We start from the raw sequence: 57,671 nt of genomic DNA, 5'->3' as shown, positions 1-57,671 counted from the left end.
AGTGAGCCTGATCTCAGCGCTCTCCGTTTTAATCGGCGTGTTCTCAATCTGTTGACGAATTTGCTCCAGCAGCACTTCTGCACCATGCTGGTCAGTATTTGGGAGCAGCAATGCGAATTCTTCACCCCCATAGCGACATACATCATCGGCGGGACGCTTGAGAAGAGACTTTATGATTCTGGCCACGGCCCTGATGCATTCATCACCCACCAGATGGCCCAGACTATCATTGGTTTGCTTGAAATGATCGATATCAATCATCGCGATAGTCAGAGTGGTCTGTTCTCTGCGGCTGCGGCGAATTTCAGCCTGATAGCGCCGGTCAAAATAGCGCCGGTTGCGAATGCCGGTCATGGAATCCAGAGTGTTACGCTCTTCCAGCTCCTGGTTCTTTTCAGATAACTCACGTAGCGTGATTTCAAGCTCCAGAGTGCGTTCCTGAACCTTATATTCCAGCTCTTCCTGGGCCTGTTGTTCCGACTCTCTTAATTCTCGTTCTGTATCCAGCGCCTGCTGTTGGGCATCAAAGGCTTGCTGTCGTTGCTGGTTATAACTGATGGCCAACACCAAAGCCAGTAACACAGTTTCCACTGACGCCCCGGCGATCAGCAGGTAATGTGAATTAATATCGATACTGATCAGGTTAAGGTTTTCCAGACTGGCGACCATGGCCGAGAGCAGTAGCGTGGTCCAGGCAACGGTATAGATACGGGCGATGGCCACGCCCCGACGCCAGAGCCAGATGCCGACGCCGCAAATAAATAACACCTCCACGATCAGGATCAATATGAAGGTTTTGATCATTAACCAGTAAGGCAGAACCAAACTGAGCAAAAACAAGCCCAGAAATACCAGAGCTGAGATCTTTAGTAACTTGTCCACGAGCAAGCTATAACGATGTACTGACAGCAATTCGCGACTGAAAATTACCGCAAAAAACATGGTGGCATTGGCAAACAGCACCACACTGCGGCCCTGCAGCCAGATATTTTCTGGCCATAAATACTTGTAGCCTATGCCGTGTAACGTCAGTAGTGTCAGGCCGAGGAACATGACATAACCGCAGTAATAGAAAAAATTGATGGACCGGGTGGTAAGAAAAAAGAAAAAATTACTTAAGCCCATGGCGGCGAGAAAGCCGAAGAATATTCCCAGCATCAGTCCATGTTCGCCACTGTGAACCAGATACTTCTCCATATCCCAAAGCCGCAGAGGAAGTTTCAGCGAGCCACTGGTTTTAGCGCGTATATACACAGTGACCGGTTTTTCTGCCTGAGGAACAGGAAACAGAAACTTCTCACTGGCGATCGTGCGACTGCGAAAAGGCAAGCTGTCTCCGGTGCTGTAGTCACTGAGCAAATTGTCGCCCTGCATAAACCAGATTTGTAGATCATCGAGTAAGGCATAATCGATCTCCAACAGCCATTTGTGCCTGAAATCAATGTGGGACAGGGTAAAACGGAACCAGATGGGTTGATGCTGCATACCGTATGACAGCAATTGATGTTGCTCAGTTTGCCAGTTCAGATCATTTCCCTGAAGCAAACTTTCCAGCGTAAATTTGCCACCGTCGTCCTGCAGATATTCTACACCACGCCCGATTTTCTGTTGTGGCTGGGTACCATTAATGGTTTGCAGCATGCTGACAGACATATAGCAGCTTACCACTATGGCGGTCAGTGCGATCAGCCATAGCCAGCGGGAATCCAGGCGCTTCTCGCTAAGACCTGCCATTAACGTTACCTGTATGGATATTGAACAGCCGCTGCGCATTTTCTGTGCTCACCAGAGCGAGCTGCTCCACTGGTACCTGAATTAACCCGCTCAGGGCTTCGGCAATATGGGGCAGAAAACCCGGTTCATTTCTGGAGGTTTTCGGACGCAGAGTTTTTGGCGTCAGAAAGGGCGCATCGGTCTCAAGCAGCAGACGTTGCAGGGGTAGATGAGGCACCGCATTGCGTAAATCCAGCCCACGTTTTTTGTCACACAGCCAGCCCGTGATGCCGATATACAGGTCCAGCTGTAAATAGCTTTCCATCTTTTCGCGATCACCGGTAAAACAATGGGCCACCCCGCCGACCAGTCCGGGGCGATACTTTTTCAGTAAAGTAATTTGCTCTGAAAAGGCATCCCGTTCGTGCAGGAAAACCGGCAGTTGCAGCTCAACGGCCAGTTCCAGTTGTTGCTCAAATACTCTTAGCTGATCATCTCTGGCGGAAAAATTACGGTTAAAATCCAGGCCACATTCGCCGATAGCGCGCACCCTGGGGCTGTCTGCCAGATCGCGCAGCCGGTGCAGATAATCTTTATCTACGGATGAGGCATCATGGGGGTGCACACCGGCAGTACTGTATTGATTGTACTGTTCGGCCAGGGACAACGCGGCCTCACTCTGGCTTTCACTGGTTCCGGTTATCAGCATCTCTGTAACCTGACCCGCCTGAGCACGCCCGAGTACTTCTCCCAGGTCTTTGCTAAACCGGCTGTTGGTCAGGTTGACACCGATATCGAACCAATTCATATCATTGAATACGCTTCACCCGCATTCTGCGCTTGGATTCTTCGGAGCCAAGAAAGAATGCGCCGAGAAAGCCTTTCTCGATGTATATCTGACCGTCAGGGAAATAATAATCCTGCGAATCGGTTTGCTCCCACATCTGACCATTAGTGAACTCCAATACCCATTTACCACGGGCATTGCGGCGTTTTTCTGCTACGGAAACCAGAATTTTATCCTCTGAGATCATCTCGCTTTTCTCTGGCAGCCCGAATTCCTGCATCTGTGTTGATGGAGACTCTGACTCTGGCCTGGCGGAATCAGAGTGGGCAGATGAAGACAGTGATTGTGAGGATTGCGGCAAGGGCGAATTTTCAAACTGGCGCAAATCTTTGCTTAACCGGTCATAACAGACCAGGCGCTTGAGGCTGTTTTCTTCTTTGCTACATTGCTGCATGGCATCGGCCAGTGTTTCGGCCTGAGCTGCAGCACCCATGAACAGGGCCGGAATAATTAAAAATACTGATATCTTCATTTTTTGTCCTGAGACTCCGTTTCGTTTTCTTCGTTTTCTTCGTTTCGGCGCTGATACAGACTACCAGCCAGCAGCCCAAACTCATACAACAGCCACATCGGCACTGCCAGCAAGGTTTGGGAAATAATATCGGGAGGCGTTAACAGCATACCGATAACAAACACTCCGACTATCACGTAGGGGCGCTTTTCTCTCAATTGCTGTGGCGTAGTCATGCCGGTCCAGCAAGTGAGTATAATTGCCACCGGAATCTGAAAAGACAGGCCAAAGGCAAAAAACAACTTGAGCACAAAATCCAGGTAACTGCTGATATCGGTGCTGATGGTTACACCCTCAGGAGCGACCCGGGTAAAAAAGCCAAATGCCAGCGGGAAGACCACGAAGTAGGCAAAGGCAATGCCCAGGTAAAACAGCAAGGTACTGGAAACAAGCAGAGGAGCGATAAGACGCTTCTCATTGCGATACAACCCGGGTGCTACAAATCCCCATACCTGATAAAACACCACCGGAATGGCGATAAAAAATGACAGCACCATGGTCAGTTTAAAAGGAGCGAAGAAAGGTGAGGCCACATCGGTGGCTATCATTTGGGTGCCTGTGGGCATTACCTCAAGAAGAGGAGTCGCTAATATGTGGTAGAGATCCTGTGCAAAGTAGGCCAGGCATAAAAATACCACCAATACTGCCAACAGGGCTTTGAGTAAACGCCCGCGTAACTCAATCAGATGAGTGAAAAGAGACTGGGAATCTGCCATTTATTCTTTTTTCTGATACGGTTTTTTGACGGACTGTGCAGCATCGCGCAATTCATCAACAGATTTTTGTAATTCAGGAGACAGATTTTTTAAATCCTGCTTTTCAGCCTTTTTCAGGTTGTCGTGCAATTCCTGAATCTTCAATTGTTGCTCAAGTTCCTGTTTAAAATTACTGGCCATTGAACGCACCCCTGACAGGGCCCGACTGGTGGAGCGAATGGCACCCGGCAATCGTTCCGGGCCCAACACCAGCAGGGCCACGATACCAATAACCAATAATTCCCAAAAACCGATATCAAACATAGATTAACTATCTTGCTTTTGTTTCTCTGACTGAGTCTGAGCAGTAGATTCGCGTTTGTTCTCTACTTTTTGCTGATCGAAGTCAGCATCAGAGGAGGTCTCTTTATCGGGGTCTATTTCTTTTTTAAAACCTTTAATTGCAGACCCCAGATCGCTGCCCAATGTACGCAGACGCTTGGTTCCAAACAACAATAATACGATGGCAAATATGATTAGTAGTTGCCACAAACTTATTCCACCCATAACCTGCTCCTGAAGAGTAATTTTTGCCTATTATACGTAGCTTGTGTAAAAGGTCACTGGATTTGATTATGAGCAGTAATCTGACCATGCTATGTATTCTTTCAGTACATTTTTTATATTGAGGAATAGCCATTGTCCGGGCTAACAAGATGCGCCAGTCTGCTGTTACTGGCCCTGACATTTCCGGGATTAGCAGTATCAGAAGAATCCCCACAGCCATTGCCTGATGAACAGGATGCCTGGCTGGATGATATGCAGGACAACGTTTCTGCGTCCATTGATGCTACCGTCCGGTGGTTTGACAGCTTCTTTATCGACGAAACTCAGCCTCTGGACGAAGCCGCTAAGGCAGAAGCGAGACTTCGTCTGGGTTGGGAGCCCCGCAGTCGCGATCTGATGGAGTTCGAGAGTCGCTTTCGGGTACGGGTGAGATTACCTAACATGAAGCATCAGACCGATTTAATCTTTTCTGATTATGACGAAGATGAGCAGGGGGCTGGGATTAAGGCGGCCCGCAACGAGGCTCTGGACAACCGCAACCGGTTCAGTATGGCACTGCGTTTTACCGCAAAGAAAACCGAAGATCTGAATATCTCCCATCGTATTGGTGTGGGCAGAAAGTTGCAACCCTATGTGAAATCGGAAATACGCAAAACTTTCGGTTTGTCAGATATCAGTAATCTGCATCTCGAAGGGTCAGTGTATTACTATACTCAGGATCGATTTGGCAGCAGACTGAGAGCCCAGTACAGCTACCAGTTTGATGATGAAAACATGCTGCGTTTTGATAATAATTTTTACTATCGGGATAAAGAAAATGACTGGATTTGGCAGCATAGTATACATCGTTACCGCCAACTGGACGCCCGCACAGGGCTGATTTACGGGCTTTTTGTTGAGGGAAGCAGCCGGCCTGATTATCGTGCCGAAGAATATCTGCTCAGTGCCCGGTGGCGGCGCAACGCGGTGCGGGAATGGCTGTTTTTCGAACTGGAGCCCTTTGTGCTCTGGCGCAGGGACGAAGATTTTAAACCCTCCTACGGTCTGGCGATGCGGGTAGAAGCTTATTTTGGCGAGCTGAATTGAAAAGCTTTCAGCTTTCAAAAGAAGTCAGTTTTCAGCCATCAGCTTTCAGGGTGTCATTACCGCATGTCGTTGGCGGTAATCCAGTGCTTTTAAGTCAGCGTAGCCCGTGATGTAGCGCAGCGTCCTGTAGCAAAGACGAAAATAACCACAGAGTCACAGAGTCACAGAGGACACAGAGAAGCATAGATCCCAATTAACCCCCTCTGTGACCTCCGTGTCTCTGTGGTGAAAAAGGCTTTTTTGTGATAGCTGCGTCAATTCTATTGCGGCTTGCTACTGATCAGCCAGCCCCGGATAAAACTCAGCCCGCCCAGACTCACCAGGCCAAGACCATACCAGCCGCTGATTGGATATATCGGCAGTATCACTCCGGCGAGGATAAGGGTGCTGCCAAGTAACAGGTAACGGCGGCTGCGATGTTGTTGATGCTGCTGTTGTTGTAGCGCCTGGATCCAGTGTTGTTGCTGCTGCGGAAGATGCTTCAGTTGCTTCAGGGTATCAAAAAGCAGATCCGGTACTTCAGGCATCTTTTCTGACCAGTAGGGTAAGTTTGCCCTTACTTTCTTGAACAGTGCCTTGACGCCAATTTGTTCCTGCATCCAGTTTTCCAGAAACGGTTTCGCGGTTTGCCACAGATCTAGCTGCGGGTAAAGCTGGCGCCCAAGACCTTCAATATACAGCAGGGTCTTCTGTAGTAACACCAGTTGTGGCTGCACCTGCATATTGAACCGGCGGGCGGTGTTAAACAGTTGTAGCAGTACGATACCAAAGCTGATTTCAGCCAGAGGTTTCTGGAAAATGGGTTCGCAAACCGTACGGATGGCAACTTCAAACTCTTCCAGATCAGTTTCTGCTGGCACCCAGCCTGAGTCCACATGCAATTCTGCTACCTTGCGGTAGTCGCGGTTGAAAAAGGCAACGAAATTTTCCGCCAGGTAACGCTTGTCTTCGCGATTCAGCGTGCCGACAATGCCAAAATCGATGCCAATATACTGAGGGTCGGCGGGGTTGTCGGTAGATACAAAAATATTCCCCGGATGCATATCGGCATGGAAGAAACTGTCTCTGAACACCTGCGTGAAAAACACCTCTACCCCACGTTCGGCGAGCTTTTTCATATCGGTGCCCTGAGCGTTCAGCGCGTCGATATCAGCTACAGGAATACCATAAATGCGCTCCATCACCATGACATTCCGGCGGCAGTAATCGCTGTAAATATGTGGAATATATAAGGAGCGGGAATCTTCGAAATTACGTTTAAGCTGGATACCGTTGGAGGCTTCCTGTAACAGGTTTAGCTCCTCCAGTATGGTTTTCTCATATTCCTTAACCACTTCCACCGGGCGCAGGCGCTTACCGTCTGGGAGCCATTTCTGCACCACCATTGCCAGGGTATACATCAGCTCAATATCTGCATAAATGGTATCGGCGATGTGGGGGCGGATAACTTTTATCACCACTCGCTGACCATCTGGCTTGAGTCTCGCTGTATGCACCTGAGCAATAGACGCGGACGCCAGTGGATCAGCAGAAAATTCATCAAAACGTTGATCAATGGAGGTCAGACCCAGCGCATTTTCTATGGTTTGCCGGGCCAGGGTGCTGTCGAAAGGAGGCACCTTGTCCTGCAGCAGAGTAAGCTCATCGGCGATGTCAGGAGGCAGTAAATCACGACGGGTGGAAAGCATCTGACCAAATTTTATAAACACCGGGCCCAGAGATTGTAAGGCCAGACGAATACGTACTCCACGTGACTTGTCGGGATAACGGTTGCGCAGCCAGAATGCACTATGGCGGGCAACTCTGGCATACCAGGGCAGCCAACGGGGAGGGATGAGTTCATCCAGGCCATGTTGCAATAATGTCTTTTTGATCGTGTACAAGCGCATCAACTGCACGATTTACTTGCCCTTTTGTTGTTCGAGTTGTAGTAACCTGGCTTCAAATCGAGCCACATCGGAGCGCAATTGATTAACCTGTTCAGAAAACGTTTCCACTGCCAGTGGGTGAGCACTAAGCTGTTTTTCATCCATCGCGGTATCCCGGAGAATTTCACCGAAACGATGCAGACGTGACAGGGCAGCGTGATGGAAACGCCTGGCGGTTTTAAAGGATTGATGAGCGATGACGTCACCCGTATATCGCGAGAGATGTTCTTCCCAATCAATATCCAGCTCTTTTATCAGGTTGCTGAAACTCTGAGCCGTGTGCATATCGCCATTGAGGCTAAGCTCTTGCTGCTGAATTAACAGGCTGAGCTGGCTGACATCCTGTAATTTTTGCAATGTGGTAACAGAAAGCTCGATAGTGCAGTCAACCTGATGCTCATCGGTGAGTATGTCAACGCGGTCCGAAAAGGCAAAGGTCAGGGGCCAGGGTAATTCATCCAGATTTACGCGCAGGCGTTTGCCATTCAGGGGGATAAGCCTCTGCTGACTGGCGGGATCAAGCGCAAGGAGTTTATTCAGCGCCAGTTCGATGCCGGCTGTCAGAAGTTGCGGTGCAGGCATGAGGGAGGCCTAAAATTTAAAACCGCGGTGCAGAGCAACGATGCCACCGGTCATATTATGATAAGTGACCTGCTCGAATCCATTGTGTTGCATCATCAACTGCAGGGTTTCCTGATCCGGATGCATGCGAATAGACTCCGCCAGGTACTGGTAGCTCTCACTGTCATTGGCGACCAATTTACCTATTTTCGGCAACAGGTGAAAAGAATACAGATCGTATACTTTGCTCAGTGTTTCGAACTCGGGCTTAGAAAATTCCAGTACCAGTAAACGACCTCCGGGTTTGAGTACCCTGAACATGGACGTCAGCGCTTTGTCTTTGTCAGTCACGTTGCGCAGGCCAAATGCAATAGTAATCAAATCAAAATGGTTGTCCGGAAAGGGCAGACACTCTGCATTGGCCTGTACATAGTCCACATTCCCCAGAATGCCTTTGTCACGGAGTTTATCCCGGCCTACCTTGAGCATGGCATTATTGATATCGGCCAGTACCACTTCGCCTTTTGAGCCCACCAGACGCGAGAACTTCGCTGCCAGATCACCCGTACCTCCTGCCAAATCGAGCACCTTGTGACCGGGGCGTACGCCACTGCAATCAATGGTAAAGCGTTTCCACAGGCGATGAATGCCCATAGACATCAGGTCATTCATCAGATCATATTTTCCCGCTACAGAATGAAATACATCAGCCACCATCGAGGCTTTTTTCTGCTTCTCTACGGTTTTATAACCAAAATGGGTCTGATCATCTGATTGCGGTTGTGACTGGCCTGGCTCGCTCATGAAAACTCCTTTGCTTACTGATCGTTAGTTTACCTGATTAGGGCACGTTTGACAGTGCCTGTTATTACACAAATGGTGGCTGCATCAGATAAACTGCTTGTCACCGCAACAGGTGTTATTCAGCGCATCCTTACCTCATTAAACTATATGATTATCACCGGTGCTAAAGGCGATAATCTGGCTGAGCTGTTGCAGTGAGCGGCCGCTTTGTTGTTGCAACTGGTTAAACACCTGCTGGATTGTATCCAGGCTGCGTTTGCTGGTAAGGCCGCCGTCAATCAGCTTGCGCTGGCGAAACCAGGCTTCCACGTCGCGGCTGAGCAAAAAAGTATCTTTGCCCATTGCCCTTAAGGCATAAGGGCCGGTGTTACCACCGAGGCGCTCACCGTGCTTTTTCAGATAGGCCCACAGGCCGATGATGTCTTCACCTGACCAGTTGGCAAGAAACTCGCCGACGCCGCCATGTTCGCGTCTTATGGTATCGATCATCAGGGCATTATCGCGGATGGAGCGCACTTTTTTATAGTTACGGATAATGGCGGGATCGGCAGCTTTGCGCTCCAGCATCTCATCAGGCATCAATAAGATTTTATCGATATCAAAGCCAAAAAACAGCTCCTCGAAGGCGGGCCATTTGTTTTCCACCACTCGCCAGACAAAACCTGACTGAAAGACTTTTTTACTGAACTCGGCCAGATAGCGATCGTCACCCAGTTGTCTCAGTTGCTTTTCACTTTTAGGTTGACCCAGCAGGGCTTTCAGGGCCTGTTCACTGCCTTTACGTTCACAGGCCCGCTGATAGAGCGCATCGAAGGATTCCGGTTGTGATATTTCCGCCATTAGTATGTCCTTAAGCCTGGTAACAGTTCACCGCAGAGTTGTAGGGGCGAATTTATTCGACAAATACCCCGGGGCAGTCCAATAAATTGGACCCTACACCATATTGTTCTTCTCCGTGCCCTCTGCGTCTTTGCGGTGAAGATGCCGTTTTCGTGTTTTTTCGTGCCTTTTGTGGTCAAAGGCTTTTAAACCACAGAGGCACAGAGAACACAGAGATATCAACGGGTTAATACCTTTACTTCTCCGTGCTCTGTGGTAAATGCTCTTTTTGTGGTGGTAAATAACCTATTCGGCAATACCGCTATGACGCAATAAGGCGTCAATATTGGGCTCACGGCCACGGAAGGCCACAAACAGCTCCATGGGTTCACGGCTGCCGCCCTGCTCGAGCACGTTTTCCAGAAAGCTACGGCCGGTTTCTGGGTTAAAGATGCCGTCTTCTTCAAACCGTGAGTAGGCATCGGAAGATAGCACCTCTGCCCACTTGTAGCTGTAATACCCTGCGGCATAACCGCCCGCGAAAATATGCCCAAAGCTATGTTGGAAGCGGTTAAATACGGGTGGTGTGATAACAGCAACCTGTTCGCGGACCTTGTCCAGGATTGGTTGAATCTGGTCTTTCTTACCCGGCTGATAATCCTTGTGCAAATGAAAATCAAACAGACTGAATTCCAGTTGACGTACCATTTGCATAGCGGACTGGAAGTTACGTGCTGCTAAGAGCTTTTTCAGCATATCCCCGGGCAGGGGCTCATGAGTTTGATAGTGACCGGAGATAAAGGCCAGTGCCTGCTCTTCCCAACACCAGTTTTCCAGAAACTGGCTGGGGAGTTCTACCGCATCCCATGGCACGCCGTTAATTCCGGCAACGCCACTGGCGCTGATTTGGGTGAGCATATGATGCAGGCCGTGCCCGAATTCATGGAACAGGGTGACCACTTCGTCATGGGTAAACAGTGCGGGCTTTTCACCCACAGGACCATTAAAATTGCAGGTCAGATAGGCCACCGGGTGTTGCAACGTGCCGTCGGCACAGTGACGGCGATCCAGGCACACATCCATCCATGCGCCGCCCCGCTTGTGAGCCCGGGCATAGAGATCCAGATAGAAGCTGCCGCGCAGATTGCCATCGCTATCCTGAATATCAAAAAAGCGCACATCTTTATGCCAGCTGTCTACGCCCTGGCGTTCAGTAATCTGCATGCCATACAGGCGCTTTACGACTTCAAACAGACCGTTGACCACCTTATCTTCAGGGAAGTAAGGCTTGAGCTGTTCATCTGAAATCGCATAACGGGATTCTTTGAGTTTCTCACTGTAGTAGCCTAGATCCCAGGCTTGCAAATCATCGGCACTATATTCTTTGGCGGCAAAAGCTTTCACTTCGGCCAGATCTTTTTCTGCCTGTGGTTTGGAGCGCCTGGCCAGGTCCTCAAGAAAGCCTATCACCTGTTCGGGGGAGTCGGCCATCTTGGTAGCCAGAGAGCGGTGAGAGTAGGTATCGAAATCCAGTAGTTGTGAGAGTTCATGGCGCAGTGCCAGCGTTTCTTCCATGATCTCGCTGTTGTCCCATTTACCGGCATTGGGGCCCTGATCGGAGGCGCGGGTAGCGAAGGCCCGGTACATCTCTTCGCGCAGCTCGCGGTTATCGGCGTACATCATTACCGGCAGATAGCTGGGAATGTCCAGGGTGAACAACCAGCCCTGCAGATCTTTTTGCTGTGCAGTCTGGGCTGCAGCGTCCAGCGCAGATTCGGGCAAACCCGCCAAATCTGCCTTATCGGTAATATGCTTGCTCCAGCCCAGGGTGGCATCCATCAGATTATTACTGAAGGCGGAGGAAAGATCCGATAAGCGGCTCTGAATCTCGGCAAAGCGTTTTTTCTTGTCATCGGCCAGGGCCACACCACTTAGCTCAAAATCACGCAGCGTGTTATCGATGACTTTTTGCTGTGGCTGCGACAACTCGGCAAACTCAGCACCGTCTTTAATGGCTTTATAGGCCTGGTACAGCCCCTCGTGCTGCCCCACCCAGGTACTGTAGTCAGATAACAAGGGTAAACAGGCATCATGGGCCTGGCGCAGAGCATCATTACTGACCACAGAGTTCATATGAGAGACCGGTGACCAAAGACGCCCCAGTTTATCGTCGGCTTCATCCAACGGCATCACCAGGTTATCCCAGGTGAAATGAGACTGTGTTATAAGACGCTCGATCTCAGCTTTACAGTGGGCAATGGCAGTCTCGACCTGGGATTTTATATTTTCAGGTTTGATGTCGGAAAAACGTGGCAGTTCCTGCACTGCCTGTGGGGTCTGGGTCATGTTACGCTCGCTGGTATATTGTCTGAATGCATGGATACTAGATAAGGCCGTACCGGAGAAACTCAATGGTGGACTTGCAGATGAAAGAGATTATCCCCATTACCCTTCTTTTGTGCGGTATCTTTTGCTTTGTGTCAGCGGTTTTCTGTGCTGATAAATTGGTGTATCTCCGCATTGACCGGAAGTTCAGAGGTAATAAAAACAATGAAAGAGTTTGACTATATTTGTATCGGCGGCGGCAGTGGGGGTATCGCATCGGCGAATCGCGCCGCGAGCCATGGTGCTAAAGTCGCACTGGTAGAAGCGAAACAAATCGGTGGCACTTGCGTAAACGTCGGCTGTGTGCCTAAAAAAGCCATGTGGTTTGGTGCGCAGGTGGCTGAAGCTATTAAGCTCTATGCGCCGGATTACGGCTTTGATCTCCGTCTCAATGAGTTCAGCTGGAAAACACTGGTGGAAAGCCGTGAGGCCTATATCAAACGCATTCATGGCTCCTATGACAGAGTGCTGGGGAACAATGGAATCACCCGCGTTGAAGGCTTTGCCCGTTTTGTGGATGAAAAAACCATAGAGGTTGACGGTGAGCAGTACCGTGCCAGACATATTTTGCTGGCAACCGGCGGTCAGCCTGTCTGGCCCGATGTACCCGGCGCCGAATTTGGCATCGATTCTGACGGATTTTTTGCACTGAATCACCAACCAGAACGGGTGCTGGTGGCAGGCGCCGGTTATATTGCGGTGGAGTTGGCAGGCGTGCTGCACGCGCTGGGTAGTGAAACTCATCTGGCGGTGCGTCATGACAAACCGCTAAGGGGCTTTGACGAGATGATTTCCGACACACTGGTGGAGCTGATGGCCAATGAGGGCCCGACACTGCATACCCACAGCGATGTGCAAAAAGTGGTAAAACAGCCCGGAGGCAGCCTTACAGTCAGCTTTAAAAACGGCAATAGTCTGGAAGTGGACTGCCTGATTTGGGCCATCGGGCGCAAGCCCGCAACAACGGATTTGAACCTGGACAAGGCTGGTGTGAAAATTAACGAAAAAGGCTACATCAGGGTGGATAAGTATCAGAATACCAGCACACAAGGAATCTATGCTGTAGGGGACAATACCGGCCAGATGGAACTGACCCCGGTGGCAGTCAAAGCCGGCAGATTACTCTCTGAAAGGCTGTTTAATAACCAGGCTCAGGCGCATATGGATTTTACGACCATTCCGACCGTGGTGTTCAGCCATCCGGTGATTGGTACGATTGGCCTGACCGAAGCCCAGGCGATTGAAAAATATGGTGCCGACAACATTCGTGTTTACCGCTCTGCTTTTGCTGCTATGTATACAGCGCTGACCCGACATCGCCAGCAAACGAAAATGAAGCTGATTTGTGCCGGCCCGGAGGAAAAAGTGGTAGGGCTGCATGGTATCGGTATGGGTATGGACGAAATCCTGCAAGGCTTTGGTGTGGCCATAAAAATGGGGGCCACCAAGGCGGACTTCGACGCCTGTGTGGCTATCCACCCTACCAGTGCTGAAGAGTTTGTGACCATGCGCTGAGGGTGACAGAGATTAAATCACGACCAGCACAAACATCATGAAATAAGGCTTTCACCTCAGAGACGTAAAGATCGTAAAGGGCTCAGAGGTGATGTATACCAATCTCAGTGTTCTTTTGCGACTCTGCGGTAAAGTCTTGTAGACAGCAGGTCGCAGGAGAGCGAGGAACACGGAAATTCTAAATCACTCTGCTAACATCTTGCTGTAATAAACGACTTCCATATCGCCAAGCGGATCTTTATGCAGATCTTTTTTAACAAAGCACATGCCGAGTTTGCCCATAATATTAATGGAGCCAAGGTTGTCTTCCATGGCGATGGCGCTGATTGAGCGGATACTGCTATCCCTGGCGATAATTGCATTGGTAATATGGCGTGCCGCTTCAGTGGCGTAACCTTTTCCCCAGGCTGATTGTTTAAAGCGCCAGCCCAGCTCAATATCCTGATCGTCACGTTGTTCAGAGAAAAAGTGCATGGGCCTGACCAGAATCCAGCCGATAAAGTGGTCATCCTCTTTGATACGGACATGCCACAGTCCCCAGCCTTTTTCCGCATTACGGTAACTGAGCATTCGCGGAATAAAGGTATTTCTGATCTCTTCGCGGCTGGTGGTTTTACCATGGGTAATGTACTGCATAACGGCAGGATCCTGATCCAGTTCAAACAGCAGAGCGTCATCATCTTCATCCATCAGCCTGTAACAAAGTCGCTCTGAGTGCTGCACCAACATTAATAACCTCATCAGTTTGATTGCGGGGTCATGCAGTTTAACGGCTTATTGTCGTCTGAGCCGCTAACAAAACGTAAATATTTGCATAGTTGGCTTATTATAATGGATAAAGGATATGTTATATTGTAACAATAATGCATGTGAATGATATAAGGAAAATACTGATGTTCCGGATGTTGTTGTTATTGGGTATTGCACTGAGCCATGGAATATCGGCGTCAGAGTACCGCGAACTGGACTGGACGGAGATGATGCCAGCCCATCAGCTGGCAGCGTTGTTGTCGCCGCCCGAAGCATTGAACAGTATTCCTGAAGGTGGTCAGCAAGACCTGCAGGGTAATGTATTGGAATCGATAAAAGCGATGGGTGATGATGAGTTTTATGAGGCGCTGATATCAGCGGAAACGGTAGCAGATCTCAACGGTGAACTGATCAAATTGCCCGGTTTTATTGTTCCGCTGGAGCAGGACGACCAGCGCCGGGTTGTGTCTTTTGCGTTTGTGCCTTATTTCGGTGCCTGTATTCATCTGCCACCACCACCACCTAATCAGACGGTGCTGGTGGACTACGCCAAAGGCGTCGAGCTGTCCGAATTAAATCGCCCGTTCTGGATTGAAGGTAAGCTGGTGATTGAAGATAACGAAACCGAGCTGGCAAGTTCTTCTTATCGTATCCGGCCGACCAGGGTTTATCCGTATGAGGAATAGCCGCTAAAAATCGATGTCTGACTTCTCAGGGGTAAGAGTGGCTGATGCGGTGGACTGTTGTGTCAGCCATTGGGCAGTTAGTTTATGCAGATCATTTGCCCAGCCAAAAATGCTCAGCCTGGCGCTGCGGATATCATCAGGGCAGCTAAAACGGTATTGCACACGGATATCGCTGTGATGGTGATGATTATTCTCATGTTCATGTTCATGTTCATGTTTATGGCTGTTGTGGCCCGGCAAATCTATATCGCTATTCGTCAGCTTGCAGGCCGGTGAAAAGCGAATCAGGATCCAGTGTTAATAATAATCTTTTTGTACCAGCAGCCAAAGCCGGCGACCGATGCACTACACCGCGCCCCTCATTATCCGGCTGGCAGTCAAACAGGCAAATCAACATCTCTGTCAGCAGAGCGATATCTTCAATTAAAACCGTTTTACCTTCACCTTCTGGCAAACAAGGGGCCAGCAATTCCGTTACATTCTGCGCAGTGACTTGTCGGGTCAGGTTCAAATACCGGGTGTGCTTCTGCAGGAGTGCAATATAGCGTTGAGTACTATCGGGCAGAGTGCGTTGCCATACGCAGAGATTTGTTTCCCTGGCAAAAATAGCAGACAGTACCTGTGCGTGAGTCGATATCTGATAACTTGGTTTTTGCCCAGTGGTGGCAGTGGTCATCAGGGCACCTCCGGGTCGTGGAAGAGGGCTCGCAGGCAAACTGGTTGCGCAATCAGTGTTTGCATTGATTCAGGCTGATGATATGGCCTGATATCAGGCATACAGAGCCTAAGGTTGTCAGCATGATCTCGACATAGCCGTGGAAAAAGCGAGCGGCGATAAGCCACGTTAGTCCGCTCAGCGCCAGTATCAACAGTTTGTTGTCACGGTTTTTGTACCAGGCTACAGGCAGGCTATAAAGTGCCAGGAAAAGTACCGGCATCAGCAGAATCTGATGTGTGATTTCCGATGCAAAGGCACTTGTCAGTGTGCCTGTGCCGATCAGGAACAAGACAGCCGGGGTGAGCAGGCAATGACAAAGGCATAGCCCTGAAAAAAATATACCGGCTTTGTCACGTATCATTTGCTCCATTCAGGGGTGCCTCTCTAATATAAAAACATCGTAATCATAGTTACAGATAAAATGTTATACTATAACATTTCATCTGTAAAGTCGGATCAGATTTAATCAGAAAATGGTCTCATTGTTGCCATAGTTGTTCGTTATACTCAGAGCTGCTTAATAAACAGGAGTCTCAGTATGGAAAGAGAACAAAACCGTATATTGGCTATCGGCATTTTTCTGGGGCTGGTGCTACTTGGCTATCTGCTGGCAGGTGCCGCTATCGATGTTAAAGAATATGAGCGCACGGTAACGGTCAAAGGCTTGTCTGAACGGGAAGTCCCTGCAGATATTGTTATCTGGCCAATTACCTTTACCGGGGCTGAGAACGATCTGCAGCAACTCTACCTGGGTATGGAGAAGCATGTTGATAAAATACGCGCATTTCTGACTTTAAAAGGCATTGCAGAAGACGCAATCAGTATTAATCCACCGCTGGTGACGGACAAATCAGCTCAGCAATGGGGAGGAGGACAAAAAGCGGAGTTTCGCTATACAGCGTCGCAGACTGTCACGGTTTATAGCAGTGAAATCGAAACGGTGCGAAACGCCATGCAGGCCATTTCCGAATTAGGTAAGGAAGGTGTGGTGTTTGGTGGCAATGCTTATGAAAACCAGCCGGATTATCAGTTTAACGGACTCAATGATCTGAAACCGGCAATGGTGGAAGAAGCCACTAAAAATGCCCGCAGCGTGGCACAAAAATTTGCCCGCGATTCAGATAGTCAATTGGGCAAAATCCGCCGTGCATCTCAGGGGCAGTTCAGTATCAGTGATCGTGACCGCAACACGCCTTTTATCAAAAAAGTCAGGGTGGTTTCCACCATTGAGTATTATCTGGTGGACTAGCCGCCACAGAGCGCTGGCTTCGGATGACCGGGTTTTGTGCACGAAATAAGCCAGCACACCCGGTGTATCTATTGCCAGCATCCCCCCGGGCATTTTACGCACCGTTATGGAGATTGGATTTATACAACAGCACGTCTTTTTATCTGTATCCAGTCCGCAGACACAGCATCGGCGATTACTTAAACTCGATGGTTCCTTTGCTACTGAGAATACGCACGCGAATTTTTTCATAATCTTCATTCAGTAAAACCTGGCCAATACCGCTTTGATTCAGCAATACCCCATCCGTATTTTCCGGCTGGCGACGCTTTACCAGCATGCGCCGCCTTTTGGTGAAGTAATTCAGCGGGGAACGGCTGGCAAACAGCCATCGGTTGATGCGGTCAAACCAGCGCAGCAATCCCTCAGGAAAGGTGTTTTTGATGCCGCTGGCGGTGATCTGCAGAATTTCAGGGCTGTGTTTACGGAACCTCAGTGTGACGTTGTAAACGAATGAGTAATGTACATCGCCGGAGAGGATCACAAAATGGGGTGGGGTTTTATGGTGGCGAAAGATATTCAGTAACACGTTAGCCGCACCGGGATGAGCCATCCAGTTTTCCGCATCCACCAGTAATGCCTTGCCGAAGAAAGTGAAAATTCGTTGTACCACCTCAATCAGTTTGACCCCGAATACAGGAGCCGGTGAGACCATGATCACCGCATCTTCGCCAATAAGCTGTTGCTGCAGCTCAGTCAGGCTCTCCCAGTCCATCAGGCCAGAGGGCTTGGCGGCCTTGCTTTCGGAGCGCCAGCGATGGGTGCGGGTATCCAGCACAATCAGTTTAGGCTTGGTGTCCAGGTGATAGTGCCAGAGTTCCCAATCAAGAAGCACGTCTACTAGCTGGTCATGCTCTTCAATGCCCTGTTTGGTAAAATGCGGCAGTGTCTGAGTCAGTAATTCCGTGTAGTTTTCTGGTTTATTGCCCCAGCCCTGACAGAGAAAATAAGCCAGCAGCGCATTACCAATAATGCGCTTCGAGAAAGGATGCCCGTAGGCCGACTCTTCCCAGCTGCGGCTGAGGTTCCAGTCATCGGTAACATCATGATCATCGAAGATCATATAACTGGGTATATGTGCCAGGGCCCGACGTATCTGCTTGAGATTAGCGCCAAATTTCTTAATGACGGCCATTTCCTGTCGATATCTGGCGCGATGCTTTAAGGGGATGCGTTGCTCGCCAGCTTCAAGATCAATCCATTGCCAGCATTCGGGGGACCACACCAGCAAATACATGGCCAGCATTTCGCTGAAGGTGATCAGATGATTATGGGCTCCGGATGCAGTAAAAATAGGTTTCCTGGCACCAACAAACAATCGTTCCAGCATCTTCTGAGATACTTTATCTGCCGGCAATAAGGCGTCCCGCTGGTAATAACAATTCGCATCTTTAAATAGTTGCTGACTGCAGCTTGTTTGGGTGCCTTGCCAGTGCTCATCAAACAGGCCAAGTTTTTCGATAAGCTGATGAATCGCCACCAGCATGGGGCCAGATACATCATCGGCATAGACCTGGTCCCCCGACAACATGAGCAGAGCGGGTCTGTGCCCGGGTGTGGTCTGTGTGTCTTCCAGAACCTTGTCTACCTGCAACAAACCATCTTCTGACGGATGATGGGGTTTGCGACAAGAGCCATGTAGCAGATTGTCAATGCGGGAACTGAGCACAAAACCGGGACGAGACTGGTTAGGGTAGCAGAGACCTTCAACACGCTTGCTGATGGGGGATTTTTTTTGACCCAGCAATAAATCGTATTGAATTAAGGTGTTTTCAGGTAGCGGATGATCCGGCTTGAATTTAAGCAGATGCATCACGCAATGGTGACCCAGGCGTATTTGCTGATGTTCCTGACCGTCTTCAACCAGAACTTTTTGTAACAGGCACTGGGTGTGGTCACTAAAAAGCTGAAGTTCGATCTCACAGGCGGCATCAGTTACCAACCAGAAATTGAGTTCTGTCGGACTACTATGGCGCACTATCGGGCCAGCGAGAATCTCTGGATTATTTTTATTCACCCGATATTTCTACCAGTACTGACGTCTTCCTGCAATTATCGGCAAGTAATCTTTTGTAAGTTCCGGTATCAGATGAAGATTTCATGATTGATCTCTGACGGGCTTGACCCATACTTGGCCAGCCAAGTAATCTAGGGGAATCGGCAACTTCAGTAAGCCTGCAACCAGGGAGTGATCAAGGTGAACAGGACATATTTTTTCGGCCTTTTCTTATTTTTTTACGGCAACGCACTGTCACTCTGTGCACAACAGCTCGATGTCAAAGGAAAGTGGATCCGTCATGTTGATGGCACGGTGATGGTGGATCCTCAACCTTCCGGATTAACGCTCTGGAACGGGAAGCTGCTATCGGTTTCTGATCGTAGCGCCAAATCCTCACAGCGCCTCAGACTGCATCCCATTAGCTCTGACAATGCCAGTCTTACGGAACCGCAATGGCCTATCAGTCTTAGTGAGCAGGTGAAAGACTCCTGCTTCGCCGATTATCTGAGCAATAATCCGGATCTCGAGGCATTGGTAGTGGATCCGAAGGATAACCGGGTGTTTTTAACCGTCACCGAAGACGCCTCTAAAGCTGTACTGAGTAAAGACTGCGCATCGCGATATGCCGGCACGGGCTCTACCGACTTTCCCACTGTGTTGATCAGGCTTGAACTGAAACAAGACAGACAGCTGTTGATTACAGGATTAAGGCCATTGAAGTTTGCTCCTGAATATCGGGTAGGTAATTTCCCCAATGATGGTATTGAGGGCCTGACCTTTGGTCCGGATCGCACTCTGTATCTGGCGCTGGAAAAGGATATGGCGGTGCAGCCACGGATCTTTAAAACCACAGTCGATGAGGCGTTCTGGCAGAATGAGGATTTTGTGGCGGTGGAGGATGCCGGATTGCTGTTGCCGGAGTTTGTATCGGGCAACCATCCTATCAATGCGCTCACGTACTATGCAGCTGGCAAGGGTAGTGGCTTTTTGCTGGCCGCCGCCCGAAATGATGATCAGGTGTGGATAGTGGATTTGGATAAAAGATTACCCACACGTATGCTGGATCTGGACTTTATGGCCGAAGCGGGTGGTGAATGTGCTGCCTGGGAGCCCATCGAATATACGGCAATTGAGGGCATTGCCGTTAAAGACGATAGTCTGTGGATGGTCAATGATCCCTGGAAAGTGAACTATCCGAAAAATATTCGCTGCGAAGCCAATCGCCAGCATTACCAGAATATGTCGCCATTATTGTTTAAATTGCCGTTAAACCCGTTGTGGTTTGCAGAGCCGTAAAGACGGCCTGCAGTTGCAGGCCGCTTCTGTTGACCTCACAGACGATCAGCTCTTTGTCTGAGGAAGGCAACGATGCTGTCAGCCTGGCGGGTTTCAGAGAAGGTGATCAGATCCTGTCCGGCACAGGTCACGCCATCCGTTTCCAGCAGTGACCGATATACCCCCCTGGATGTTCCGGCAACCCGGCCAACTTGCCGGATGACGTTTCTGCGAAACATGGATACATCATTGTGCAACACGGATTTACAGAACCCGGCAAAGGCTAAGTCGCCTGAAAATCGGTACTTCTCACTATCCCTGTTATCAGGAGTCTTGATTGAGGCTACACAAAGCATCGGCACAATGGCTATGGCTGATGTTATCAAAGTTAACTTTTTCATATTACACCTCAGTGGTTTCCTGTTGGGCAAGCACCTGCCTGCCCTTTCAACTCTATGAAATCTGCGCGAAATGTCTGTGGTTTTAATGTAGAAAACCGGTTAAAGAGTTGTAAAACCGTGGGTGGGGGGATGTCAAAGAGCGAAAGGACGGGTGAATGTAGGCGTATTAAATAACCATTAGTTTTCGGTTTTTCTTTTTTTATCCTAAAAACATCTAAAAAAATACCCTATGTCGCTTATGGCAGAAACCCGTTTTCGCAACTTATTAACGGATATTTAAACTCTAAGGCTGCAAATACTGGTATTTAATTGATTCCTTTACCATTATTTGAACTGAGCTGGCATACAAACGAAGACAAATGGCAAAAGATAAATCCTCACTGGCCGATACAGGTTTTGCATCTGTGCATAAATGCAGACCCGCCAATTTTTTGAAACATTAACCTGGTACGCAGTTATGAATTCATTTCGACAGGCTTCGCTGGCCATAAAGCTCCTTTTCACTGTGGGTGTGTTATTGGTTTTAGTCACTCTGGCATTCTTGCTCTACAGTAACTGGTCATTAGGGCGCTCTGAACAGATAATTGTCGGTGAGGTCAGTGAACAATTAGAGCAGCAGGTCATCACAGGTCTCAGAGCGCAGGCCGGTCAGCAGGCTGCCGAGGTGGCTGCCTCTATTGAAACGGTATATCAGTACCCGCGAGCTTTTGCTGCACAACTGGCACAAACCATTGAAGAGGGTGGTGAGCATGCCCTAAGCCGTCAACAGGTGCAGAGCCTGGTTCGTTATACGTTGTCGGTAAGTCCCTCATCTTCTATGTACGCACAGTTTGAAGACAACGGGTTTCATGATGCTGATGCGGACTTTCTCTCCGGATTTTCTCACTCTGTAGACGGCCATGGATCACTTGAAGTCTATTATGTACGGGAGCCTGATGGCGGTCTAGTTCTCGAAGAAGTAGATGATGCCGAAGAGAAGCATGATACCAGCCTGGATGAATTTGGTTTTCGGGCCGCAGAGTGGTACCTATGTGCCATGGAAAAGCGTCGTCCCTGTATTACGAACCCCTACAATTATGAGATAAGACCCGGCTACGAAGAATTGATGACCAGTCTCACCGTGCCCATTATGGCCAAAGGGCGCTTCCGAGGAGTGGTTGGCGCTGATATGAACCTGCCCATTTTGCAGACCCGGGCCAAGGAGCTTGCGGCATCTCTTTTTGACGGCCAATCCAGAGTTTACCTGGTGAGTCAGGACGGCTTTCTCGCCGCCGCTACCGATGGAGAGGAAAAGCTGGCCAGACCCTTCTCTGAATTGATGGATAAAAAAGATGCTGAGCGGCTAATGGCGTTGTCTGAGTCTGATTCCGCGCTAAGAATCGGCTCTTACCTGTATGTGGCTCAGCCTATCAATATCAGTACGGCTTCGACGCAGTGGCAGTTGATCATCGGTGTAGATTACCAGGCAGCCATGGCAGCAGTTGGGGCGGTATCGAAATCCATTGGCGATGAGGTCGGTGCTTTGCTAACACAGCTGTTTATTATTGCACTTGTTTTGGTTGCAGCTTCGCTGGTCATCGTCTGGTTGTTTACCCAGTCCATTGTTAGCCCTTTGCGGTTGGTGTCTGACCGCATGAAACAACTGGCTGGTCAGGGGGGAGACTTAACCCAGAGCATGGAAGTCAATACCCATGCTGAACTGATTTCACTGGCGGATGGGTTCAATCAGTTTCAGGATAAAATCCGTTCATTACTGGATAGCGTGAAATCTTCCAGTCGAGAAGTGGCCGGCAGTGCCGGAGAAACACAGGGCTTTGCCCGCGATACCAGCGATCAAATCAGCCGGCAGCATCAGGAAATCGATAGTGTGGTCACCGCTATTACCGAGATGTCTTCAACGGCCGCCGATGTGGCCAAACATGCAAATGAAGCCGCAGACAGTGCTCAGGCAGTAAGGGAATCAGCCAATACCACGGAGCAAAAGCTGAAATATGCTGTTGATGAGGTGAGCCGGTTGTCAGAAGATATGGGTAAAGCTTCTGATGCAGTGGGTAAGGTCTCTGGGCGCAGTGATGATATCCGCAAAATCCTAGATGTGATTGGGGCTATTGCTGAACAAACCAATCTACTGGCGTTGAATGCTGCTATTGAGGCGGCACGAGCCGGGGATCATGGCCGCGGTTTCTCGGTGGTGGCGGATGAGGTGCGTGCTCTGGCTTCTAAGACTGCCGGTTCGGTGGAAGAGATCAGTAATGTGATTGCCGGGTTACAGGCTGAAGTGAAAGTCACCGTCAGCGTGATCGATGAGAATAGTACCCGCGCCGCTTCTACCGCAGAGAAGTCGGAAGAAGCCTTTAAGGATCTCACGGTGATTGTCACAGAAGTGGGCAATATTTCTGATCGTATCATGCAAATGGCGACAGCCGCTGAAGAACAAAGTGTTGTCAGTGAAGAGCTAAATCAGAATATGGTGTCGATTGGTGATGCCACCAGTCAGGTGGCTGAACTGGCAAAATCTTCTATGCATAGTGCTCAGGACATCAGTGATTGTGTTGAGCAGTTAAAACAGCAACTGGATAAGCTGAAAACAGAGTAGTCAGATTCTCCTTTGCACATAAAAAACGCCAGCTTGATGCTGGCGTTTTTGCTTTTCTATTTACCCGCTAAGGGCGCATGGCTTTTTCACCACGTGACAGGCCACAGACGCCGGTGCGGGAGAGTTCTATGATCTCACCCGTTTGCCCTATGGTCTGTACAAAAGCATCCAGCTTATCGCTGGTGCCGGTAAGCTCAATGGTGTAGTTCTTCGGTGTGACGTCGACGATTTTCCCGCGGAAAATTTCCACAGTGCGTTTGACTTCGGCGCGACTGTTTTCGTTGCGGGTGCCCACTTTGACCAGCATCAGCTCACGCTCTACGTGGCTGCCTTCGGTTAAATCGGAAATTTTCAGCACATCGATCAGTTTATTCACCTGTTTGGTGATCTGTTCGATGACCTTGTCATCTCCCTGAGTGGTGATAGTCAGTCGCGACAGACTGGAATCATCAATGGGTGCCACACATAAAGAGTCGACGTTGTACGCACGCTGAGAGAACAGACCAATAATACGTGACAACGCGCCTGGCTCGTTTTCCATCAACACGGATATAATTCTTCTCATCAGCTGCGCTCCGTTTTACTCAGTCTCATATCGTCCATCGCGCCATATTTAATCTGCATGGGGTAAACGTGTTCGTTCTGATCTACGGCAATATCCATAAATACCAGTTTATCTTTCAGAGCAAAGCAGCGGGCCATGGCGTCATCCAGTTCTTCCGGTTTTTCGACTTTGATACCCACGTGACCATAGGCCTCAGTCAGTTTGACGAAATCCGGCAATGAATCCATATAAGAATGAGAATGGCGCCCTTTATAGTTCATATCCTGCCATTGGCGCACCATACCCAGCGCCCGGTTATTCAGCGAAATGATTTTTACCGGCATGCCGTATTGCAAACAGGTGGCCAGCTCCTGAATGTTCATCTGAATACTGCCATCGCCGGTAACACAGGCTACCACCGCATCCGGGTGGGCTACCTGTACGCCCATCGCTGCCGGCAGACCGAAACCCATGGTGCCAAGGCCCCCGGAGTTGATCCAGCGTCTGGGTTTAGCGAAGGGATAATACAATGCAGCAAACATCTGATGCTGACCCACATCTGAGGTAATAAAGGCATCGCCTTGTGTGTGTTTGTACAAAGACTCAATCACCTGTTGCGGTTTAATCAGCCCACTGTCTTTGGCATAGGCCAGACAGTCACGGCTGCGCCAGGCTTCTATCTGCTCCCACCAGTCATGCAACTGATCTTTGCGTTCATTCTCATCAATTTCATGCATTTGCTCGAAAAACTGGGTCAGCACCGTTTTTACTGAACCAACCACCGGAATATGTACATTGATGGTCTTCGATATGGATGCCGGATCGATATCTACATGAATGATCTGTGCATGGGGGCAGAACTTCTGCACATTGTTGGTGACCCGATCATCGAAACGGGCACCCAACGCCAGAATACAGTCGGCATTGTGCATGGTCTTGTTGGCCTGCACCGTGCCGTGCATGCCCAGCATGCCCAGAAATTGCGGATGATCACCGGGGAAAGCGCCCAGGCCCATCAGGGTATTAGTCACCGGCAGTTTGAGTTTTTCTGCCAGCTCAGTAACCAGCGGACTGGCATCACAGGCAATGGCACCACCGCCCACATAAACAATCGGGCGTTTGGCTTTGAGCAGTACCTTCAGCGCCTTTTTGATCTGGCCCAGATGCCCCTTGATGGTGGGGTTGTAGGAGCGCATCTGTACTTTTTCCGGGAAGCGATAAGGATGGTTTTCCTGCACATTCACCGTATCTTTGGGTAAATCTACCACTACCGGCCCTGGCCGGCCGCTGTTGGCGATATAGTAAGCCTTGGCGATAGCTTCGGGAATATCGATGGCCCGTTTAACCAGGAAGCTGTGTTTTACGATAGGGCGCGAACAGCCCACCATATCGGTTTCCTGAAAGGCATCTTCACCGATATGCATCGACGGCACCTGCCCGGACAGGACGACCATCGGTATACTGTCCATGTAGGCCGTGGCGATGCCGGTAATCGTATTGGTGGCACCTGGGCCAGAGGTCACCAGAACCGTACCGGTCTGCCCGGTTGCCCTGGCGTAACCATCCGCCATGTGGGCCGCGGCCTGCTCATGGCGGACCAGAATGTGCTGAACATCCTCCTGAGCATACAATGCATCATAAATATCCAGTACAGCACCGCCGGGATATCCGAACACATGCTTTACCCCTACGTCTTTCAGTGCTCTTACCACCATGGCGGCACCCGACATCATTTCCACCAGAAACACTCCCATTAACTTTATTGGCTGGATTGGTATGGCACATACCGGCATCAGCCGGTTCTCTGACTAAACTGACTGCAAGGTGACCGTGCTGAAAAGAAGGTTCATCTTGCTTACCCGGCACTATACTGAATCAATAGGTAGGTTTAAACAGAAAAACCGTTAAAAGTGAGATAATTATCCCTATATAAGGAAAAAATAGGATGGATGTTTTGATTCTGCGTGAGGGTAAAACAAAAGGAAGGCCTCCCCGGTGAGGAGATAGCCTTCCGGTGGGTATTAATCGTCGAGCTCTATTTCAAGTTCGTTGTTTTCACCAATATCATCAGAATCACTGATGCTACCAGAACGACTGCCATAGATACTGCCCATACGCGGACGATTTATGCGCTTCTGATACTTGCACCAGGCCTTTTCCGCCACGGTACCGGGTTCTTGTTCACCCCGTGCAGCAGCGAGCATATTCTCTTCTTCATCATTTTGAGGTTCCAGATCACCGTCAACCAGTGCCGCGATAAGGCAACCATTGCGGCTCAGTGCCTGACTCTCGGAGATAGAAAAATCACCAGAGCGGGCGAAGCCATAGGGGTAGTGCTTGGGATCCAGAAACTGTCGTTTCAGGAGCTGTTCTTTGCTTAATTTAGCCATAATGGCATCCCTAACAAAAAGGTTGTTAACATCAGGAATGAAAGCCCCTTTTTTATGAGGCTTTGTCACAGACTAAATAGATTTAAAACGCCGGGCTGTCAATAAAAAACAGCGGCAAAGAGACATTTTTATTGTGCGCGGAACAGTAACAAATATTCTTGTAAAATCAGGTCCTGTTTTTCGTTATCCAGGCCCAGAGCATTTCACAGGCTACAGTCTCGGTGCCAGTGGCATCGGTGACCTTTACCGCTACATTGACTTCGCCCTTGTCATCACTTTGCATCAATTTAATTTGTTCTGGTGTCAGGCTTGCGGTGGCTGTCATATCTCCCTGTGCCCGCTTCAGATAGTTCAGCTTCATTGATTTAATCAGGGGTAATTTGTCGCCCGGCAAATTGATTCCAACGATAAATCCGGTAGCCGATTCTGCCAGCAGGGCCATGGCGGCTGCGTGCACACTGCCGATGTGATTCTGTGCCTTACGCCGGTTTTTTTGCCGGAATGTTACACAGGAGCCATCTGTGCCGAGGATCTCCAGGCCGGTGGTGCCCGCCAGTTTAACTTTATGGCAAAACACCCAGGTGATCAGGCGGTTACCCAGCCAGGCAGGGTAACGGCTCACCTTATCGACGAATTTACGTAACGGGTTGTTGGCAGACATGCTGAATCCTTCTGGTATGACCAGTTTGGATAATACCAGATGTGGTTAAGCAGACAAGCCACTTTGCTAACTCAATTCCCCTATACCTTGCGCTTTAAAGAAGGCTTCGATCTCATCGGTATGGGGTTGATATCGTTTCCAGCGTTCAATGGACTTGGTATTGATGGGTTCTCGCACCTGCACTTTACTGGCAGTGGAAACCGGAGCCGAATTGTTCTCCACCTGCAAACACGCCTGTTGCCAGGGCAAATTACAGAAACTGAGAATGTCACGGATCTGTGATTCAGGGCTGGTAACCAGGCTTTCATAACGGACGATTTTAAAATTGGGGTGCTGAAGGTCGTTGAACTGGTGTACCCAGCGATAAAACCTCTGGTAATACTGTGCCGTTCTGTCCAGATCCAGTGCATAAGCGGTGAAGGGATTCTGTAAAGAAAAGAGTTGCCGGAAATTACCAATACAGGTATCCAGTGGATCTCTGAGCATGCAAATAACTTTGGCATTGGGAAGGGCGCGACGGATCAAGTCCAGATACAAAAAGTTAAACGGCAGTTTGTCGACAAAATGAGGGTGCTCTTTGCTCAGAGCCGCTGTGCGCTGAATATACTGTTTGCCAATTTGCGTGTGATCAGCCTGGTAGGCGGCAGTTAAAACGGCCTTGTCTAACAGCCTTTTTGATGCGGTTCCTGTATGCGCCTTTACCGTAATTGAGAAGTCATGCAACTCCTCACCGGAATACACCATAGAATGGGAGGAGAGAATACGCTCCATCAGAGTAGTGCCTGAGCGCGGCATACCTACCACGAATATCGGCTGGTTGCTGGCGCAGCCCTGTTGTTGAATCGGTGATTCGGCCAAAGTATGTAACGCATCAAAAAGGCTATCCTCAGCCTGATGATCATACTTTATTCTGTTTAGTGTGTGCTGTTTGTATTGCTTAAGAATACTGAAGGCGTCCTGGTAATGATTCTGTTTTTCATATTCTTTGGCCATGGCATGGGCGAGATGCAGTTGTTCATCCGGGTTGTTGACTTGGCTGATGAGTTTCTGCATATCCGGCACCAGTTCAGCGACTGATTCAGACAGCTCGGTCATGGCAAAGTAGGCTTTGACGTAGTGTGGGTTAAGCTCGATGGCCTGCTTAAACGCTTTTCTGGCAATATCAAAACGTCCGAGAAATTTGGCGGCGGTACCATAGTTATAGTAAAAGCTCTCTTTGCTGGCATCCTGATCTATGGCCTGCTGATAATAATCCATTGCCTGGTGGTGCAGCCCAACCTTGTTAAGGGCAACACCAACGGTATCGAGAAGCAGAGGGCTGTGACTTTTGTGCTGAGAGAAAATGCCCTCCAGATTCTCCACTTTTTCGCGGTTTCGCGTTAGCGAATACGCTTTAATCAGGTAAACCAGATATTCTCTTTCACTATCAGCATCCAGTTGCCGGGCTTTTTCTATCAGTTGGATGGCTTTTTCCGGCTGGCCCACTTCCATATTAATGATGCCCAGCAAAAAATAAGCATCCGCATGTTCTGGATCCTGCCGGATAATATTAACCACCAGTGGGTGGGCGTCGATAAACGCTTTGTTATTGATCAGTTTTATGGCCTGACTATGCAGATCGGAAATTCGTTTCATCAGTTATTTCGATTTGATTATAAATAATAAGGGCGCCTCCCGGCGCCCTTATACAATATCAATAATGTTCTGTCAGAACTTATAGTTAAATTTTACCCCAACAGTACGGGGAGGTAACAAAAAGTGCCCATAAACACGCTGCAACTCAGGTAAATTGCGGCCACCGTTGGCCCAGGACTTGTCCCTGCGAGTGCCTGTATAAGCATACTTGTCGAACAGGTTATTGGCATACAGAGTAACCGACCAGTCAAAGGAATCCAGCTTTAATGACAGATTGCTGACACCATAACCGGGTAACACTTCGCCATCCTCGCGAGCACCGACTTTTGTGACGACATCACTTTGAACGGTCAGGCCATAGTTCACAATCAACAATTTATCGTCAAACACTTCCTGCTCATAACTGACACCCATTGAGAACTGCTGTTTGGCGGCGCCAGGTAAACGATCACCGTCCAGTGCACCCACTCCGCGACCAAACAAATCGGGGGCATCCGCGGTTAAGTGGGCATCGGCGTAGGAATAAGTCGCGTAAGCCGTGAGAGAATCACTGAGAATCGCCCGGGTAGCCAGCTCAACCCCCTTGGAGTTGGCCTTACCGGCATTCCCGGTAATGATTTCCTGTCCATTGACTGAGGTGACCTGTATTTGCGCATCATCCCAGTCGACGCTGAACAGCGCTGCGTTAAAGTGGAACTTATTTCTCAACCAGGTACTTTTCAGACCTAGTTCATAGTTGGTGGTGGTGTCCGGGTCAAAAGATACCTCTTCAGGCAGTGCACATACTACTTGTTGGTCGCTGGCCAGATCTTCGTCTGTACAGGGGCGCAAACCATTAGCACCACCGAGTCTGAACCCTTCACTGACGGTAAAGTAAACCATGGCATCACTGTTGAGCTGATAGCTGGCATTAAACTTGAGCAAACTGCCGTCGTCTTTAGCACGGGTAGGACTCAGGCTGATATCGCTCAGGCTGTCCACCGGTACGCTGGTATAAAGCGGGGTGGCGGAGCCTGATTGTGACCAGACGTCGTATTCATAGAGCCTTGCACCGACAGTCAGACTGAGGTCCTCTGTGGCCTGGTAGCCCACTTCACCAAAAACGGCTCTTTCGATATCTTTTGAGTCGCTTAATATTATGTACTCCAGATCCTGTTCAATGTTGGGCTGTCCATCAGGGGAACCCCACCAGAACTCGGTCAGACCGGGCGTATATTCTCTGTCATCGGAGCTACTTTCCAGATGATTGTAGAATGCCCCTACAATCCAGTTCCAGTCAGATAAGCCCTGAGAGACTAACCGAACTTCCTGAGTGAACACGTCTTCTTCACCGGTGTCGCGGGTAAAGGCGGCAAAAGCCGGGAAATCAGCATAGCCAGAGTAGATATCATACAGCAGGTCAGTCTGATCTCGCTGGCCTACCTGATCATAAGTACTGAAACCAGTCGCTGATACCAGTTCTGCAAAGCCGAGGTCATAGTTAACTTCCAGGCTGAGTAATTGATCTTCTTTTTCATTAGGCTCTTCGTAACGATAGGCAGATTCATAAGGGCCAATCAATTTCGAGATAGGATTGAGGTCACTGATGCTCTGGTACTGAACAATAGAGTTACCACCGTGCTCCGATTTCTGATAAAAGTAATTCAGCGTTGCATTGAAATCATCATTCGGTGCCCAGCGCAAAGATACCCGCCCGGTAAAAATTTTCTCGTCGTTGGCATCTTCCACCTGACGCAAATTAGCGTCGATGGCTGCGGGATCTGACCAATCCGGATCCGGCAAAGAAACGCCTGGCTCACGCACTACATAGTTGTAATCGACATAACCGGGACGATCGTAATAGTTGATGCTGGTGCGCACCGCCAGTTCGTCTTCAATAATTGGTGTGTTAAATACAAACCCGGCTTCGCCACCTACATCATCGCTATGAGCCAGGGTAAATAAGTCACCACGGATCTCACCCTCAGTGAAATCCATTACCGGCTCTTTTAACATATAGCGGATCGCGCCACCTAAGGTTCCTGCACCGTACAGTGTGCCCTGTGGACCAATCAATACTTCAACCCGCTCTAAGTCTGTCAGCCGCAAGTTAATATTAAGGGGGATCTCGCCCAGGTATTTGGCGACGGTTCCGGCATCGGTGCCGCGGTCAGAAGAGGTAGTGTTCAGCCCTCGCACGATAACCGGCGAGCCCTCACGGCCACCCTGGTCGGTTACGGTCAGGCCCGGAACCCAGCGCGCAACATCTTCAAGATCGCCAATATTCTGCTCCTTCATTACATCATCATTTATTAATCTGGTTTTATCTGCGTGTGTTTACATGTCTATACTGCGGCGAAGTACAGACCAACAAGGTGTCTGTAAATCCACAGGTATTGCCTGGAAACCAAAAAGGGGATATTCGTGGTCTGTTTACGCCATGCCCTGTTGTCAGCCAGTGACTTTTTTATTTGTATAGGGGAGCATAGTATTGCCTGGTTTTGCCATTGAGGAATTATGCCAAGCAGTTGATTTTGTGGTAAATTAGCCGCGCATCTTATGGGTGCTCAGGTCGCTGCTATATTGCAGTAATTCCCGATCTACGGGCAATAACGTGGGAATCAATCACTATGCGCTGGCCAGGATGGCACCGCTCCCAGAGTATCATCGGCACCGCGTCACTGGCAGTGGCCAATCTCGTCTTCTCCTTACTGCTGCTGCGTTATGGCAGCGCAGCGGAGTTTGGCAGCTTTGCGATGCTGCAAATCAGTCAGGGGCTGGCGTTTGGGGTCAGCAATGCCTTGCTGGGCGCACCCCTGTTGTTATTCCTCAAGCACCCCGTGCACACCGATGCAGGCTTAAGGGGATTTTTTGCTGCCAACCTTATTCTGATCCTGCCTTGTGTGTTGGTTCAGGGCGCTATTGCGCTGGCTCTTGGATTACAATCATCAGAAGCATTCTGGGCTATGCTGATGTTGTGTTTTGGGGTCATACGTTGGTTTGGCAGGCATTATTGTCTCAGTACTCAGCCAGAATCTACGGTTAACAGCGATCTGACGACTTCGGCACTGATGCTCAGTAGCGCGATATTGCTGTGGTCGCAGGAACAGGTCAGCTTACTCTCTGCACTCCAGTTTTGCGCCGTTGCTCAGGCAGTGGGTGTACTGGCGCTGGGAAAACGTCACTTTGGATTGCTGGCGAATTCACCATTTAACCCCCAGTGGCGGCATGTCAGGGTGGGGGTGAAACGCCAAGGACGCCCGGCATTTGTCGGTGCGCTGAGTCTGGAAGCCACGGCGAATGGTCACAGCTATCTAATCAGTCTGCTGGCGGGGCCGGCGGCGTTCGCACCTATTGCGGCGGCGGCACTGTTATTTCGTCCCACCCTGGTATTACAGGGCGCCATGGCGATGTATGAACGACCTTTGCTGGTTCGCGGTGTTTTCCATTCCATATACGCCGATGTTTATCAAAGTTACACGCAATTGCGCCAATGGGCATTGTTAAGCTGGTTTGCTAATCTGTTGCTGGTGGCAGCGCTGGTTGTCTGGGGGGAGCATGGTCTCTGGCGTCAGTCCGAGCAGTCTTCCATGTATCTTGTGCTGATGCTCTGGTCGGCAATTATGTTGATCCGCAGTGTTCGCCTGGCCCCGGCAACCTTGTTGCAGGCCAGTGATCAATTTGCCCTGCTGGCACGGATTTGTACTCTGGCGGCCATGTTTGCGTTGCCTGCTGTTGCATTGCTGGTGGTATTTTCCGGTGCAGTAAGTAGTCTCTGGGCACTGCTGGTGGCCGAACTGATCATTCTTTATCCGTTGTTATCCGGATGTCGGCAGCAATTAGCCAGCACAGCAAAAAAGGCAGAACACAGAGCATGAAACTGGCCGTACTCATATGTTGTTATAACCGCAAACCGACAACACTGAATTGCCTGCATCAGTTATATCAACAGCGGCTGCCTGAAGACTGGCAGTTGGATGTACATGTGCTTGATGATGGCAGTGCCGATGGCACTTATGAGGCGGTGGCTCAGCAATTTCCTCAGGTCAGGCTATATCGTGGCACAGGCTCAATGTACTGGAATGGCGCCATGCGTTTTTTGTGGCAACGGGTTTTGCCTTGTCGGTATGATGGCTATCTGTGGCTGAATGATGATGTGGCGTTATTTCCTGACGCCTTATTGCGGCTGTTATGCTGTTATCTGGAACAACCAGAACAGCACAACATTGGTGCGCTGGTGGGTACTGTTGTCGAGCCGGGTACTGATATTCCCAGTTATGGTGGCAGATGTTCAGAGTCGCGCTGGCATCCACTGGCGTTTGGCCCGCTGCTGCACCCGGCAGATTATCCCCGGCCCTGTGATTTTATTAATGGCAACCTGTGTTTTATTCCTCAGCATGTGGTGAATGAAGCTGGCATAACCGATGAACGCTACACCCATGCGCTGGGTGATTTCGACTATGGGTTGCGACTAAAAAAAACAGGTTTTGCACTGCTGGTAGCGCCGGGGTTATTTGGTGAGTGTCGCTCAAATTCCAAAACAGGTTCGGTATTTGACCGCAGTCTGCCACTATCCCGGCGTCGCAAGATGCTGGATAATCCGGCCTGTTTTGTTCCTGTTTCGCAGTGGCTGTATTTTGTGCGCCGCCATGGTGGCCTGGTCTGGCCGCTGTTATGGTTTAAGGGACTGTTACGAAAGTTATTTCCCTATGTATGGTTATTGCTACGCGCTGATACGCACAAGCCAAATGGCAGTGAGAAGACGGATTGATGCAACGGGTTCTGATCCTTCAACATGTGCTTAAAACTTATCGCCTTGCGCTGTTTGAACAGATGCACCGGCAACTGGCAGAGCAGGGCATTGAATTGCATATTGCTTTTGCATCGCCGGATGCAGTGGAAAAAACCAAAGGCGATAACTGCGAGCAGCCACCTGCCTCCTACTATTCGTTGATCAAAACCTGGCAATGGCGCAGGCTCACCTGGCACGTTATGTCACAGCCCGGTAGCTATGATCTGATCATCGTCGAGCAGGCCAATCGCCATTTGTTTAATCACTATCTGATGTTGAGGCGTGTATTTGCCGGGCGTCCAAAATTAGCCCTTTGGGGGCATGGTTATGACCATCAGGGCCACAAGAAAAGCTGGCGGCAAAGGATCAAGCGCTATCTTATGGGCGGGGCAGACTGGTTTTTTGCCTATACCGCCCCCGTGGCGGAGTACGCCAGAAGTCATGGTATGGCGGCTGAAGCCATCACGACACTGAACAACAGTATTGATACCCGTGTGCTGGCCGGACAGGTGTATGAGTATCGCCGTACATCGGCAAAGACAGAAGGCTTGCCCGTGCTGTTATATTGTGGTGCTCTGTACCAGCATAAGCGACTGGATTTATTGCTGCAAAGCGCACAAAAGCTGTATCAGCGAGGCAGTATCAGCAAATTGATTATACTCGGTGCCGGCCCTTTGCAAGACACCTTGCCCGCGGCTGACTGGCTGGATTATCGCGGCCCCTGCTTTGGTGAGGATAAAGCCCGAGCCTACGCTGAAGCCAGTCTGGTACTTAACCCCGGGCTTACTGGTCTGGCAATTCTGGACGCCTTTGCTGCTGGTTTGCCCTATATCACCTGTGACTTGCCTGTTCACAGTCCGGAAATCGCTTATCTGGAAGATGGTGTCAATGGTCTGTTATTACCGCCGTTGATTGATCATATCGTTTGTAGTGTGGCCGCTGTGCTGGCGGATTCTGCTGAGATGCAGCGGTTAAGTCAGGGAGCGCTTACGGCTTCCCGGCAATATAGCCTGCAGGCCATGTCCACTGCGTTTTGCAACGGCATCCGCCAGTGCCTGTCCACGCAGGAGGCCGGATGAAAGTGGTTCAGGCACATAATTTCTATGCCAGTCCGGGCGGTGAAGATCGGGTGGTGGAGCGTGAGGCCAGTATCATCCGGGCCATGGGCCATGAGCTTATTCCCTGGTATTGTCATAATAATGCCAGTCCGGGAATGGCAGAGAAAATACGGGCGGCGCTGTGTTGTAGCTGGAACCCCAGGGCCATGGCGCACCTGCAGGAACTTGGCGTTGGTCAGGGAGATATTCTGCATGTACACAACTTTTTCCCCTGGTTGTCACCGGCGATTTTCTATCAGGCCCGTCAACTGGGAATGAAAACCGTACTGACCCTGCATAATTTTCGTTTACTGACACCAACGGCAGTTATTGAGTCTCAAAACCCATCATTCAGCGTTAAAAAAAATCTGCTTCAGGCCGTATCTGGCGCTTATCAGGGCTCGGCTTTCGCAGGCCTTGCCGTTGCCAGAATGATAGCAAGGCACCATGCTATGGGTACCTGGCAGCATCAGGTAGATACCTTTATCTGCCCGTCGGATTTTGTCAGGCGTCAGTTCCTGTGCGCAGGCTTTGACCCTGAAAAGTTAGTGGTAAAAGCACATTTTTGTGATGATCCCACGAGTCAGAAAGAGTCGGTAGATCTGAACGGCCAGCGTCAGTATGTCTTATTTGTGGGCCGTGATGACAAGGCAAAAGGGTTGGATCTGTTGCTTCGGGCCTGGTGGAACATTGATATGCCTCTGATCGTGGCAGGTGTATCCCGGCCCCGGAATCTGTCCTGTCCGCCTCAGGTCGTATTCAAAGGTCAGCAGCAGGCCGGGGCACTGAGCCAACTCTACGCTGGCGCCGCATTGGTGGTGGTACCCTCAAGGGTGGCGGAAACATTCGGTAATGTGGTGATGGAGGCATTCGCCCATCAGACACCGGTATTAGTCAGTGGGTCAGGTGCGTTGAGCGAATTAGTACAACCGGGGGAAAACGGGCACTGGTTCGATCCTGAGAATGTCGATGACCTGGCTGTTCAGGTGGAACGCATGCTGAAGGAAACTGAACTTTTGCGTCGTTTCGGGCATAATGCCCGCCAAACGTATCTTAAACACTATACACCTCAGCGTAATCTCGCCATGTTAGAGGCGATTTACCAGAATCTGACAGACAGGGACAGTTAACTTGACAGCGCAAGTATTGGGCTTACAGGTCGCAATAACCAATTTATCCCAGGCCATAGAAACCGCACTGACCCGGGTACATAAGCGGCAGGGTGGTTATATATGTCTTGCCAATGTACATATGTGCATGGAAGCCCACGATCACCCCGCTTTTGCTGAAGTTCTGAGCCAATCCTGCCTGCGCTTGCCTGATGGCCGGCCGCTGTTATGGATGCAAAAATTGATGGGTTACCGAGACGCCCGCCAGGTGCGCGGAGAGGATTTCTTTCTTGGCCTGTGTGAGCAGGCACAGCATCAGCAAATTAATGTTGGCGTTTTTGGTGGTACAGATGCCATGCAGTTGCAACAACTGACAGACGATCTGGTGCAGCGTTATCCACAACTGCGTCTGGTTTACCGTTATGCGCCGCCATTTCGGCCTCTGACCACAGAAGAAGATGCGGAAGTTGAGAAACAGATACGCACAGCAGGGGTACAATTACTGCTGGTTGCAATTGGCTGCCCTAAACAGGAGCAATGGATGGCCTCCCATCAGCATCTTGGACCTGTTATGGTCGGGGTGGGCGCTGCGGTTGATTTCGTGACCGGCAACAAGAAACGTGCGCCTTTGTGGATGCAGCGTTGCGGCCTGGAATGGTGCTATCGGTTAAGCCAGGAGCCCAGGCGGTTATTATGGCGCTACCTAAAGCACAATCCAAGGTTTATGCTATTGGGCTTATTGCAATTGTTGCGGTATTGGCTGGCTAAACTGATCCGATAAGTAATAAACGGAAGATCAATGAGCAAAAAAGTTGCATTTATCACCGGTATCACCGGTCAGGATGGTTCTTATCTGGCAGAGCAGCTGTTGGATAAGGACTATGTCGTACATGGGATGAAGCGAAGAGCCTCGTCCCTGAATACCAGCCGGATAGACCATATCTATCAGGATCCCCATGATCCTCAGGCCCGGTTGTTGCTGCATTACGGTGATATGACCGACAGCAGCCAGCTGGCCAGGCTGATCGACCAGATTCAACCCGATGAAATCTATAATCTGGCGGCCCAGAGCCATGTGGCTGTGTCCTTTGAAACCCCCGAATATACGGCGAATGTGGATGGATTAGGCACCCTGAGGCTGCTCGAAGCGTTGCGACAAACGGGGATCGACAAGCAATGCCGTTTTTTTCAGGCCTCTACCTCAGAGCTTTTCGGCCAGGTAAAGCAAACACCGCAGAACGAGCATACCCCGTTCTATCCCCGTTCCCCCTACGCCGCTGCCAAACTTTATGCTTACTGGGCGACGGTTAATTATCGGGAAGCATACGGCTTGTACGCTTGCAATGGGATCCTGTTCAATCATGAGTCACCACGCCGTGGTGAAACCTTTGTGACCCGCAAAATTACCCGCGCCCTGGCGGCAATCAGTCAGGGACTCGAGGATTGCCTGTTTCTCGGCAACCTGGAAGCGAAACGAGACTGGGGGCATGCCAGGGATTATATGCATGCGGCATATCAAATCCTTCAACAGGAACAGGCTGATGATTATGTCATTGCTACCGGAGAGCAGCATTCGGTAAGAGATTTCCTGGTAAAATGCGCTGGCTGTATAGGTTTGCAACTTAGCTTCAGTGGTCAGGGGGAAAAAGAGATCGCGGTGGTTGAATCGGCCGATAGCCGTCTGGCACCTGCGGTTCGCCCTGGCCAGGTGATCATGCGCATTGACCCTAAATATTTCAGGCCGGCGGAAGTCGACACACTGCTAGGCGATGCGGCAAAGGCAATAGAGCAGCTTGGCTGGCAGCCAGAGTGTCACTTTGACAGCTTGTGTCAGGAAATGATGGATTCAGACATGCATCAGGCTCAAAAGCAGGCACTGTTACAACAACATGGATACTAAACGGATTTTTGTGGCAGGCCACCAGGGGCTGGTGGGTCGTGCGTTGGTGCGGCAACTGCAATCCGGTAATGATGAGTTGATCCTGAAGGAGCGCGATGAGTTAGATCTCACAGATCAGCATGCTGTCAGTGATTTTTTCGCGTCGGAGGGTATCGATCAGGTTTATCTGGCCGCGGCGAAGGTCGGTGGCATACTGGCTAACAGCCAGTATCCGGCTGACTTTATTTATCAGAACCTGCAAATCGCCTGTAACGTCATCCACGCCAGCCACCTGGCCGGGGTACCGCAACTGCTGTTTTTAGGTTCCAGTTGCATCTATCCCAGAGATGCCACCCAGCCAATAACAGAAGAAGCCTTACTCACCGGGAAGCTGGAATCGACAAATGCTCCCTATGCGATTGCTAAAATTGCCGGTATTAAATTGTGTGAGAGTTATCATATTCAGTATGGGCGGGATTATCGTAGTGTGATGCCGACCAATCTGTACGGCCCCTTTGATAATTTCCACCCCCAGCATAGTCATGTGATACCGGGGTTGATACAGCGTTTTGAACAGGCGAAAAGGCAACGAGCCCCACAGGTTACAATCTGGGGAAGTGGCCGGCCGCAACGTGAGTTCCTGTACGTGGATGATATGGGTGATGCCTGTATTCATCTGATGCAATTAGCTGAGGCAGATTTTTGGGCATCGGCTGATGCTAATATCTCTCATATTAATATTGGTAGTGGTGAGGAAATCAGTATTGCGGCGTTAGCGGAGCTTTTGGCCGAGGTGACGGCGTATCAGGGGGAAATCACCTTTGACACTACCAAGCCGGATGGTACACCGAGGAAACGTCTGGACAACAGCCGCTTATTCGCTACTGGCTGGCGGCCTGAAACCAATCTAAAAAAGGGGCTGGAGCAAACTTACCAGTGGTATCTGGCGCAGAATGATAAAAAAGACTATCCGAATTCAGAATAATTTACGCAGCAGGTAAAAAAAATAAAAAAACGCCGACATTTGCCGGCGTTTTTCTGTAAAGAATACTGACGTTTATTAATCAGGCTCTACGGCGCAGTGCACCCATTCCCAATAAGCCCAGGGCAATGATCCCCAGACTGGCAGGCTCTGGCACATCAACAGCTGTTACAGAGACGGCATCCAGAAAACCACCTTTACCATTGCTGTCTGGGTTAGTTTTTCCATCAAAAGTCCACGATGTATCACCAAATGCTTTAAAGCCAAGGGTCATGTCCTCTGATGAAGCAACCAGTGTGGTGGTAATCATTGTCCAGTTAAGCAGATTATCGACTGTATAATCTATTGACAGTATGCTGTTGTCGAACAAGGTAGCAACCGCGTCGCTCCAGAACACTTCAATACCGTTGTCATCTGCCAGGTCGGTTCTGGAAGCGTAAGCGAAACTTAACTCATACTCAGCACCAACCGTCAGTCCACTCAGGGTCTGGTAAATTGAAGAGTTGCTATCTGTCGGGGCATCATAGTCAAAGTGGGTATCCAGCTCTACATAGGTGTTACCATCAAAGGCATTCATATTTCCCTGCAGACCGCTTTGCTGTAGCTCCACACCAGCAGCGCCTGCTGTCCAGCCATTTAAGCCGTCGTAAACGGCCCAGCTGTTGTTTCCAGTGGAATCTGCGAATAGTTCTGTATAGCCACTAGCGTCTTCCTCAAAGCTGCTATTGGTCAGCAATGACGCCTGAGTAGCTGTCGCTGTAAGGCCTATGGCCGCAACCAGTGTCTTAAGCAAGTTTAATTTCCCCACCGATAATCTCCTTATTTTTGAACAAAATCTGTATATGATGAAAAGAGGTAAAAGCAAAAACCGTTCCAAATCTATAAGTCGTTGATTTAAAATGAGTATAATGTTTGCTGATATATTTCGCTGTAAAATATTTTGACAAACACGGTGCTTATCCCAAAATTGCTTCTAATGCCAATAAAATATATTATTACAGCCCTTCCGGAGACGCGGAAACATATTTTGTAAGTGTACAAGCTAAACCTAGAAGCCTTGATTTACAAGTGTTAATGGAGTGTTAATTGTAGTTGTGAGGCACAAATGGACTTTTTACAGGTTTAATCAATATGAAATATTATAAGTCTATGCTCGACGGCTTTGCGCAGATCTCCTTTTTATGGTGTTTCAGCCTGGTATTGTCAAAGCATGTTCCGGGTTGGCAAATCTGGTGCAAATGGTTTGAGCTCTGGCTTGGTTCAGATAAAAACCTGCATATTCTGGTAGGTTTGCTACTACCGCTGAGTCTTGGGCGGTTGCTGTCTCTACGAAGCAAGCCAATGTTATTGCAGTTTACTTTTTTTCTGGCAATGCTTGGCTGCTTTCTGATCGATGAGTACTCACAGCTCTGGTTTACTCATCGTGAATTCAGCACCGAAGATCTCTTTGCTTCTGCGCTGGGTTGGGGAGTTGCCTGTTTGCTCTGGTTTGGCCGCTCGCTGATGAGCTTTGCGGGCCACTCATTAAGGTGGAACTGATAAGGTTGCTCTGGCAACGTTTTTGAAATGCGGATAACCCGGAGTTATCCAGATTAGTGTTTTTACAGGTTAGATTCTCCCACATTGATACAGGCCAGTGGGTATAGCTGCACTCAAAGGATTACAGGACAGGACAATGGATTCTCAGGCGCGATTCAAATTCGATTCTTCCACACATTTTGTCTACCGATTTATTGATTTTGCCATTCTGGCACTTTGCCTGCTGGCGTCCAGCTATCTCTACGGTGTGTCTTTTAATCGCGACTATCTGTTTCTGTTTCTGTCTTTGACACTCATCTATGCCTATCTGGCAGAGTCCGTTCAATTGTATCGTTCCTGGCGGGTAGGGCGCTTTTCCCGCATGTTGGTGCTGTTGATACTGGTACATGGCGCCAGCTTTTTGTTCATCATCTCCATGCTGTTTGTATTAAAAGAGGGAGCAAGCTTTTCCCGGGTAGTGGTACTGGGCTGGTACGGTGCCAGTCTGCTGGCGCTGATAAGCTGGCGTGTCTCTGCAAAGCATATTAAGGCCTGGCGCCGCCGCCGCGGCCTGAGCATGCAAAAGGTGGCTATCATCGGTCTGACTGATTCAGGCTTAGAGTTGCTCGAGCAGATGCAACAGCACATCGAGTTAGGCTTCGAATGCATCGGTTTTTATGACGACCGAGCGCCATCACGCCTGAATCCGAACAACCAGTCTTTGCTCAAAGGCTCTATAGAAGAAGGCGTGGCGCTGGCACAACAGGGGAAGATCAGCAAGCTGTATATTTGTTTGCCGATGCTGGCAGAGCGACGCATCGCCGACATCATCCAACGATTAGGTGATACCACAGTGGATGTGCTGTTGGTGCCGGATTTTGTGCTGAAAAATCTGATGCATGCCCGAATTGGCAGTGTCGGCGATACCGACACGCTGAGTGTGTTTGAATCACCGGTATTTGGCATCAAGGATTTCTATAAGCGTACCTTCGATTTGCTGTTCAGTATCAGTGTGCTGCTTCTGATTGCGCCTCTGCTGCTTATTATCGCGATTGCTATCAAGCTGGATTCCCGCGGCCCGGCATTATTCAAACAACACCGGTATGGTCTCGATGGCAAGGCAATTAACGTGTATAAGTTTCGCAGTATGCGGGTTCAGGAAAATGGCGCCAGGGTGGTTCAGGCTACGAAAGATGATCCTCGTATCACCCGTCTGGGCGGCTTTTTAAGACGCACCTCTCTGGATGAATTACCTCAGTTTTTCAATGTATTACTCGGCGATATGTCGGTCGTTGGACCCCGGCCCCATGCTGCGGCGCATAATGAAGAATATCGTAAGCAAGTGGCTTACTATATGCTTCGCCACAAAGTGCGCCCGGGAATAACCGGCTGGGCTCAGGTAAATGGCTGGAGAGGAGAAACAGATACCCTCGAAAAAATGGAAATGCGGGTAAAGTACGACCTCGAATATATTCGGCATTGGTCATTGTGGTTTGATATTCGAATTGTCTTTTTGACGTTATTTAAAGGATTTACAGGAAAAAATGTTTATTAGGGGAAAGAAAAAAATGACAAATAAAGTGACATCATCAATCTGTCTGGCGACGCTGATGCTGGGTAGTATGCCGGTAATGGCGCAGGAGCAATCCGGGTATGTTATCCAGACCGAGAGTGGGTTTGATCTGATTCCGGGCGTGGATGTTACGTTAAAGCATGATGATAATATCGCCAATACACAGTTCAACGAGCAGAGTAGTAGCATCCTGGTGGTAACTCCTACGTTGGCGGCAACCCTGCTGGACGGAGTGAACGAATACAATCTTCAGACTGCTGTCAGCGGTGGGCGCTATTTTTCCAGCAGCATCGATGACTATTTCGATGCTTATGCCAGTGGTCAGGCAAAGATGGAATTTACCGACCAGCACCGACTGCAGCTTGATGCAGAATATCTGGACAGTCATGATCAAAGGGGTACCGGCGTCTTTGATGCCAGCGGGCAAACCCAGCCTGAGCCTACCGAATACCGTGTTATTGACCTGAGTGGCTTTTATGAATTTGGTGCTCGCAGCACGCCGGCCAGAATACGTCTGGGCGCCGGATTTATGCAAAAGGACTACCAGAATCTTAAAAGTATCACGCAGTTCCGGGAGTTTAATAAAACCAGCGCAACGGCCGCCTTTTATTATGACACCGGCGCCTTTACCAGTCTGGTGGCACAATTCCAGCGTGACGATATACGTTATGATTTAGTCGATATCGATCGTGGATCACGGGATAACCTCGACGCCCGTTATATGGTAGGTATGGACTGGCAGGCAACGGCACTGACCAGTGGCGAATTGCGTATTGGTTATCAGGATAAGACCTTTGATAATCCGTTACGTGAAGACTTTAGCGGATTGTCCTGGGAGGCAGCAATAAACTGGCAGCCTCTGAGTTATTCCACCGTCACTCTTGATACCGGCCGACGTGCACGAGATCCTGATCTGCGAGGTGATGTCATTAAAGAGAGCAGTTATGGCCTGGGCTGGGAGCATGACTGGAGCAGCGATATGCAATCCAACTTACTGGTGGGCTATGTTCGCTCCGATTATCAGGGTGTTGATCAGCTGGATAAGTACTGGCGCTACGAGGCGAATATGTCTTATCGGATCAACTATTTGTGGAAGCTTGAAGGGGGTGTTGAATTCTCTGACCGTTCCTCTAATGTGGATATCTTTAACTTCGACAAACGTGTAATTTATCTGAGTGTAGGCCTCAACCTGTAGGGATTAGCATGCGATTTATCTTTCTGGCAGCAATGTTGCTCTGGTCTGTCACGCTCTGCGCTCAGCAAAGCGCAGAGAATTACAGACTCGGGCCTGGCGATGAGATTGAGATCAAGGTTTATGGTGAAGAAGAGCTGAATCTGACCACCCAACTGACCGACAGCGGGATTGTGAATTATCCTTTTCTGGGAGAGCTGAATTTTAAAGGGCTTACCATCAAGGAAGTAGAAGCACAGATCCACGATGGGCTCAAAGGTGATTACCTGATTGACCCTAATGTGTATGTAGGAATCAGCGCTTATCGGCCGTTTTACATCCATGGTGAAGTCAAAAAGCCTGGCGCTTATCCTTACCAGCCAGGGATGACGGTGAATCAGGCGATAGCGCTGGCCGGGGGCCTGACTGAGCGAGCTTCCAGAGAAAAGATCTCACTATCCAGAGAAGGCAGCAAGACTGTTGTCGAAACCGGTAGCCTTAACAGCCGCGTCAAAGCCGGAGATACCGTTACCATACAGCAGAGGTTCTTCTGATGATGCAGTCCTCAACCATTACCGAACAGAATCAACAGGACAAAGAGCAGGTTATTGATCTGCGCAAAACGCTGCAGGTTATTCTCAGGGCAAAGTGGCGTATTCTGCTGTTGGCCTTTATGGTCACCCTGTTAACCCTGGTCGTGGTCTTTTCGATGTCGAAAGTCTACCGTGCCACGGCAACCCTATTGATCGAGGCGCAGCAGGCCCAGGCGATCAAAATTGAGGAGGTCTATGGTTTTAACTCCATGCAACAGGAGTATTACCTGACCCAGTTTGAGATCATCAAATCAAGAGCGGTCGCAGAGCGGGTATTTGATCAGTTTAATATTCTCGAACATCCTGAATTTCAGGGTAAATCCTCCCTGATTAATCAGGGCATCAAGCTGGTTAAAAGTCAGTTGCCCTTTTTGCCAGAAGAACCGAGCCTGAATCCGGAAGCGGCAGCCCAACGAAAACGTACTAAGACTTTATCCCGCTTTATTGAACGTATTGCGGTAAACCCCATGCGCCGCACGCAGTTGGTGCAAGTAAGTTTTGAATCCGAAGATCCGCAACTGGCAAAGGATGTGGCCAACGCATTGGGACAAGCCTACATAGAAAGCCAGATGGATGCCAAACTGGGTATCACCCAAAAGGCTAACACCTGGCTGGGCGGGCGTCTTGACGAATTGCGCCAGCGCCTGGAAGACTCAGAGCAGCGACTTCGCTTGTTCAGAGAGCAGAATAACCTCGTTGACGTAGCTGGCGTTACGGCACTGGATGCAAAAGAATTAGAGCAGTTGTCTACTGATATCACCGATGCCCGTTCCCGCAAAGCCAGGACCGAAGCCTTATGGCAACTTCTGGAGCGCTATAAGAACAATTACCAACGTTTGCAGAGCTTACCTGAGGTGACCTCGCACCCTTCGATACAGAATGTCCGAAGGGAAATGGTGATTGTTGAGCGTAAAGTGTCGGAGCTGGCACAGGTTTACGGGCCAAAACATCCGAAGATGATTTCAGCAAGAGCAGAGCTGGCAACGGTAGAGGAAAATCTGCGCCGCCAGATCCAGGAGCTGATCTCGGGCCTGGAGAAAGAAATGGAGTCGGCCACTCAGAACCTGGTCGCACTGGAGCAACAACTGCAGCAGGCGCGCACTGAGTTCTCTGGTCTGAGCACGGTTGAAAGTCAATATCAGCGCTTACAGCGGGAAGTGGAAACCAATCGCAGTTTATATGAGAGCTTCCTCGGTCGCCAGAAAGAGACCGAAGTGGCTGGAGACTTTAACTCACCTGTGGCCAGGTTTACTGATTTTGCGGTGCTGCCTACGGATCCGGTTAAGCCAAAACGTAAACTCATTGTAGCGCTGGCTTTCGTCGCCAGTATCGGTCTGGGCATGGTCATGGCGCTGGTATTTGATGCCCTTAATGACACCGTCAAAACCCTTAAAGACGTTGAAACTCTGCTCAGCCACCGGGCACTGGGCTATATTCCGCGTTTGAGAAAGCGTTTAAGTGAGAAGGAGAAAACTTTCGCCTTCTTTGATGATAAACACAAACTCTACAGCGAAGCGGTGCGCAGTATCCGTACCAGTTTGTCATTGATGGCGCTGGATAAACCCCTCAAGCTGATCGAAGTGACTTCCTCTGTTCCCTCTGAGGGTAAGTCTACTACGTCACTGAACATTGCTTTTGCGTTCTCCAGCCTCGAAAAAGTATTGTTGATTGACGCCGATATGCGCAAGCCTACTATTGCCAAACGATTGGAAATGGCCCCTTATCAGGCTGGACTGGCTGATTTCATCAGCGGTACCGAGGCGCTTGAGGATTGTATCGTCAAGCAGGTTTCCGGTATTGACGTGATGCCGGCGGGCGCCATTCCGCTTAATCCTCTGGAATTGCTCTCAAGCAGTAAGATCGATAGCCTGCTTGAGACCCTGTCAGCGGAATATGACAAGATTATTATCGATACGCCGCCCGTACAGGCAGTCAGCGATGCGCTGGTGTTGTCCACCAAAGTCGATGCGGTGGTCATGGTAGCAAAAGCCGACGATACCCGAAGCCCGGTGATCAAACACGCGCTGGCCAAGTTACATCAGGCCCACGCACGGGTATTCGGTGTTGTGGTCAACCAGCTGCAGTCGGAAAAGCAGGCCAGCTATTATGGTGGCACCGCTGAATATGGTTATTATAAAACCTACGGATCAGACAGCAAAGCATGATTGATTTGCATGCCCATCTTATCCCCGGTATTGACGACGGCGCCATGGACGCAGACGAGTCTGTGGCGCTGTTGAAAATGGCGGAGCAGCAGGGCGTGTCACGCATTGTTTGTACCCCTCACTGGCAGCCGGGACGTTTTGATAACGATCGGGTTCGGATCACCTCCGGGCTCGGCTATCTGCAGTCAGCAAGCCAGCAGGCGGGGCTCAGCATTGAGTTACGCGCTGCCTGTGAGGTACGGGTCTGTGCTGAGCTACTACCGGCGCTGGAAAAACAGGAGTTGTTATTTCTTGGTGCGCTGGATAGTGACCAGGTGATACTGCTCGAGTTCCCCCACAGCCATATTCCGCCGGGCTCCGACCGGCTGATGAAATGGCTGCGAAAGCAATCGATCATCCCCATGATTGCCCATCCGGAACGCAATCGCGAGCTGCAAAAGCAGCCCGCGATGATACGTCCCCTGCAGCAGGCGGGCTGTATGTTTCAGCTCACGGCTGCCGCCCTGCTCGGTGATATGGGAGAGACGGCTCAGGCGCTTTCAGAAAAGTGGTTACAGGAAGATCTGTTCGACATTGTCGCCTCTGATACCCATTCAGTAAAACGCCGTCCGCCGAGAATGCAGGAAGCGTTTAACCGAGTCAGCCAGTTGCGCTCAGAACAGATAGCAGAGAGACTGATGGTGACCACGCCGGGGCAGATATGTCACTGCCTGTTTCATTAAAACATACTCTTGGCCGCTGGTTGGCCGCGTTGCTGCTGGCCGTAATGGTCTGGCAGTTGCCGTACTTGTACGGTTCAGCTCAGGCGAATATTCAGTACTATGTGGCTTATCAGGCGTTACAGGAATGGGAGCAGGGCCAGCAGCCCACAGAGCCTGAATATCTGCGGGCGAAGCAGGCGATTATGGCGACCACCAAAACAGTACCTGATGCAGCTCATTACCTGCTGACCCGGGTGAAAGTGCTGGAGTGGGGGGCACACTGGCAATTTGAAGCGCTGGACTGGCCAGAACTTGAAGGCCTGTATAAGCAGGCCATAACGCTGCGTCCCACCTGGCCTGTGGCTTATGCCGATTATGGCTTTGGCCAGGCCTTCTACGGCCAGGATCTGAGTGCGGCGCTGGCAACCTTAAGAACAGCAGAGCAATACGGGCCTTATTTGCCTGAAGTGCTGCGCCAACAGCTCGCAGTGGGTCTGGCTAACTGGCCACTACTGAGTCTTTCAGATAAGGCCTGGGTGCTTAAAATCAGTGGCAGGGCGGCGGGATCCCACTGGCCGGCTTATGGCGCACTGCGCGACCTGACCCGGCAATATCAACGCCAATCCATTGTCTGCCCCTATTTGCTGAATAAAACCCCGGCCATCGAGCCCGGTCGGCTGGCGCACATCAAACGGAATCTCTGCGCGGAGCAGGCAGGCTCCTGACCAGATACGCCAGGCAAATAATGGTCACAAACAACAAGCTGTTGGCGGGGGCCTGTAAGCTGAAGTCCACCGTGCTGTGTAACCCCATATGCAGCAATGCAACGCAGCAGCCAAAAGCGACCCCCTGGTATAACCGGGTTCGGCGCTGGTTCATTACCCACAAGCAGTGCCACAGTGCGACAAGCGCCCATAAACCAAGTAGTGCAGTTACCGGCCAGCCTAATTCAATCGCAAATTGCAGATAATCATTGTGGGCGTGATCATAGAAGCCGCTGTAGGGCCCCTGCTGATAGCCCGGAAAAATCGTATAAAAACTTCCCCCGCCCGTGCCCGTCAGGCCATGCTGTTGCAGAATAGGCAGGCTATGCAGTACCACCTCATCCCGGGCTTCGCTGGCAAAACTGGTTTCCTGCATGCGTTGTTTAACTTTTTCGACGCCGAACATGGAGCCGATCAACAGAATATCTAATACAAATATGCTCAATACCAGCCACTTCAGAAAAGGTGGTGGATTGCGGTAGATAAATAATGCCAGCAAGGCCACTGCTGCCAGCGCAGCGAAGAAACCTGCATTACCCATCCGTGAACGGCTGAGCACCAGTGCCACAACCATCAGAATGATCGCCAGGCGCAATAGCAGCTTTTTACTCAACACCAGCTCCGCCAGCTGATGTAGCCACTGTCGCCAGGGCCGGGATTTTGTACTTAACTCGCTCAGCATCCAGCCAACAGCAAGGCTCAGGCACAGCGCCAGATAGTTAGCAAAGTGATTCTGGTAGACGAAACTGCCTCTGGCTTTCTCTTCTTCAGGTATGCCAAATATCGGAGACAACTCTGCGCCACTTAAATGTAGCAGGCTGCCGTAAACGGCCTGAATACCACCTGATAGCAGGATACAGCCTAAGATCAGCCTGAGCTGGCGATGGCGCTGACAATGGCATAGCAACAGGTAGGCAAACAGTAATAAAAACAGCGTCTTTTTGAGCATGATGCCGGTCTGATAGGCATCGACAGTGGTAATGACGTCAGAGAGTCCGGACAGCTGTAACATAAGATACAGGGCGATCAGGGCGGGACCGGCGAGCAATAACCAATGCCGTTTATTGGGCCAGACTGAGCGGCCAGTTCGCAGCACTGACAGACAATGCACTATTGCTGCTATTGCGATCAGGCCATGCAATAACTCCCACGCCCACGGACGATTGCCGCCAAGGGGGATAGGAGCCCAGATAAGGATAAGACCCAGCAGCCACAGCACGGGGCTGGAACGATGAGAATCTGAATAGTGGTTCATAATAGCTACTGCCGGACACGAAAAAAGGGCCGGGGGGCCCTTTTTTTCAATAAGCTGTCAGCTTAGTTCTCAGATGCGGTGCCACCACCGCCACCGGTACCGGCTCCAAGACCAAGTGCACCGGGTGAGGGCGCCGCACCGCCGGCAGCTAAAGCAGCCGTTGCAGTATCACCGAGTGCTGCAGTAACCTGAGTCGGGTCGATTCCTGCGCCAACGGCACTGGCCAGGATGCTGTCAGAGTCCATCCCGGCACTGGAGAGTGAACTCAGCAGTTCAGACAATTGTGTCTGGTCACCGCCAAACTGACCCAGCAGTGACGTTAATGTTTGTTCTGCCTGGGCAGGATTAGAGCTAATCAGGCTATCGGGCAGCAATTGCTGGCGAACATAGGCAACAAAACTGCCGGTCTGACCGCTGGCGTTATATGCTTCTTGCAATGCAGCAAGATCAAAATCAGTTTGTTGAGCCTGCACCGAGGATACGCTTAGCAAGCCTGCGGCAATAATGGATAAGTACTTGAATTTCATTGTGGTCCCTCATCTGTTGAACGGAAGTTACTGGCCAATTCTAAACCAACCCTGGGGTCGCTGTACATTAAATTTTTATAACACTGACTGATACTTAGTGGTTGTGCAACGCCTTTTCCCTGAAGGCCGTCCAGGTGCATGTGCAGACATCGCCCGCCAATCTCTGCCGATTCAACGTGTGAGGCCAATACCTGAATGCCGACACCGTGGCAGATTTGGGTCAGACTTCTGACGAACAGCTGATTAGCTGGTTGATAAATATCACGTATAAATCCACCATCAATCTTCACATAGTCTATGGGCAGGTTACTGATGGTTTTAAATGCACTCAGGTGCGCACCAAAATGCTCAATGCAAATCTTGATGTTCAGTTTGTGCAGCTTATGCAGAAATGTACCCAGATGCGGACTCGGGCTTACCAATGCACTTTCTTTTATTTCCAGAACCAGCGGCGGCAACCTGTCTTTGAGTAGCCCGAGCAGGGCTAACAGCCATTGCTGATGTTCTTCTGTTAATACCAGGGCATCGGTGAGGTTTATGCCTACAGGGTACTGTGGATATTCAGTGAGTTGCGAGAAAAGATAACACAACACTGATTTTTCAAGGGCGGCAGTGCATTGCAGGCGCTCAGCCATGGCAAAGGTAGCTGCAGTGGACAATGGCTGCTGTTGCCAGTTGAACCGCACCAGACTCTCTGAATAAAGCACCTGCCCATCACCGGATAAAACGGGCTGCAGTTTTATTTCGTAATGCTGCTGCAGCTCCCGGGTCAGGGCATCAAAATCTGATAACCGGGTAATCTGTTTATCAGTACTGCTGCCCACAGTGAACTGACTCAGCAATTGTTGCCACTGTTGGCGGGAATGCCCCTGATCCACCTGCTGCGGTGCCAGTTCTCTGTCATTCTGGGTCAGATACAGGGTATCCAGACGCGTAAGCACATCATGGAACCTTTCCTGGCCTTTAACTTTTGTGCCAAACATATGCGCAAAGGCCTTAGGGTAACCCCGGCCCGCCTGTGCATTAAAGGCGTCTTTCATTTTCTGTTGTAACAGCTGCATACTGTTCTCGTCGAGCCGGCACATCAGCGCCAGATCAGAGCCGGAAAGCCGATACAGGCTACATTGCGGGTAACCGGCCAGTTGTTGTTGCATTAACGCAACGCATTTAAGCAGGTAGTTGTCTCCGGCCTGATATCCGGCCTGCTCATTCAACGGCTGCAGAGAAGACAGATGGATAAGCGCCAGATAGAGTGAGTCGCCATGCTCCCGGGCCTCGGTTTTCTGAGTCTCAAACTGCAATTGCAGGGCCTGACGATTAGCCAGCCCGGTAAGCGGATCCCGGTATAACTGTTCAGACAGCGTTTCTGCATACCCTGCCTGTTCATTGAAGGTGCGCTCTGTGTTGCCCACCATCTGGTTGAAAGCCCGGGTCAGGGTGCGTAACTCCAGTGTGAAAGGCAGCGCCGGTAGCTGCTTATATTCCTTGCGCATCACTGCCTGCGCCTGGTTGCGTAATGCCGACAAAGGCCGCAACACTGCTCTGAGAATCAGGTAGGTCACCAACCCGGTTGCTACCAGCAGCCACAGGCCCTGTAGCAGCAGGCTTACCGCGCTTTGCCACAATACATCATAGGCGTAGCCCACATGAGACTGTACCGACAATACACCACCCGGAACCCAGCCATTGGCTACTTCGCTTTGCATCACCGGTGCCTGCAATGGAAATAAGTCTCTGAACCATTTGGGCGCGTCGGATTGCCAGCCCTCGTGCTGACGGCTGAAACGCACTACATCATTTGTATCGGTAAAGCTGATTTGTTGATAATAGCCAGAGTCAAATATCGCATTGGTCATGGTTTCGGCCAGCACCAGCTCGCTTTCACCAAGGTGTGGAGAAATGGCCAGGCCCAGATTGTGAGCAGCATCCTGAGCGTGAGAGGTAAGCTGTTTAGCCTGATACTCCCTGAAACTATCAATATTTACATATAGTGCCCCGGTATAACTCAGTGTCAGCACCAGTAACAGCAAGCCATACAGCTGTGCTTTTAGTGACAAACCAATACGCATAAGACCTCCATCGTTCTCATTCCCCTTGCTCTATTCGTTCCAGCAGTTGTGTCCAGTTGGAAACCCCCGCACTGTTTTTTACCTTTTTGCCTGCGCCCTGAGCGCGGGACAGCCATAGGCCCTGGCCGTTAAATGAATATACCGGTCTCAGATCCGTGCGTTTGTCAGCTGGCAGGATACGGTCAGTCAGATTATCCAATACCAGCGGCATGGCGTTAGGCCCGGAAAAATAGATCAGCACCATATGCGGCTCGTTGACACTGGTGGCGCGCACGTACATTAAGCGCAGCTGCGCTTCTTCAACACCCAGTGCCCGTAATGTGGTGTACTTAAGAATGGCATAATCCTCGCAGTCCCCTGCGCCGGTTGCGAGGCTCTCTATGGGCGTGGCCCAGTAATCATGCTGCCCCCAGTGCCGGATATCGGTCACGTGGCGCACACGACGATTGGCGAACAGATTGACCCCGTGGAGTTGGTCATCAATGTTGCGCTGCTGATAATCTTCGATAAGCTCCTGCCATGCCTTTACCGGACGCTCAGCCCGCTTTCCGTAGCGAGCGGTTAATTGCTGGTAAAACGCCTCATCAAAGGTAAAGTGCTCCTTGATCGCCCGGGCAAAAGGGCTCAGCAGCATCAGTATCAGCGCGCTGACAATGGCAAATTGCCACATATAATTTTCAGCCCCGCCTCTCATCGCTAAACCAGCCCAGCCCGTTACAGAAACACAACAGCACCCAGCATACCCCAAAGCCTCGCCAGGGTTAATATCAAAAACAACAGCAGCAACAACAACCGGTCATGTCCGAATGCAGTAATCGGGCATCCAGCGCCCTACAAAACCGTTAAAACTGGGCTTTTCAGGCAAGCCAGGCATCAAACCGTAATTTTCTGTCAAAAAGATGGCGTCACAAAGCCGTCATCTATAGCGAATAGACTTTAAAAAATGATACTATCGAAATATGCAATATGCCCCTGCAATAGGCGAAAGTGTTGCGAAAATGTTAAATCGGACTTAACTGAAAACCAGATAATTCAGCCCCGCAGGTTGTCCGGTACGATGCTAAAGGAAAGCACAAAAAATGAAAACTTCTTACATAAATCCAGAATCTAATGCCGTAACCAAAGCCGTTATTCCGGTTGCCGGCTTGGGCACCCGTATGCTGCCCGCCACCAAAGCTATTCCCAAGGAAATGCTGACTATTGTTGACAAGCCCATGATTCAATATGTGGTGCAGGAAGCGGTAGCGGCCGGGATTAAAGAAATTGTGCTGGTGACGCATTCATCCAAAAACAGCATCGAAAACCACTTTGATACAAGTTTTGAGCTTGAGGCCACACTGGAAAAGCGGGTTAAACGCCAGCTGCTGGAAGATGTGCGTAATATCGTGCCGAAAAATGTCACCATTATCTCGGTGCGCCAGCCGCAGGCACTGGGCCTGGGCCATGCTATTTTGTGTGCGCGCCCGGTGATTGGTGAACAGCCGTTTGCGGTCATTCTGCCGGATGTGCTGGTAGATAAGCACCGCAGCAACCTCAAACAAGATAACCTGGCGGCCATGGTGAACCGCTTTAACCAAAATCGCATCAGCCAGATTATGGTAGAGCCGGTACCCCGGGAAAGGGTCAACCAATACGGTATCGTCGATATTAATGGTAGCCGTATAAGCGCCGGACAAACTGCGGCTATTCGCGATATGGTTGAAAAGCCCGAAATCGATGAGGCGCCCAGTAATCTCTCTATCACCGGTCGCTATGTGCTCTCCTCGTCAGTATGGGACTTGTTGGAGTACACGCCTCCCGGTGCCGGTGATGAAATACAACTTACCGATGCACTGCACCAGCTACTGCTGCTGGAGTCTGTAGAAGCCTATCACCTGACCGGCAAAAGCCATGACTGTGGCAATAAAATGGGGCTGTTGCAGGCTAACCTGGAATACGCGCTGCACAGTGAGCGATTCGGTACCCAGGTGCGCGATATTATGCATGGCCTGCTGGAAGAGCTTGATGGCGGTATTTTTCCTCATTTGGTGCCCGACCATAATGTCGTTGAGTTAGAGAAACAGAAAAAAGAACAAGGTAGTAAATAGAATGCGCGGAACCGTTTCTAAATATCGGCCATTTAGGCTTGGTGCAGACGGTCGTACTCGCTAAGGCGACTATCACACCTATACCGGCGTATACTCAATCGATACACCGGTGTTGCAGCCAGAACATCGTCGTCTGAATGAATGCTGCTTTTTGTGGATAGCTATCTTAGCAAAATTGGGTATTAACGAGACTAGTTTCGATGCAGACAAAAAAAAGAAATTTAAAGATCCAGAGAGATTTTACTCTCTCTATGCTAGAAAAGCCTGGAACATATTCTTTTATGAATTTTGCTTCACTAACAAGCTTTTTTGTTAATCCAAACTTTGATCGAATCCGATATTTTTGTGATGGATTTCTAATGGCTGCTCTGATAAAAATGATAACCGGTAAGGACATAAAAAGAGTTAGTTTTGATTTTACTTCTATTGCCAGTGATTTTTTTTCATATTCAGAAAGTAACGGAAAGAAAATTGCAATCATTGGAGCAAAGGAAACAGAAGTTCAAGCGTTTGTAAAAAAGATGCAGGATAAATATAAAGGAATAGAAAAAATAAAGTTTATTAGCGGATACGCCAGTCCAAAGGAAGTTGATTTCTTTGTAACTGAAATCGTAGCTGAAAATATCGATTATACGGTTGTTGGTCTAGGGGCTGGAAAACAAGAGGAATTTATTTTGAGGTTGCAATGTGAGGGGTTTTCTGGAACAGCTTTTAGCTGTGGGGGATTTATTCGACAGGAATCGTTGAGCTCTGATAATTATTATCCAAAATTTATAGATGATCTTAATTTAAGGGCTTTCTACAGGATGTATAAGGAACCGTATACTATTAAAAGATATGTATTTGATTATCCTAAAAACCTACTTGTTTTGTTGAGTAAACTCGTTACTAATAAGCTGACTTTAACGTTATTTTAATTGGCCGACATTTTATATGCAGTTTAAAGAGGGTTTGTCATTAAAAAGAGCTGTGACGGCAATTGGAGGCGCGGCGGGCATCTCTATTGCAAATCTATATGTTTCTCTGTTAATGATTGGCAACGTAAGTCAGGAAGAGTATGGTGTTTTCGCTCTCATGTTGGTTATTCAAAGTTTGGCTTGTGGTTTTTCTAATGCAATTCTAAACTCACCACTGCTAATAGTAATAACCAACAACAGGGAAAATAAGAGGGATGTCGTTTGGGGATACCAGAGACTAAATTTCCTGTTTTGCTTGGTGATGGCGTTAATGCAGCTTTTGGTATCGTACCTTCTTTTAAAAAATTTTGAGAGCGCATTTTTATTTTGCTTTCTTGCTTTTTTTGCTGTTTTTAGATGGTTTGGAAGAGCCTATTTAAATAATTGCGATGACAACTATTTGGTCGTAAGGTCTGACTTTTCGTATTTTCTTTTCTCCGTATTTGGTAGTTCAGTTTTATTGTTTATTGAGAAGTTTGAATTTAACAATGTTTTGCTGATTCTTTCCATCTCCCAATTTATTTCAATTGGATTTTTTGGTCAAAATTTTATAGCCGAAAATTTAAAAGGTATGATATCTGGTAAATTACAAAATACTGTAGAGGGGTTTCTAAAACAAGGCCGGTTTGCTTTGTTGGGAGTTTTAAGCGCTGAGGCTACCTCGAATAGTCATGCTTATATCGTTTCAGCACTATTTGGGCCTGCGGCATACGCTCCTATTGCTGCAGCAAATTTAGTGTTCAGGCCTTTGGATGTTGCATTTTCAACAATGACACAGCTAGAGAGGCCAAGGATCAGGAAGTTACTTCATCAAAATAGAAAAGATGAAGTAACTTGCTCTCTCAAAAAGATATTGCTCTATTGTTCTATTGTATGGTGTGGCATCCTTTTGGGTGCAATTTCTTGTAATTTCTTGTTTTTTGAAATGATTTATAAGGATGCTGAGTACTATGACGCACTTACATATTCGTTTGGAATATTCTTAATAATTTACATATTTAGGATGATGCGAAGTCCAATTGCTATTTATCTTCAGTCTGCCGATAACTTCAGGGTGCTAAGTAATTTGTCATTACTGGCTGGCGGTTTAACTTTAGTACTGGTTTCGCTATCTTCATTTTTTTTAGGAACAGCTTTTAGCTCTCTTTTGGGTGTGGCATTAGGAGAATTTCTACTTTTTCTAATGTTAAGGAATATTTATAGAAGGTTGAATAATGAATAAGGTAAGTCTGATCATTGGAATCCCCACATTCAAGAGGCCTAAAGGATTAGAAAGGCTCCTTAATACTATAGAAAATTTAGAGATTCCTAGTGATATTTGCGTCAGCATATTGGTGGCTGATAATGATGGAGATCAAGGGGCTGGCTTGACGATCGTTGAAAAGCTAAGTGAGAAATTTCCTTTTAGACTTTTCGGGGTGCCAGTAACTGAGAGAGGCATATCTCAGGTTCGCAATAAAATTCTACATACAGCATTCGAGCAGGAGAATGCTGACTTTCTGGCGATGCTTGATGATGATGAAACAGTTGATTCCAAATGGTTAGTTGAATTAGTCAGGATCCATTTTGACACTAAGGCTGACGTAGTTGGCGGGGCAGTTTTACCGGAATTCAGCAGTGAACCACCAAGTTGGACTTCAGGGTTACCTATATTCTGGCGTAACAGGCCTCCAAGTGGACCGGTTGATTTGATTCATGGAACAGGAGCGATATTGCTCTCACGTAGGTTTTGGGATGCCTATGCTAAGCCCACTTTTGATGTGAAGTTTGGTTTGACCGGAGGGGGAGATAAGGAATTTTTTACTAGACTAAAAGGTTTGGGTGCTACATTTGCCTATGCATCCGAAGCAATAAGCTATGAATTCTATGATTTAAGCCGTGTTACTATAGACTGGGCCAGGAAACGTGAATATAGAATTGGTTCTACAGATATTAGAATAATGAAGAAACATGGTTTGTCTTCAGTAAAGATCTTTAATGAATTAGCAAAATTTTTTGCAGCTCTTGTTTACTATCTGGTTAGATATTGTCTGTTATATGCTAATAAAAATATTCGTATTCATTCCTCTTTAAAGATATATAGGCAACTTGGAAAAGTTAATGCACTCTTTGGGACTCCCTACGAAGAGTACAGAAATATTAAAGGGTCATGAATAATAGGCGTTTTAGTGGAATATGAAGATTAATAAGAATAACCTATTTTGTTTTGTCCTTACTTTCTCCTATCTCTTTCTTACCCTTGTAGGAACGAAATTTCTGGCAGGAGAAGGTCACGTATTGGATGTGGCTCAAACCGGTGAGAGTGATCCATTAAAACAGATTCTATTCGTTTTAATACTCTTATTGGCAATTTTTGATTGTTTTGTTAGAGGAAAACTATCTTCTATAAAAAGAATTGCTGGGCCACTTTACTTTATTTTGGCATTCTTTGTTTATGCTTGTGCAAGTACTTTTTGGTCGGAAGTGCCATTTATTACTTTCAAACGAATAGTTTTGACCTCTATAGTTTTCCTGATACCACTTCTTTTAGCATTGTCATACGATAGAAATATCTTGTTTAAGAACCTTGTTACCTCTCTGACTATCATAGTTTTCTTGAGCATATTACTATCCATTTTTCATCCTGCGGCCGTACATACTCTAGATACCTTGGATGAGCAGTTAGTCGGTAACTGGAAAGGCTTGTTTACTCATAAGAACAGGGCGGGAGCAGTAGCTGCTATATTGACCGGAATTCTGTTGATCAGTTTTTGGGTTAGAAAAGATAAAAAGTATTTTGCTTTTGCTATAGTCTCATTTTTATTTCTTGTTCAAACCGTTTCGAAGACTTCTATATTTTTGTTAGTTCCCTGTTTCTTATTCGTATTTGGATTGGTGAGGTTTAGACTTATTACCAATAGGTACTATATATTGGTGGCTATATTAGTCACTTCTCCCTTACTTTATTATGGTTTAGTGAGTTTCCTTGTACTGTTGGAGTCTCCTGAATCTTTAACCGGTAGGGCGATGATTTGGCAGGTTGTGGGTAATATTATAACAGATAACCCTATTTTGGGTGTTGGCTACTCATCGGTGTATCATGTTGGAATGGGATCTATATTGTTTGATTATGCGGATAGCTGGGTCGAGTTCGTTGCTCATGGACACAATGGATACTTAGATTTAGTTCTCTACCTGGGTTTTGTAGGGTTATTTGGTTATTTGTTTTTCTTTATATATCCATATTTTAAATACTCATTGATTTTAACAAGAGAAAAACTCAGTGTTGATGATTCCATAATTGTATTATCTTCTGTTTTTGTAGGTGTATTTTTTGTTTTACATAATATGACTGAATCATCCTTTTTTGATACAACGAGGCACGGCTGGGTTTTCTTCTCTTTCTTTTTTCCAATATTGGTTGTTATGAATACATATAGAAAGGATTAATATGATTCTATGTTCAGTTGTAATTCCGACAAGGAATCGTCCTGAAGTAACTACTAGGGCGGTTAAGAGTATTATCGATCAGAAAAACTCTGAGATTTGTCAGATTATAGTAGTGGATGATAACTCTGATTTTGATTATGAAATTCCAAATCTTAGGGAACAGGATAGTTTTATTAAGCTTTCTGAGAAAAGCACTGCGGCACATGCGAGAAATGTTGGAATATGTAGTTCTCAAGGAAACATAGTGTATCTTCTTGATAGTGATGATTATTTCATTGAGAGGGATTTCCTAAAGGATCATGATGATGTTTATGGTTCTGGAAATCTGTTTTATTGTGATTTTGAATCAGGAAGGAAAAAGAGTCAGCTGCCTGGTGAAGTACGTTCTTCTGATTATTTTAATTTTATTTTCAACAAGTATGAAGGTATAGCTAATACCTCAACGCTCATTTTTTCTAAACATTTGAATGTTCGCTTTGACCCTGTTTTACCAAAACATCAGGACTGGGATTTCGTTTACTTCAATTTTATAGATAAAGGTATGTCGTTAATAAAACTGAGGGGTGAGGTTTATATAGATAGAGGGGATAAGAGATCTATATCTAGAACTCGAGACTCTAGCAGATCTAATGTATGGACAGGGCGGGATTC

53 protein-coding genes and 1 pseudogene (1 of these 54 running past the window's edge) are annotated in these 57,671 nt (G+C 48.8%); 26 read left to right on the top strand and 28 right to left on the bottom strand.

Going from position 1 to position 57,671, the window contains the following annotated elements; genetic code table 11:
* The 6 genes in view from CDA54_RS16145 to tatA are tightly spaced (at most 3 nt apart) and all read right to left on the bottom strand, a layout consistent with a single transcriptional unit that may run on beyond the window.
* Nucleotides 1–1,734, bottom strand: partial view of a sensor domain-containing diguanylate cyclase gene (locus CDA54_RS16145; protein WP_180237254.1) — the 5' portion only. The gene continues 141 nt to the left of window position 1, outside the view; only the first 1,734 of its 1,875 coding nucleotides appear in the window; the start codon lies at nucleotides 1,732–1,734; its stop codon lies beyond the left edge, outside the window.
* A complete protein-coding gene (locus tag CDA54_RS16140) occupies nucleotides 1,721–2,521 on the bottom strand; it encodes a TatD family hydrolase (protein ID WP_099036074.1) in 801 nt (266 codons plus the stop codon). Before CDA54_RS16140 ends, CDA54_RS16145 begins: the two co-directional genes overlap by 14 nt.
* A 1-nt stretch (nucleotide 2,522) precedes the next feature.
* A complete protein-coding gene (locus CDA54_RS16135; RefSeq protein ID WP_099036073.1) occupies nucleotides 2,523–3,032 on the bottom strand; it encodes a hypothetical protein in 510 nt (169 codons plus the stop codon).
* A complete protein-coding gene (tatC, locus tag CDA54_RS16130) occupies nucleotides 3,029–3,787 on the bottom strand; it encodes a twin-arginine translocase subunit TatC (RefSeq protein WP_099036072.1) in 759 nt (252 codons plus the stop codon). Before tatC ends, CDA54_RS16135 begins: the two co-directional genes overlap by 4 nt.
* A complete protein-coding gene (tatB, locus tag CDA54_RS16125; protein WP_099036071.1) occupies nucleotides 3,788–4,090 on the bottom strand; it encodes a Sec-independent protein translocase protein TatB in 303 nt (100 codons plus the stop codon).
* Nucleotides 4,091–4,093: 3 nt separating this feature from the next.
* Entirely contained in the window at nucleotides 4,094–4,333 is a 240-nt protein-coding gene (tatA, locus tag CDA54_RS16120) for a twin-arginine translocase TatA/TatE family subunit (RefSeq protein ID WP_099036070.1), read from the bottom strand.
* A gap of 132 nt (nucleotides 4,334–4,465) precedes the next feature.
* Between tatA and CDA54_RS16115 the strand changes: the two genes are divergently transcribed.
* Nucleotides 4,466–5,419, top strand: coding sequence for a hypothetical protein (locus CDA54_RS16115; protein ID WP_099036069.1), 954 nt, complete (start codon nucleotides 4,466–4,468; stop codon nucleotides 5,417–5,419).
* A 260-nt stretch (nucleotides 5,420–5,679) separates the two neighbouring features.
* Here the strand turns inward: CDA54_RS16115 and ubiB are convergent, their stop codons facing one another.
* From ubiB to prlC, 5 genes are all read right to left on the bottom strand, one after another.
* The gene (gene ubiB / locus CDA54_RS16110; protein WP_099036068.1) at nucleotides 5,680–7,317 is read right to left on the bottom strand and encodes a ubiquinone biosynthesis regulatory protein kinase UbiB; all 1,638 of its coding nucleotides are present in this window, start codon (nucleotides 7,315–7,317) and stop codon (nucleotides 5,680–5,682) included.
* A 3-nt stretch (nucleotides 7,318–7,320) separates the two neighbouring features.
* Nucleotides 7,321–7,929, bottom strand: a complete 609-nt coding sequence (locus CDA54_RS16105) for a ubiquinone biosynthesis accessory factor UbiJ (RefSeq protein WP_099036067.1) — start codon at nucleotides 7,927–7,929, stop codon at nucleotides 7,321–7,323.
* 9 nt (nucleotides 7,930–7,938) lie between these two features.
* Nucleotides 7,939–8,712, bottom strand: a complete 774-nt coding sequence (gene ubiE, locus CDA54_RS16100; protein ID WP_099036066.1) for a bifunctional demethylmenaquinone methyltransferase/2-methoxy-6-polyprenyl-1,4-benzoquinol methylase UbiE — start codon at nucleotides 8,710–8,712, stop codon at nucleotides 7,939–7,941.
* A 138-nt stretch (nucleotides 8,713–8,850) separates the two neighbouring features.
* Nucleotides 8,851–9,552, bottom strand: coding sequence for a DNA-3-methyladenine glycosylase I (locus CDA54_RS16095; protein ID WP_099036065.1), 702 nt, complete (start codon nucleotides 9,550–9,552; stop codon nucleotides 8,851–8,853).
* 285 nt (nucleotides 9,553–9,837) lie between these two features.
* The gene (gene prlC / locus CDA54_RS16090) at nucleotides 9,838–11,877 is read right to left on the bottom strand and encodes an oligopeptidase A (RefSeq protein WP_099036064.1); all 2,040 of its coding nucleotides are present in this window, start codon (nucleotides 11,875–11,877) and stop codon (nucleotides 9,838–9,840) included.
* Between the two features lie 204 nt (nucleotides 11,878–12,081).
* Here prlC and gorA point away from each other — a divergent pair, with 204 nt between their 5' ends.
* Nucleotides 12,082–13,431 (top strand): glutathione-disulfide reductase, encoded by a 1,350-nt coding sequence (gene gorA, locus CDA54_RS16085; protein ID WP_099036063.1) that lies wholly within the window; start codon nucleotides 12,082–12,084, stop codon nucleotides 13,429–13,431.
* A gap of 183 nt (nucleotides 13,432–13,614) precedes the next feature.
* Here gorA and CDA54_RS16080 read toward each other — a convergent pair whose 3' ends face one another.
* On the bottom strand, nucleotides 13,615–14,160 hold the full coding sequence (locus CDA54_RS16080; protein ID WP_099036062.1) for a GNAT family N-acetyltransferase: 546 nt from the start codon (nucleotides 14,158–14,160) through the stop codon (nucleotides 13,615–13,617).
* A 164-nt stretch (nucleotides 14,161–14,324) separates the two neighbouring features.
* On the opposite strand from CDA54_RS16080, the gene CDA54_RS16075 reads away from it, so the two are divergent.
* Nucleotides 14,325–14,867 (top strand): DUF3299 domain-containing protein, encoded by a 543-nt coding sequence (locus CDA54_RS16075; RefSeq protein WP_180237253.1) that lies wholly within the window; start codon nucleotides 14,325–14,327, stop codon nucleotides 14,865–14,867.
* A 3-nt stretch (nucleotides 14,868–14,870) separates the two neighbouring features.
* On the opposite strand, the gene CDA54_RS16070 is transcribed toward CDA54_RS16075, so the two are convergent.
* Genes CDA54_RS16070 through CDA54_RS16060 form a run of 3 tightly spaced genes read right to left on the bottom strand, consistent with a single transcriptional unit; the run spans nucleotide 14,871 to nucleotide 15,955 of the window.
* On the bottom strand, nucleotides 14,871–15,107 hold the full coding sequence (locus tag CDA54_RS16070; RefSeq protein ID WP_180237252.1) for a ZrgA family zinc uptake protein: 237 nt from the start codon (nucleotides 15,105–15,107) through the stop codon (nucleotides 14,871–14,873).
* A gap of 10 nt (nucleotides 15,108–15,117) precedes the next feature.
* A complete protein-coding gene (locus CDA54_RS19765; RefSeq protein WP_099036059.1) occupies nucleotides 15,118–15,543 on the bottom strand; it encodes a DUF1826 domain-containing protein in 426 nt (141 codons plus the stop codon).
* Nucleotides 15,544–15,595: 52 nt separating this feature from the next.
* Nucleotides 15,596–15,955, bottom strand: coding sequence for a MerC domain-containing protein (locus CDA54_RS16060; RefSeq protein ID WP_099036058.1), 360 nt, complete (start codon nucleotides 15,953–15,955; stop codon nucleotides 15,596–15,598).
* A gap of 168 nt (nucleotides 15,956–16,123) precedes the next feature.
* Between CDA54_RS16060 and CDA54_RS16055 the strand changes: the two genes are divergently transcribed.
* Complete coding sequence (locus tag CDA54_RS16055; RefSeq protein WP_099036057.1) at nucleotides 16,124–16,834, top strand: SIMPL domain-containing protein; 711 nt, start codon at nucleotides 16,124–16,126, stop codon at nucleotides 16,832–16,834.
* A gap of 175 nt (nucleotides 16,835–17,009) precedes the next feature.
* On the opposite strand, the gene CDA54_RS16050 is transcribed toward CDA54_RS16055, so the two are convergent.
* Nucleotides 17,010–18,890 (bottom strand): alkaline phosphatase D family protein, encoded by a 1,881-nt coding sequence (locus CDA54_RS16050; RefSeq protein ID WP_099036056.1) that lies wholly within the window; start codon nucleotides 18,888–18,890, stop codon nucleotides 17,010–17,012.
* 180 nt (nucleotides 18,891–19,070) lie between these two features.
* Here CDA54_RS16050 and CDA54_RS16045 point away from each other — a divergent pair, with 180 nt between their 5' ends.
* Nucleotides 19,071–20,168 (top strand): esterase-like activity of phytase family protein, encoded by a 1,098-nt coding sequence (locus CDA54_RS16045; RefSeq protein ID WP_099036055.1) that lies wholly within the window; start codon nucleotides 19,071–19,073, stop codon nucleotides 20,166–20,168.
* A 35-nt stretch (nucleotides 20,169–20,203) separates the two neighbouring features.
* On the opposite strand, the gene CDA54_RS16040 is transcribed toward CDA54_RS16045, so the two are convergent.
* Nucleotides 20,204–20,548: a hypothetical protein gene (locus tag CDA54_RS16040; RefSeq protein ID WP_099036054.1), complete on the bottom strand. Its 345-nt coding sequence runs from the start codon at nucleotides 20,546–20,548 to the stop codon at nucleotides 20,204–20,206.
* Nucleotides 20,549–21,005: 457 nt separating this feature from the next.
* Here CDA54_RS16040 and CDA54_RS16035 point away from each other — a divergent pair, with 457 nt between their 5' ends.
* Nucleotides 21,006–23,144 (top strand): methyl-accepting chemotaxis protein, encoded by a 2,139-nt coding sequence (locus CDA54_RS16035; protein WP_099036105.1) that lies wholly within the window; start codon nucleotides 21,006–21,008, stop codon nucleotides 23,142–23,144.
* 67 nt (nucleotides 23,145–23,211) lie between these two features.
* Here the strand turns inward: CDA54_RS16035 and ilvN are convergent, their stop codons facing one another.
* The 6 genes and pseudogenes from ilvN to CDA54_RS16005 form a co-directional block, all read right to left on the bottom strand.
* Nucleotides 23,212–23,709 (bottom strand): acetolactate synthase small subunit, encoded by a 498-nt coding sequence (ilvN, locus tag CDA54_RS16030; RefSeq protein ID WP_099036053.1) that lies wholly within the window; start codon nucleotides 23,707–23,709, stop codon nucleotides 23,212–23,214.
* Nucleotides 23,709–25,427 (bottom strand): acetolactate synthase 3 large subunit, encoded by a 1,719-nt coding sequence (locus tag CDA54_RS16025; RefSeq protein ID WP_099036104.1) that lies wholly within the window; start codon nucleotides 25,425–25,427, stop codon nucleotides 23,709–23,711. The genes ilvN and CDA54_RS16025 overlap by 1 nt, the downstream gene beginning before the upstream one ends.
* Nucleotides 25,428–25,709: 282 nt before the next feature.
* Nucleotides 25,710–26,078 (bottom strand): MaoP family protein, encoded by a 369-nt coding sequence (locus CDA54_RS16020; protein ID WP_099036052.1) that lies wholly within the window; start codon nucleotides 26,076–26,078, stop codon nucleotides 25,710–25,712.
* A gap of 166 nt (nucleotides 26,079–26,244) precedes the next feature.
* A complete protein-coding gene (locus tag CDA54_RS16015; RefSeq protein WP_099036051.1) occupies nucleotides 26,245–26,739 on the bottom strand; it encodes a DUF4442 domain-containing protein in 495 nt (164 codons plus the stop codon).
* A gap of 66 nt (nucleotides 26,740–26,805) precedes the next feature.
* Nucleotides 26,806–28,374 (bottom strand): tetratricopeptide repeat-containing sulfotransferase family protein, encoded by a 1,569-nt coding sequence (locus CDA54_RS16010; protein ID WP_099036050.1) that lies wholly within the window; start codon nucleotides 28,372–28,374, stop codon nucleotides 26,806–26,808.
* A gap of 72 nt (nucleotides 28,375–28,446) precedes the next feature.
* A pseudogene (locus CDA54_RS16005) lies at nucleotides 28,447–30,666 on the bottom strand (TonB-dependent receptor); the annotation flags it as partial.
* Nucleotides 30,667–30,983: 317 nt separating this feature from the next.
* Here CDA54_RS16005 and CDA54_RS16000 point away from each other — a divergent pair.
* Genes CDA54_RS16000 through CDA54_RS15970 form a run of 7 tightly spaced genes read left to right on the top strand, consistent with a single transcriptional unit; the run spans nucleotide 30,984 to nucleotide 38,215 of the window.
* Nucleotides 30,984–32,231, top strand: a complete 1,248-nt coding sequence (locus tag CDA54_RS16000; protein WP_099036048.1) for a hypothetical protein — start codon at nucleotides 30,984–30,986, stop codon at nucleotides 32,229–32,231.
* Nucleotides 32,228–33,124 carry a glycosyltransferase family 2 protein gene (locus tag CDA54_RS15995; protein ID WP_180237251.1) on the top strand — a complete coding sequence of 299 codons (897 nt, stop codon included), beginning with the start codon at nucleotides 32,228–32,230 and terminating at the stop codon, nucleotides 33,122–33,124. The genes CDA54_RS16000 and CDA54_RS15995 overlap by 4 nt, the downstream gene beginning before the upstream one ends.
* Nucleotides 33,124–34,224 carry a glycosyltransferase family 4 protein gene (locus CDA54_RS15990; RefSeq protein ID WP_099036046.1) on the top strand — a complete coding sequence of 367 codons (1,101 nt, stop codon included), beginning with the start codon at nucleotides 33,124–33,126 and terminating at the stop codon, nucleotides 34,222–34,224. The genes CDA54_RS15995 and CDA54_RS15990 overlap by 1 nt, the downstream gene beginning before the upstream one ends.
* Nucleotides 34,221–35,372: a glycosyltransferase family 4 protein gene (locus tag CDA54_RS15985; RefSeq protein WP_099036045.1), complete on the top strand. Its 1,152-nt coding sequence runs from the start codon at nucleotides 34,221–34,223 to the stop codon at nucleotides 35,370–35,372. The genes CDA54_RS15990 and CDA54_RS15985 overlap by 4 nt, the downstream gene beginning before the upstream one ends.
* A gap of 1 nt (nucleotide 35,373) precedes the next feature.
* Complete coding sequence (locus CDA54_RS15980) at nucleotides 35,374–36,132, top strand: WecB/TagA/CpsF family glycosyltransferase (RefSeq protein WP_099036044.1); 759 nt, start codon at nucleotides 35,374–35,376, stop codon at nucleotides 36,130–36,132.
* Nucleotides 36,133–36,150: 18 nt separating this feature from the next.
* Nucleotides 36,151–37,251, top strand: coding sequence for a GDP-mannose 4,6-dehydratase (gene gmd / locus CDA54_RS15975; protein WP_099036043.1), 1,101 nt, complete (start codon nucleotides 36,151–36,153; stop codon nucleotides 37,249–37,251).
* Nucleotides 37,241–38,215, top strand: coding sequence for a GDP-L-fucose synthase family protein (locus CDA54_RS15970; RefSeq protein WP_099036042.1), 975 nt, complete (start codon nucleotides 37,241–37,243; stop codon nucleotides 38,213–38,215). The genes gmd and CDA54_RS15970 overlap by 11 nt, the downstream gene beginning before the upstream one ends.
* Before the next feature lie 79 nt (nucleotides 38,216–38,294).
* Here the strand turns inward: CDA54_RS15970 and CDA54_RS15965 are convergent, their stop codons facing one another.
* Nucleotides 38,295–39,020: a PEP-CTERM sorting domain-containing protein gene (locus tag CDA54_RS15965; RefSeq protein ID WP_099036041.1), complete on the bottom strand. Its 726-nt coding sequence runs from the start codon at nucleotides 39,018–39,020 to the stop codon at nucleotides 38,295–38,297.
* A 323-nt stretch (nucleotides 39,021–39,343) separates the two neighbouring features.
* Here CDA54_RS15965 and CDA54_RS15960 point away from each other — a divergent pair, with 323 nt between their 5' ends.
* The 7 genes from CDA54_RS15960 to CDA54_RS15930 all read left to right on the top strand — a co-directional run bounded on the left by CDA54_RS15960 (nucleotide 39,344) and on the right by CDA54_RS15930 (nucleotide 46,658).
* Nucleotides 39,344–39,751 (top strand): hypothetical protein, encoded by a 408-nt coding sequence (locus tag CDA54_RS15960; RefSeq protein ID WP_099036040.1) that lies wholly within the window; start codon nucleotides 39,344–39,346, stop codon nucleotides 39,749–39,751.
* 136 nt (nucleotides 39,752–39,887) lie between these two features.
* Complete coding sequence (locus tag CDA54_RS15955) at nucleotides 39,888–41,285, top strand: undecaprenyl-phosphate glucose phosphotransferase (protein WP_099036039.1); 1,398 nt, start codon at nucleotides 39,888–39,890, stop codon at nucleotides 41,283–41,285.
* Nucleotides 41,286–41,298: 13 nt separating this feature from the next.
* Nucleotides 41,299–42,498 carry an outer membrane beta-barrel protein gene (locus tag CDA54_RS15950; protein ID WP_180237250.1) on the top strand — a complete coding sequence of 400 codons (1,200 nt, stop codon included), beginning with the start codon at nucleotides 41,299–41,301 and terminating at the stop codon, nucleotides 42,496–42,498.
* An 8-nt stretch (nucleotides 42,499–42,506) separates the two neighbouring features.
* A complete protein-coding gene (locus CDA54_RS15945) occupies nucleotides 42,507–43,028 on the top strand; it encodes a polysaccharide biosynthesis/export family protein (protein WP_099036037.1) in 522 nt (173 codons plus the stop codon).
* A complete protein-coding gene (locus CDA54_RS15940; RefSeq protein WP_099036036.1) occupies nucleotides 43,028–45,232 on the top strand; it encodes a GumC family protein in 2,205 nt (734 codons plus the stop codon). Before CDA54_RS15945 ends, CDA54_RS15940 begins: the two co-directional genes overlap by 1 nt.
* The gene (locus tag CDA54_RS15935; protein ID WP_099036035.1) at nucleotides 45,229–45,954 is read left to right on the top strand and encodes a tyrosine-protein phosphatase; all 726 of its coding nucleotides are present in this window, start codon (nucleotides 45,229–45,231) and stop codon (nucleotides 45,952–45,954) included. The genes CDA54_RS15940 and CDA54_RS15935 overlap by 4 nt, the downstream gene beginning before the upstream one ends.
* Complete coding sequence (locus CDA54_RS15930) at nucleotides 45,933–46,658, top strand: hypothetical protein (protein WP_099036034.1); 726 nt, start codon at nucleotides 45,933–45,935, stop codon at nucleotides 46,656–46,658. Before CDA54_RS15935 ends, CDA54_RS15930 begins: the two co-directional genes overlap by 22 nt.
* Here the strand turns inward: CDA54_RS15930 and CDA54_RS15925 are convergent.
* From CDA54_RS15925 to CDA54_RS15910, 4 genes are all read right to left on the bottom strand, one after another.
* Nucleotides 46,621–47,952 (bottom strand): O-antigen ligase family protein, encoded by a 1,332-nt coding sequence (locus tag CDA54_RS15925; RefSeq protein ID WP_099036033.1) that lies wholly within the window; start codon nucleotides 47,950–47,952, stop codon nucleotides 46,621–46,623. The two genes, CDA54_RS15930 and CDA54_RS15925, sit on opposite strands and share 38 nt — an antisense overlap.
* A 62-nt stretch (nucleotides 47,953–48,014) precedes the next feature.
* A complete protein-coding gene (locus tag CDA54_RS15920; protein ID WP_099036032.1) occupies nucleotides 48,015–48,479 on the bottom strand; it encodes a hypothetical protein in 465 nt (154 codons plus the stop codon).
* Nucleotides 48,476–50,548 carry a bifunctional diguanylate cyclase/phosphodiesterase gene (locus CDA54_RS15915; protein ID WP_099036031.1) on the bottom strand — a complete coding sequence of 691 codons (2,073 nt, stop codon included), beginning with the start codon at nucleotides 50,546–50,548 and terminating at the stop codon, nucleotides 48,476–48,478. The genes CDA54_RS15920 and CDA54_RS15915 overlap by 4 nt, the downstream gene beginning before the upstream one ends.
* A gap of 16 nt (nucleotides 50,549–50,564) precedes the next feature.
* Nucleotides 50,565–51,218 (bottom strand): transglutaminase-like cysteine peptidase, encoded by a 654-nt coding sequence (locus CDA54_RS15910; protein ID WP_229748195.1) that lies wholly within the window; start codon nucleotides 51,216–51,218, stop codon nucleotides 50,565–50,567.
* A 409-nt stretch (nucleotides 51,219–51,627) separates the two neighbouring features.
* Between CDA54_RS15910 and galU the strand changes: the two genes are divergently transcribed.
* From galU to CDA54_RS15880, 6 genes are all read left to right on the top strand, one after another.
* Nucleotides 51,628–52,635 carry a UTP--glucose-1-phosphate uridylyltransferase GalU gene (galU, locus tag CDA54_RS15905; RefSeq protein WP_099036030.1) on the top strand — a complete coding sequence of 336 codons (1,008 nt, stop codon included), beginning with the start codon at nucleotides 51,628–51,630 and terminating at the stop codon, nucleotides 52,633–52,635.
* A 200-nt stretch (nucleotides 52,636–52,835) separates the two neighbouring features.
* Nucleotides 52,836–53,552 carry a WecB/TagA/CpsF family glycosyltransferase gene (locus tag CDA54_RS15900; protein WP_099036029.1) on the top strand — a complete coding sequence of 239 codons (717 nt, stop codon included), beginning with the start codon at nucleotides 52,836–52,838 and terminating at the stop codon, nucleotides 53,550–53,552.
* 16 nt (nucleotides 53,553–53,568) lie between these two features.
* On the top strand, nucleotides 53,569–54,813 hold the full coding sequence (locus CDA54_RS15895) for a polysaccharide biosynthesis protein (protein ID WP_099036028.1): 1,245 nt from the start codon (nucleotides 53,569–53,571) through the stop codon (nucleotides 54,811–54,813).
* A complete protein-coding gene (locus CDA54_RS15890; RefSeq protein WP_099036027.1) occupies nucleotides 54,806–55,744 on the top strand; it encodes a glycosyltransferase family 2 protein in 939 nt (312 codons plus the stop codon). Before CDA54_RS15895 ends, CDA54_RS15890 begins: the two co-directional genes overlap by 8 nt.
* A gap of 22 nt (nucleotides 55,745–55,766) precedes the next feature.
* Complete coding sequence (locus tag CDA54_RS15885) at nucleotides 55,767–57,020, top strand: O-antigen ligase family protein (RefSeq protein WP_099036026.1); 1,254 nt, start codon at nucleotides 55,767–55,769, stop codon at nucleotides 57,018–57,020.
* A gap of 1 nt (nucleotide 57,021) precedes the next feature.
* On the top strand, nucleotides 57,022–57,671 hold a 650-nt coding region (locus tag CDA54_RS15880; RefSeq protein WP_143452317.1), incomplete at its 3' end, for a glycosyltransferase family A protein.

The sequence above is a fragment of the Lacimicrobium alkaliphilum genome (assembly GCF_002591895.1).
GTDB classification, from domain to species: Bacteria; Pseudomonadota; Gammaproteobacteria; order Enterobacterales; family Alteromonadaceae; genus Lacimicrobium; species Lacimicrobium alkaliphilum.
This window is presented reverse-complemented; position numbering and strand designations above follow the sequence as displayed.

What these genes read in the sequence shown, in the direction of transcription:
- CDA54_RS16140 (WP_099036074.1), bottom strand. Translation starts at nt 2,521, where the DNA reads ATGAATTGGTTCGATATCGGTGTCAACCTGACCAACAGCCGGTTTAGC.
- CDA54_RS16135 (WP_099036073.1), bottom strand. Translation starts at nt 3,032, where the DNA reads ATGAAGATATCAGTATTTTTAATTATTCCGGCCCTGTTCATGGGTGCT.
- tatC (WP_099036072.1), bottom strand. Translation starts at nt 3,787, where the DNA reads ATGGCAGATTCCCAGTCTCTTTTCACTCATCTGATTGAGTTACGCGGG.
- tatB (WP_099036071.1), bottom strand. Translation starts at nt 4,090, where the DNA reads ATGTTTGATATCGGTTTTTGGGAATTATTGGTTATTGGTATCGTGGCC.
- tatA (WP_099036070.1), bottom strand. Translation starts at nt 4,333, where the DNA reads ATGGGTGGAATAAGTTTGTGGCAACTACTAATCATATTTGCCATCGTA.
- CDA54_RS16105 (WP_099036067.1), bottom strand. Translation starts at nt 7,929, where the DNA reads ATGCCTGCACCGCAACTTCTGACAGCCGGCATCGAACTGGCGCTGAAT.
- ubiE (WP_099036066.1), bottom strand. Translation starts at nt 8,712, where the DNA reads ATGAGCGAGCCAGGCCAGTCACAACCGCAATCAGATGATCAGACCCAT.
- CDA54_RS16095 (WP_099036065.1), bottom strand. Translation starts at nt 9,552, where the DNA reads ATGGCGGAAATATCACAACCGGAATCCTTCGATGCGCTCTATCAGCGG.
- prlC (WP_099036064.1), bottom strand. Translation starts at nt 11,877, where the DNA reads ATGACCCAGACCCCACAGGCAGTGCAGGAACTGCCACGTTTTTCCGAC.
- gorA (WP_099036063.1), top strand. Translation starts at nt 12,082, where the DNA reads ATGAAAGAGTTTGACTATATTTGTATCGGCGGCGGCAGTGGGGGTATC.
- CDA54_RS16080 (WP_099036062.1), bottom strand. Translation starts at nt 14,160, where the DNA reads ATGTTGGTGCAGCACTCAGAGCGACTTTGTTACAGGCTGATGGATGAA.
- CDA54_RS16075 (WP_180237253.1), top strand. Translation starts at nt 14,325, where the DNA reads ATGTTCCGGATGTTGTTGTTATTGGGTATTGCACTGAGCCATGGAATA.
- CDA54_RS19765 (WP_099036059.1), bottom strand. Translation starts at nt 15,543, where the DNA reads ATGACCACTGCCACCACTGGGCAAAAACCAAGTTATCAGATATCGACT.
- CDA54_RS16060 (WP_099036058.1), bottom strand. Translation starts at nt 15,955, where the DNA reads ATGGAGCAAATGATACGTGACAAAGCCGGTATATTTTTTTCAGGGCTA.
- CDA54_RS16055 (WP_099036057.1), top strand. Translation starts at nt 16,124, where the DNA reads ATGGAAAGAGAACAAAACCGTATATTGGCTATCGGCATTTTTCTGGGG.
- CDA54_RS16040 (WP_099036054.1), bottom strand. Translation starts at nt 20,548, where the DNA reads ATGAAAAAGTTAACTTTGATAACATCAGCCATAGCCATTGTGCCGATG.
- CDA54_RS16035 (WP_099036105.1), top strand. Translation starts at nt 21,006, where the DNA reads ATGAATTCATTTCGACAGGCTTCGCTGGCCATAAAGCTCCTTTTCACT.
- ilvN (WP_099036053.1), bottom strand. Translation starts at nt 23,709, where the DNA reads ATGAGAAGAATTATATCCGTGTTGATGGAAAACGAGCCAGGCGCGTTG.
- CDA54_RS16020 (WP_099036052.1), bottom strand. Translation starts at nt 26,078, where the DNA reads ATGGCTAAATTAAGCAAAGAACAGCTCCTGAAACGACAGTTTCTGGAT.
- CDA54_RS16015 (WP_099036051.1), bottom strand. Translation starts at nt 26,739, where the DNA reads ATGTCTGCCAACAACCCGTTACGTAAATTCGTCGATAAGGTGAGCCGT.
- CDA54_RS16010 (WP_099036050.1), bottom strand. Translation starts at nt 28,374, where the DNA reads ATGAAACGAATTTCCGATCTGCATAGTCAGGCCATAAAACTGATCAAT.
- CDA54_RS16000 (WP_099036048.1), top strand. Translation starts at nt 30,984, where the DNA reads ATGCGCTGGCCAGGATGGCACCGCTCCCAGAGTATCATCGGCACCGCG.
- CDA54_RS15995 (WP_180237251.1), top strand. Translation starts at nt 32,228, where the DNA reads ATGAAACTGGCCGTACTCATATGTTGTTATAACCGCAAACCGACAACA.
- CDA54_RS15990 (WP_099036046.1), top strand. Translation starts at nt 33,124, where the DNA reads ATGCAACGGGTTCTGATCCTTCAACATGTGCTTAAAACTTATCGCCTT.
- CDA54_RS15985 (WP_099036045.1), top strand. Translation starts at nt 34,221, where the DNA reads ATGAAAGTGGTTCAGGCACATAATTTCTATGCCAGTCCGGGCGGTGAA.
- gmd (WP_099036043.1), top strand. Translation starts at nt 36,151, where the DNA reads ATGAGCAAAAAAGTTGCATTTATCACCGGTATCACCGGTCAGGATGGT.
- CDA54_RS15970 (WP_099036042.1), top strand. Translation starts at nt 37,241, where the DNA reads ATGGATACTAAACGGATTTTTGTGGCAGGCCACCAGGGGCTGGTGGGT.
- CDA54_RS15960 (WP_099036040.1), top strand. Translation starts at nt 39,344, where the DNA reads ATGAAATATTATAAGTCTATGCTCGACGGCTTTGCGCAGATCTCCTTT.
- CDA54_RS15955 (WP_099036039.1), top strand. Translation starts at nt 39,888, where the DNA reads ATGGATTCTCAGGCGCGATTCAAATTCGATTCTTCCACACATTTTGTC.
- CDA54_RS15950 (WP_180237250.1), top strand. Translation starts at nt 41,299, where the DNA reads ATGACAAATAAAGTGACATCATCAATCTGTCTGGCGACGCTGATGCTG.
- CDA54_RS15945 (WP_099036037.1), top strand. Translation starts at nt 42,507, where the DNA reads ATGCGATTTATCTTTCTGGCAGCAATGTTGCTCTGGTCTGTCACGCTC.
- CDA54_RS15940 (WP_099036036.1), top strand. Translation starts at nt 43,028, where the DNA reads ATGATGCAGTCCTCAACCATTACCGAACAGAATCAACAGGACAAAGAG.
- CDA54_RS15935 (WP_099036035.1), top strand. Translation starts at nt 45,229, where the DNA reads ATGATTGATTTGCATGCCCATCTTATCCCCGGTATTGACGACGGCGCC.
- CDA54_RS15930 (WP_099036034.1), top strand. Translation starts at nt 45,933, where the DNA reads ATGTCACTGCCTGTTTCATTAAAACATACTCTTGGCCGCTGGTTGGCC.
- CDA54_RS15925 (WP_099036033.1), bottom strand. Translation starts at nt 47,952, where the DNA reads ATGAACCACTATTCAGATTCTCATCGTTCCAGCCCCGTGCTGTGGCTG.
- CDA54_RS15920 (WP_099036032.1), bottom strand. Translation starts at nt 48,479, where the DNA reads ATGAAATTCAAGTACTTATCCATTATTGCCGCAGGCTTGCTAAGCGTA.
- CDA54_RS15915 (WP_099036031.1), bottom strand. Translation starts at nt 50,548, where the DNA reads ATGCGTATTGGTTTGTCACTAAAAGCACAGCTGTATGGCTTGCTGTTA.
- CDA54_RS15910 (WP_229748195.1), bottom strand. Translation starts at nt 51,218, where the DNA reads ATGTGGCAATTTGCCATTGTCAGCGCGCTGATACTGATGCTGCTGAGC.
- galU (WP_099036030.1), top strand. Translation starts at nt 51,628, where the DNA reads ATGAAAACTTCTTACATAAATCCAGAATCTAATGCCGTAACCAAAGCC.
- CDA54_RS15900 (WP_099036029.1), top strand. Translation starts at nt 52,836, where the DNA reads ATGCAGACAAAAAAAAGAAATTTAAAGATCCAGAGAGATTTTACTCTC.
- CDA54_RS15895 (WP_099036028.1), top strand. Translation starts at nt 53,569, where the DNA reads ATGCAGTTTAAAGAGGGTTTGTCATTAAAAAGAGCTGTGACGGCAATT.
- CDA54_RS15890 (WP_099036027.1), top strand. Translation starts at nt 54,806, where the DNA reads ATGAATAAGGTAAGTCTGATCATTGGAATCCCCACATTCAAGAGGCCT.
- CDA54_RS15885 (WP_099036026.1), top strand. Translation starts at nt 55,767, where the DNA reads ATGAAGATTAATAAGAATAACCTATTTTGTTTTGTCCTTACTTTCTCC.